50 protein-coding genes (1 of these 50 cut by a window edge) are annotated in these 57,001 nt (G+C 71.9%); 24 read left to right on the top strand and 26 right to left on the bottom strand.

Features of this window, described 5'->3' with window-relative positions; translation table 11 throughout:
* Nucleotides 1–249: 249 nt before the first annotated feature.
* Both O0S08_RS30760 and O0S08_RS30765 read right to left on the bottom strand, forming a co-directional pair.
* The gene (locus O0S08_RS30760; protein WP_269032918.1) at nt 250–789 is read right to left on the bottom strand and encodes a hypothetical protein; all 540 of its coding nucleotides are present in this window, start codon (nt 787–789) and stop codon (nt 250–252) included.
* Nucleotides 790–1,076: 287 nt separating this feature from the next.
* On the bottom strand, nt 1,077–1,706 hold the full coding sequence (locus O0S08_RS30765) for a glutathione S-transferase family protein (RefSeq protein ID WP_269032919.1): 630 nt from the start codon (nt 1,704–1,706) through the stop codon (nt 1,077–1,079).
* 87 nt (nt 1,707–1,793) lie between these two features.
* Here O0S08_RS30765 and O0S08_RS30770 point away from each other — a divergent pair, with 87 nt between their 5' ends.
* On the top strand, nt 1,794–2,813 hold the full coding sequence (locus O0S08_RS30770) for a helix-turn-helix transcriptional regulator (RefSeq protein ID WP_269032920.1): 1,020 nt from the start codon (nt 1,794–1,796) through the stop codon (nt 2,811–2,813).
* Nucleotides 2,814–3,071: 258 nt separating this feature from the next.
* Here O0S08_RS30770 and O0S08_RS30775 read toward each other — a convergent pair whose 3' ends face one another.
* Complete coding sequence (locus O0S08_RS30775) at nt 3,072–3,716, bottom strand: hypothetical protein (protein ID WP_269032921.1); 645 nt, start codon at nt 3,714–3,716, stop codon at nt 3,072–3,074.
* Nucleotides 3,717–3,752: 36 nt separating this feature from the next.
* On the opposite strand from O0S08_RS30775, the gene O0S08_RS30780 reads away from it, so the two are divergent.
* Nucleotides 3,753–4,442 (top strand): tetratricopeptide repeat protein, encoded by a 690-nt coding sequence (locus O0S08_RS30780; protein WP_269041880.1) that lies wholly within the window; start codon nt 3,753–3,755, stop codon nt 4,440–4,442.
* A 400-nt stretch (nt 4,443–4,842) separates the two neighbouring features.
* Here the strand turns inward: O0S08_RS30780 and O0S08_RS30785 are convergent, their stop codons facing one another.
* From O0S08_RS30785 to O0S08_RS30800, 4 genes are all read right to left on the bottom strand, one after another.
* A complete protein-coding gene (locus O0S08_RS30785; protein ID WP_269032922.1) occupies nt 4,843–6,156 on the bottom strand; it encodes a type 1 glutamine amidotransferase family protein in 1,314 nt (437 codons plus the stop codon).
* Nucleotides 6,157–6,929: 773 nt separating this feature from the next.
* Nucleotides 6,930–7,436, bottom strand: coding sequence for a DUF2505 domain-containing protein (locus O0S08_RS30790; protein WP_269032923.1), 507 nt, complete (start codon nt 7,434–7,436; stop codon nt 6,930–6,932).
* An 81-nt stretch (nt 7,437–7,517) separates the two neighbouring features.
* Nucleotides 7,518–10,613, bottom strand: a complete 3,096-nt coding sequence (locus O0S08_RS30795; RefSeq protein ID WP_269032924.1) for an FG-GAP repeat domain-containing protein — start codon at nt 10,611–10,613, stop codon at nt 7,518–7,520.
* A 405-nt stretch (nt 10,614–11,018) separates the two neighbouring features.
* A complete protein-coding gene (locus O0S08_RS30800) occupies nt 11,019–11,414 on the bottom strand; it encodes a hypothetical protein (protein WP_269032925.1) in 396 nt (131 codons plus the stop codon).
* 366 nt (nt 11,415–11,780) lie between these two features.
* Here O0S08_RS30800 and O0S08_RS30805 point away from each other — a divergent pair, with 366 nt between their 5' ends.
* The 7 genes from O0S08_RS30805 to O0S08_RS30835 all read left to right on the top strand — a co-directional run bounded on the left by O0S08_RS30805 (nt 11,781) and on the right by O0S08_RS30835 (nt 16,289).
* The gene (locus O0S08_RS30805; protein ID WP_269032926.1) at nt 11,781–12,908 is read left to right on the top strand and encodes an NADPH:quinone oxidoreductase family protein; all 1,128 of its coding nucleotides are present in this window, start codon (nt 11,781–11,783) and stop codon (nt 12,906–12,908) included.
* 396 nt (nt 12,909–13,304) lie between these two features.
* The gene (locus O0S08_RS30810; protein ID WP_269032927.1) at nt 13,305–14,180 is read left to right on the top strand and encodes a hypothetical protein; all 876 of its coding nucleotides are present in this window, start codon (nt 13,305–13,307) and stop codon (nt 14,178–14,180) included.
* An 11-nt stretch (nt 14,181–14,191) separates the two neighbouring features.
* A complete protein-coding gene (locus O0S08_RS30815) occupies nt 14,192–14,572 on the top strand; it encodes a hypothetical protein (protein WP_269032928.1) in 381 nt (126 codons plus the stop codon).
* 4 nt (nt 14,573–14,576) lie between these two features.
* Nucleotides 14,577–14,897, top strand: a complete 321-nt coding sequence (locus O0S08_RS30820; RefSeq protein WP_269032929.1) for a hypothetical protein — start codon at nt 14,577–14,579, stop codon at nt 14,895–14,897.
* Nucleotides 14,879–15,142: a hypothetical protein gene (locus O0S08_RS30825; protein WP_269032930.1), complete on the top strand. Its 264-nt coding sequence runs from the start codon at nt 14,879–14,881 to the stop codon at nt 15,140–15,142. Before O0S08_RS30820 ends, O0S08_RS30825 begins: the two co-directional genes overlap by 19 nt.
* A complete protein-coding gene (locus O0S08_RS30830) occupies nt 15,120–15,305 on the top strand; it encodes a hypothetical protein (protein WP_269032931.1) in 186 nt (61 codons plus the stop codon). Before O0S08_RS30825 ends, O0S08_RS30830 begins: the two co-directional genes overlap by 23 nt.
* Before the next feature lie 108 nt (nt 15,306–15,413).
* On the top strand, nt 15,414–16,289 hold the full coding sequence (locus tag O0S08_RS30835; protein WP_269032932.1) for a hypothetical protein: 876 nt from the start codon (nt 15,414–15,416) through the stop codon (nt 16,287–16,289).
* Between the two features lie 114 nt (nt 16,290–16,403).
* On the opposite strand, the gene O0S08_RS30840 is transcribed toward O0S08_RS30835, so the two are convergent.
* Both O0S08_RS30840 and O0S08_RS30845 read right to left on the bottom strand, forming a co-directional pair.
* The gene (locus tag O0S08_RS30840; RefSeq protein ID WP_269032933.1) at nt 16,404–16,610 is read right to left on the bottom strand and encodes a hypothetical protein; all 207 of its coding nucleotides are present in this window, start codon (nt 16,608–16,610) and stop codon (nt 16,404–16,406) included.
* Nucleotides 16,611–16,818: 208 nt separating this feature from the next.
* Nucleotides 16,819–17,112 carry a hypothetical protein gene (locus tag O0S08_RS30845; RefSeq protein WP_269032934.1) on the bottom strand — a complete coding sequence of 98 codons (294 nt, stop codon included), beginning with the start codon at nt 17,110–17,112 and terminating at the stop codon, nt 16,819–16,821.
* Nucleotides 17,113–17,140: 28 nt separating this feature from the next.
* On the opposite strand from O0S08_RS30845, the gene O0S08_RS30850 reads away from it, so the two are divergent.
* The gene (locus tag O0S08_RS30850; RefSeq protein ID WP_269032935.1) at nt 17,141–17,587 is read left to right on the top strand and encodes a hypothetical protein; all 447 of its coding nucleotides are present in this window, start codon (nt 17,141–17,143) and stop codon (nt 17,585–17,587) included.
* A 68-nt stretch (nt 17,588–17,655) separates the two neighbouring features.
* Here O0S08_RS30850 and O0S08_RS30855 read toward each other — a convergent pair whose 3' ends face one another.
* The 3 genes from O0S08_RS30855 to O0S08_RS30865 form a co-directional block, all read right to left on the bottom strand.
* Nucleotides 17,656–18,603, bottom strand: coding sequence for a hypothetical protein (locus O0S08_RS30855; protein ID WP_269032936.1), 948 nt, complete (start codon nt 18,601–18,603; stop codon nt 17,656–17,658).
* A complete protein-coding gene (locus tag O0S08_RS30860; RefSeq protein ID WP_269032937.1) occupies nt 18,596–19,159 on the bottom strand; it encodes an RNA polymerase sigma factor in 564 nt (187 codons plus the stop codon). The genes O0S08_RS30855 and O0S08_RS30860 overlap by 8 nt, the downstream gene beginning before the upstream one ends.
* 64 nt (nt 19,160–19,223) lie before the next feature.
* The gene (locus O0S08_RS30865; protein ID WP_269032938.1) at nt 19,224–20,294 is read right to left on the bottom strand and encodes a hypothetical protein; all 1,071 of its coding nucleotides are present in this window, start codon (nt 20,292–20,294) and stop codon (nt 19,224–19,226) included.
* A gap of 406 nt (nt 20,295–20,700) precedes the next feature.
* Here O0S08_RS30865 and O0S08_RS30870 point away from each other — a divergent pair, with 406 nt between their 5' ends.
* Nucleotides 20,701–21,609, top strand: a complete 909-nt coding sequence (locus O0S08_RS30870; RefSeq protein WP_269032939.1) for a hypothetical protein — start codon at nt 20,701–20,703, stop codon at nt 21,607–21,609.
* Nucleotides 21,610–21,629: 20 nt separating this feature from the next.
* On the opposite strand, the gene O0S08_RS30875 is transcribed toward O0S08_RS30870, so the two are convergent.
* Nucleotides 21,630–22,130, bottom strand: coding sequence for a tetratricopeptide repeat protein (locus O0S08_RS30875; protein ID WP_269032940.1), 501 nt, complete (start codon nt 22,128–22,130; stop codon nt 21,630–21,632).
* A gap of 114 nt (nt 22,131–22,244) precedes the next feature.
* Complete coding sequence (locus tag O0S08_RS30880; RefSeq protein WP_269032941.1) at nt 22,245–23,258, bottom strand: hypothetical protein; 1,014 nt, start codon at nt 23,256–23,258, stop codon at nt 22,245–22,247.
* Between the two features lie 570 nt (nt 23,259–23,828).
* Between O0S08_RS30880 and O0S08_RS30885 the strand changes: the two genes are divergently transcribed.
* The gene (locus tag O0S08_RS30885; protein WP_269032942.1) at nt 23,829–24,182 is read left to right on the top strand and encodes a hypothetical protein; all 354 of its coding nucleotides are present in this window, start codon (nt 23,829–23,831) and stop codon (nt 24,180–24,182) included.
* 192 nt (nt 24,183–24,374) lie between these two features.
* Here the strand turns inward: O0S08_RS30885 and O0S08_RS30890 are convergent, their stop codons facing one another.
* The gene (locus O0S08_RS30890; RefSeq protein ID WP_269032943.1) at nt 24,375–25,658 is read right to left on the bottom strand and encodes a hypothetical protein; all 1,284 of its coding nucleotides are present in this window, start codon (nt 25,656–25,658) and stop codon (nt 24,375–24,377) included.
* A gap of 648 nt (nt 25,659–26,306) precedes the next feature.
* Between O0S08_RS30890 and O0S08_RS30895 the strand changes: the two genes are divergently transcribed.
* Nucleotides 26,307–26,921, top strand: a complete 615-nt coding sequence (locus O0S08_RS30895) for a metallophosphoesterase family protein (RefSeq protein ID WP_269032944.1) — start codon at nt 26,307–26,309, stop codon at nt 26,919–26,921.
* Between the two features lie 65 nt (nt 26,922–26,986).
* On the opposite strand, the gene O0S08_RS30900 is transcribed toward O0S08_RS30895, so the two are convergent.
* Complete coding sequence (locus O0S08_RS30900; RefSeq protein WP_269032945.1) at nt 26,987–27,898, bottom strand: LysR family transcriptional regulator; 912 nt, start codon at nt 27,896–27,898, stop codon at nt 26,987–26,989.
* A 57-nt stretch (nt 27,899–27,955) separates the two neighbouring features.
* On the opposite strand from O0S08_RS30900, the gene O0S08_RS30905 reads away from it, so the two are divergent.
* Nucleotides 27,956–28,957 carry an aldo/keto reductase gene (locus O0S08_RS30905; RefSeq protein ID WP_269032946.1) on the top strand — a complete coding sequence of 334 codons (1,002 nt, stop codon included), beginning with the start codon at nt 27,956–27,958 and terminating at the stop codon, nt 28,955–28,957.
* 45 nt (nt 28,958–29,002) lie between these two features.
* Here the strand turns inward: O0S08_RS30905 and O0S08_RS30910 are convergent, their stop codons facing one another.
* The gene (locus tag O0S08_RS30910) at nt 29,003–29,902 is read right to left on the bottom strand and encodes a DUF2490 domain-containing protein (protein WP_269032947.1); all 900 of its coding nucleotides are present in this window, start codon (nt 29,900–29,902) and stop codon (nt 29,003–29,005) included.
* 278 nt (nt 29,903–30,180) lie between these two features.
* Nucleotides 30,181–31,083, bottom strand: coding sequence for a DUF2490 domain-containing protein (locus tag O0S08_RS30915; protein ID WP_269032948.1), 903 nt, complete (start codon nt 31,081–31,083; stop codon nt 30,181–30,183).
* A gap of 1,832 nt (nt 31,084–32,915) precedes the next feature.
* Here O0S08_RS30915 and O0S08_RS30920 point away from each other — a divergent pair.
* From O0S08_RS30920 to O0S08_RS30935, 4 genes are read left to right on the top strand one after another with little or no spacing between them, the layout of a single operon-like run.
* Nucleotides 32,916–33,404 carry a hypothetical protein gene (locus O0S08_RS30920; protein ID WP_269032949.1) on the top strand — a complete coding sequence of 163 codons (489 nt, stop codon included), beginning with the start codon at nt 32,916–32,918 and terminating at the stop codon, nt 33,402–33,404.
* A gap of 20 nt (nt 33,405–33,424) precedes the next feature.
* On the top strand, nt 33,425–35,164 hold the full coding sequence (locus tag O0S08_RS30925) for a c-type cytochrome (protein ID WP_269032950.1): 1,740 nt from the start codon (nt 33,425–33,427) through the stop codon (nt 35,162–35,164).
* Nucleotides 35,165–35,170: 6 nt separating this feature from the next.
* A complete protein-coding gene (locus O0S08_RS30930; protein ID WP_269032951.1) occupies nt 35,171–35,953 on the top strand; it encodes a sulfotransferase family protein in 783 nt (260 codons plus the stop codon).
* Nucleotides 35,954–35,966: 13 nt separating this feature from the next.
* Nucleotides 35,967–37,118, top strand: coding sequence for a hypothetical protein (locus O0S08_RS30935; protein WP_269032952.1), 1,152 nt, complete (start codon nt 35,967–35,969; stop codon nt 37,116–37,118).
* A 102-nt stretch (nt 37,119–37,220) separates the two neighbouring features.
* On the opposite strand, the gene O0S08_RS30940 is transcribed toward O0S08_RS30935, so the two are convergent.
* The 5 genes from O0S08_RS30940 to O0S08_RS30960 form a co-directional block, all read right to left on the bottom strand.
* The gene (locus O0S08_RS30940) at nt 37,221–37,994 is read right to left on the bottom strand and encodes an SDR family oxidoreductase (protein ID WP_269032953.1); all 774 of its coding nucleotides are present in this window, start codon (nt 37,992–37,994) and stop codon (nt 37,221–37,223) included.
* Between the two features lie 54 nt (nt 37,995–38,048).
* The gene (gene treY / locus O0S08_RS30945) at nt 38,049–40,862 is read right to left on the bottom strand and encodes a malto-oligosyltrehalose synthase (protein ID WP_269032954.1); all 2,814 of its coding nucleotides are present in this window, start codon (nt 40,860–40,862) and stop codon (nt 38,049–38,051) included.
* Entirely contained in the window at nt 40,859–42,646 is a 1,788-nt protein-coding gene (gene treZ, locus O0S08_RS30950; protein WP_269032955.1) for a malto-oligosyltrehalose trehalohydrolase, read from the bottom strand. Before treZ ends, treY begins: the two co-directional genes overlap by 4 nt.
* A 10-nt stretch (nt 42,647–42,656) precedes the next feature.
* Nucleotides 42,657–44,786 (bottom strand): glycogen debranching protein GlgX, encoded by a 2,130-nt coding sequence (glgX, locus tag O0S08_RS30955; RefSeq protein WP_269032956.1) that lies wholly within the window; start codon nt 44,784–44,786, stop codon nt 42,657–42,659.
* A 275-nt stretch (nt 44,787–45,061) separates the two neighbouring features.
* A complete protein-coding gene (locus tag O0S08_RS30960) occupies nt 45,062–46,519 on the bottom strand; it encodes a DUF4215 domain-containing protein (RefSeq protein WP_269032957.1) in 1,458 nt (485 codons plus the stop codon).
* A gap of 514 nt (nt 46,520–47,033) precedes the next feature.
* Between O0S08_RS30960 and O0S08_RS30965 the strand changes: the two genes are divergently transcribed.
* Nucleotides 47,034–47,924, top strand: a complete 891-nt coding sequence (locus tag O0S08_RS30965; RefSeq protein WP_269032958.1) for an alpha/beta fold hydrolase — start codon at nt 47,034–47,036, stop codon at nt 47,922–47,924.
* A 49-nt stretch (nt 47,925–47,973) separates the two neighbouring features.
* Here O0S08_RS30965 and O0S08_RS30970 read toward each other — a convergent pair whose 3' ends face one another.
* From O0S08_RS30970 to O0S08_RS30980, 3 genes are read right to left on the bottom strand one after another with little or no spacing between them, the layout of a single operon-like run.
* Nucleotides 47,974–49,602 (bottom strand): AMP-binding protein, encoded by a 1,629-nt coding sequence (locus tag O0S08_RS30970; protein WP_269032959.1) that lies wholly within the window; start codon nt 49,600–49,602, stop codon nt 47,974–47,976.
* 20 nt (nt 49,603–49,622) lie between these two features.
* Nucleotides 49,623–50,570 (bottom strand): class I SAM-dependent methyltransferase, encoded by a 948-nt coding sequence (locus O0S08_RS30975; RefSeq protein ID WP_269032960.1) that lies wholly within the window; start codon nt 50,568–50,570, stop codon nt 49,623–49,625.
* Entirely contained in the window at nt 50,567–50,857 is a 291-nt protein-coding gene (locus O0S08_RS30980) for an acyl carrier protein (protein WP_269032961.1), read from the bottom strand. Before O0S08_RS30980 ends, O0S08_RS30975 begins: the two co-directional genes overlap by 4 nt.
* Before the next feature lie 487 nt (nt 50,858–51,344).
* Here O0S08_RS30980 and pepN point away from each other — a divergent pair, with 487 nt between their 5' ends.
* From pepN to O0S08_RS31005, 5 genes are all read left to right on the top strand, one after another.
* Nucleotides 51,345–53,990, top strand: a complete 2,646-nt coding sequence (gene pepN / locus O0S08_RS30985) for an aminopeptidase N (protein WP_269032962.1) — start codon at nt 51,345–51,347, stop codon at nt 53,988–53,990.
* A gap of 582 nt (nt 53,991–54,572) precedes the next feature.
* Nucleotides 54,573–54,998, top strand: coding sequence for a hypothetical protein (locus O0S08_RS30990; protein WP_269032963.1), 426 nt, complete (start codon nt 54,573–54,575; stop codon nt 54,996–54,998).
* Nucleotides 54,999–55,007: 9 nt separating this feature from the next.
* Nucleotides 55,008–55,625 (top strand): hypothetical protein, encoded by a 618-nt coding sequence (locus O0S08_RS30995; RefSeq protein WP_269032964.1) that lies wholly within the window; start codon nt 55,008–55,010, stop codon nt 55,623–55,625.
* A complete protein-coding gene (locus O0S08_RS31000) occupies nt 55,622–56,497 on the top strand; it encodes a hypothetical protein (RefSeq protein ID WP_269032965.1) in 876 nt (291 codons plus the stop codon). The genes O0S08_RS30995 and O0S08_RS31000 overlap by 4 nt, the downstream gene beginning before the upstream one ends.
* A 269-nt stretch (nt 56,498–56,766) precedes the next feature.
* On the top strand, nt 56,767–57,001 hold the 5' portion of the coding sequence (locus tag O0S08_RS31005) for an MgtC/SapB family protein (RefSeq protein ID WP_269032966.1). Its footprint extends 200 nt past the window's final position; the window shows 235 of its 435 coding nt (coding positions 1–235); it begins with the start codon at nt 56,767–56,769; its stop codon lies beyond the right edge, outside the window.

Here is a 57,001-nt window from a genome sequence, read left to right on the forward strand (position 1 = left end):
GCCCGACTTCAAGTGAAGTGCGGCCCGGCACAAGGGCGCGGCGCGACAGCCATGACCTGGTGCTGGAGGCGGTGCTGGCCAGCATTCCTCCCGCCGCCCCCTCGGAACAGACATTCACGGGGAAACAATGCGAATCACTGCAGCCCGAGCAGGTGCCGCAGACAATGCCATCCGTGTCGCGCGAGCAGCTCTCTGTCGAGAGAGGTGCCCGAGGTAGCCGAAGTCGACCTGGGCCTCGCCCGCGGGGAGTCAGCCGCCGCTCGCCAGGCGCCAGGCCTCGACCAGCCGTCCGCCGCGCTTGGCGATCTTGCGCTCGCTGCCCAGTTCGTCGTGAAACGCGAAGACGTGGCGGATCGCCGCGAGGACGCGGGGGTCATTGCCCGTATGATGAATGAGGGCCTTCACCGCCTCGATCCGCCCCATGTCCTGCTCCACCGGCTGCCCGGTCATGCTCCGCGTGGCGCCGATCCCGTTCGTGTGCCAGGTGCCGCCGATCATCAGGTAATTCTCCGGCTTCACGTCGTCGGTGAGCGCCCACACCGGCGTCTTCGGAGCGTCGACATACGCCATCACACCGGCGCGGAAGCCCTTCTGCAGCTTGTCCAGGCCGACGTAATAGTCGAGCTGATCCTGCACCAGCCACGGCACGAACAGCGCCAGCGCCTCCTGGCCGTGGGCCCACTGCAGCTTGATCTTCTGCTGTTGGATGAAGACCTTGAGCTCGTAGGGCCCGACCTCGGGGCCGAGCGTGAACTTGGGGAACCGACTCTTGCGAAACAGGCCGAACACGCGGCGGTCCTATCACGGCGCAGGCCCCATGGCCAGCGCGCCGCAGGACCCCGGGAGAGCACGGTCCACGCTTGCTCCGGGCCCGAAGCTCGGGCGACGACATCGCCAAACCGACGAGACCGGCGACGCCGGCTCGCGCAACCCCGTCCGTCGCCGTGCGCGTCGCCGGATACTCGTTGGACTTGGACGCGAGGCGGCGGCAGCATCAAGCTCGCGGGGCAGGAGGGTCGGGTGCGGAGCGGCGAGCAACACCCGCACGCCGAGCAACACGTCGGGCGCCGAGCTACTTAACCGCCCGCCCCCGCGATCAATCCCGCGTCCAGCTCGGCGGCCCTCGCGAAGGCCGGATGCGCGCCGACGCGCTCGATGTAGGCGCGGATCGCCGGCAGCTCGGGCACGATGCCGAAACCTGTGGTCCAGCGCAGCGCGCTGCCCCACAGCACGTCGGCGGCGCTGAAACGTTCGCCGAGCAGGTAGTCGCCGCGTCCGAGCTGTTCGACCAGCGTCTGCAGCATCGTGTCGTAGCTGCCGTAGCCAGAGGTCGCGGCATCGATGGCCGGGCGTTTCATCGCGTGGTCGACCACCGCGGGTTCGAAGCTCGCGCCGTAGAACGCGATCCAGCGCAGATAGGAGCCGCGACGTGGATCGTCGAAGGCCGGCGCCAGTCCGGCCGCCGGGAACAGGTCGGCCAGGTAGATGTAGATCGCGACCTGCTCGGTCACCACCGCATCGCGATACCGGATGGTCGGCAGTTTGCCCAGCGGATTGAGCGCGAGGAATTCCGGCGTGCGGTTCGCACCGGACTTCAAGTCGATGAACCGCACTTCGTACGGCGCTCCGAGCGCTTCGAGCAGCACACGCACACCGGCCGAACGTGATTGCGGATTGTGGAAAAGGGTGATGATCGACTCGGTCATGGTGGGCCTTCCTGGTGGGTGGGGATTGAAGAGAGAAGAGAGACTAGCACCCATTGCGGACAGCTTCTGTCCTCGATAGCCTTGGGCATGCTGTCCACCTCGGCCCGCCTGCTGCGCCTCGCCAGTCTGCTGCAATCCCGCCGCCACTGGTCGGGAGCGGCGCTGGCGGAGACTCTGGACGTGGACACGCGAACCGTGCGGCGCGATGTCGATCGTCTGCGCGAACTCGGTTACCCGGTCGAGGCCTCGGCCGGTATCGGTGGCGGCTACACGCTCGGCCGAGGTGCCGATCTGCCGCCGCTGGTGCTCGACGACGACGAGGCGGTGGCGCTGGCGATGTCGCTGCGCGTCGCCACCGCGTCCATCGGCGGCATCGAGGACACCGCGCTGCGCCTGCTTGCGAAGCTCGACCAACTGTTGCCGGCGCGACTGCGGCGGCGCGCATCGGCGTTGCATGCGGTGACGATTGCGCTGCGCATGGGCGAGCCGCTGGCGAATGCGGACGTGCTGACCGGCATCGCGACCGCGTGTCGCGATTGCCTGACACTGGAGTTCGCCTATCGCGATCATCACGGCCACGCGAGTCGTCGGCGGGTCGAACCCCTGCGCGTAGCGAGCTACGGCCGGCGCTGGTACCTGATCGCCTGGGATCTGTCGCGCAGCGACTGGCGCACGTTCCGGGTCGACCGCATCGTGGCCCGGCCGATCACCGGCGCCGTCTTCGCTGCGCGCACGCAACCGGCCGATGTCGCCGCGCACATCGAGCGCGGAATCGCCTATGCGCCGTTCGCCTGCCGGGTGACGCTGCGGCTGAAAGGGAGTGCGACCACGCTTGCGTCCCGCATTCCCACCTGGTGCGGAATCCTCGAACCGGATGGCGCACGCCACAGCCTGCTGCGAGTCGGGGCCGACAGCATCGAAGCGCTGATCGCTCAGCTCGCAATGGTGGGGCAGGATGCGGAGCTGATCGAAGGGCAGGAATTCGTGCCGCAGATGGAGTCGGTGCTGAGCCGGCTCGGTGCGACACTGCTATCGGGCGTCGGACGCACCCAGCCGACGACGACGGCTCGGCGGTCGAAGCCTCCGAGCCGTGCGCGGCGACGCTGACGATGTCCGCGTGCGGCGGCGTTGCGCACCGCCCGCCGTTTCGCTACCGCCGGGGCGACCGCAGCTCACCGGGCCAGCATCGGCTCGACCCTCGCCGCGCTCGCGGAGTTGCTCCCGGCGAGACGCTGTCGCTTTGCCACGAGCCCGAGACCGGGCGGCACCTGGACGCCGAGGCACACGCGGCGGCGATGCAGCGAGAGCAACCCGGCGCGCCGAACGGATCTCACATGTTCCGGGTGGCGCGCGCCCGTCATGCGATCAGAGGTCTCGGCTGTACGTGATTTCGCCCGTCGCGCTGGTGATGATCAGATGATCTCCAGAGACCTCCCAGTCGCCGTCCAACTCGTCGTCCCAGACATCGCCCTCGACATCCACAACCTCGGTCGGCGGCTCGTCGAGCGACTCGTCGGAGCAGCCCCAGATCTCGCGCGAGATCGAGTCCCATTCGACGCTCAGAGCGTCGGGCTCGCCGACCGACCAGGCCCCGGTCAGGCGATAGTCCACGTTGCAACCGGAGACTGGATCTCCGCCGTAGAAGGAGCCGGCCATCGAGCCGTCGTCGTTCATCCAGAACAACTCGTCCAGCGTCACGTCGCCGCCCTCGGCGAAGGCGAAGTCGTCGACCTCCGTGACGCCCTCCCAGCGACCGACGAGGGCGCTCTCGACGCGGTTGTAGAGGAGCTCGCCCTCGGGCGTTTCGATGGTCAGCGCGTCGCCGTCGACGGCCCAGGTGCCGTCGAGCTCGCTGTCCCAGATCTCGAGCTCCTCCGCGCTCACTTCTTGCTCCTCCTGGTTCCAGGCCTCGTCGACGCACCCGAACACAGCGACTCGGATCGAGTCCCACGCGACATCGACGGACTCCTCCGACGCAGCGAAGCTGCCGGCGAGCCGATAGGTGACCACACAACGCGTCGCTATCACCCGGACGTCGCGTAGGCGCTGTACAACCTGGCCAACATCCTGCTCGCGGTGGGTGACTACGACGAGGCGCTGCGCTTGCACGAGCGCGCGCTCGCCATCCGGGTCACCCGCATGGGCCCCGAGCATCCGCGCACCGGGGCATCGCACGCCGGCGTCGGTCTCGGCCACCTGGCTCGCAACGAGCTCGACGAGGCCGAACGCCACACCCGCCGGGCGCTCGCCATCGCCGCCGCCGCGATGGGGGACAAGTCGCTCGACGTGTACACGATCAGCTACCAGCTCGGCGACGTGCTGGCCGCGCAGCAGCGCTGGCGCGACGCCGCGGCGGTGTACCAGCTCGGGCTCGAGCTGGCGCCCGCGCTGCTCGAGCCCGACCACCCCGACCTGGCCTATCCGCTGACCGGCCTGGGCCGCTGCCACCTCGAGCTGGGTCGGCCGGGCGACGCGCTCGAGTTGCTGGAGCGGGCGCTCGCGATCCGCCGCTCGTTCAAGGGCATGCCCGCCGAGCTCGCCGACACCCTGTTCGCGCTGGCGCGGGCCAACGTCGCCGCCGGCCGGACCCGGCCCGAGGCGCTAGCGATGGCGGAGGAGGCCGCGGCGCTGTACGGCCGATCGACGCGGGGCATCAACGCGACCAACCGCGACGAGGTGCTGCGCTGGATGGCGGCGACGCGATCCAAGGCAGCGAGTGCTCCGACCGCGATGTAGTGATCGGATCGGGTTTGAACACCGCTCGGGCTTGCTGCTTGGTGAACCGCCAAGTGATCTTCCGCCGGCGCCGGTGGGCGCCCTTGTTCCCCAAGGACGTTCGACGGCGCAGTTCGGAGAGAGCCGAGCCGGAGACGTCCGAGGCATTCACGTGACCATAAGCCTCATTCTCAGCAGGGTTGAGCCGACTCCCGTGCCTGGGAGTCGCCGGCGCGGCGCACGGTCGGCGGTCTCTTGCCCCCGTCGACGACAGCTCCTCTCGGCCTGGTCGCGCCGGACTTGTAGATGGTCGCGCCGGACTCGTGCCTCAACGAGTGCGGCGGCGAGGACCTGGTCGACATCTGGGTGCAGCTCGGCAACACCGGGGCGGAGCGCAGGCGGAACGAGACGCGCGTGCCGATCATCCCTGCCCGCCGAGCCACGCGATCGCATTGAGCAGCAGCGCGCGGTTGTCCTGCGTGGGGTCGTTCCAGGAGTCGTGATCGGTGAGCGTGTTGCCGTGGGAGTCGGTGCCGTCGCCGAGGATCGCCGAGTCGGTGATGAACACCACCCGGCCGTCGCCGGCCTCCGCGGCGCCGACCACCAGCTCTTCGGATGCGCCGAGGGTGATCAGCCCGACCGCGCCCGCGCCGGTAACGTGGGCGGTGCAGCCCTCGTAGAAGCCGATCGCCGCCACCTTGCCGCCGGGGCCGTCGAGCACCGGGTGGCCGGGATCGACGATGTCGGTGAGCACGGTCGGTGTGTCGCGGTCGACCTCGTCGAAGCGGAAGCCGAACGGATCCGCCATCACTCCGTTGTCGTCGATCAGCTCGTTGAAGGCCCCGGGCGCGCTGTAGCCGTTGCTGTCGCGGTCGGCGGAGCTGTGGTTGGCGACCGCGAGCAGGCCGCCGCCCGCGAGCACGAATTCGACGATCGCGTCCCGCTCCTCGCTGCGGATCCGGCGGCTCGGCTCGACCAGCACGAGCACGTCGTAGTGCGCGAGGTCCTGCGGGTTGTCCGGGTCGCCGTGGGACAGGCGGCCGTCCCACGGGACCAGGTTCTCGATCCGGTGGCCCTGCTGGTGGAGCCCGAAGCCGAAGCCACTGAGCGCCCCGTGCCACTCGTCGGCGCTGTCGGGATCCGACGGCGCGGGCACGCGGCCCCAGCGGTCCACGACCCAGTCGGAGTTCGGGCCGGCGCCGGCCGTCTCGTCGAGCGTCTGGTCAAAAAGCACCCGCAGCGAGCCCGCCGCGGGCGGACACGCGGCCACATCGAGCGCGCAGTCGGAGTCGTCGCAGCCGGTGAGGCCGTCGCCGTCGCCGTCGCCGCCGCCCTGGCAGTCGGTCTCGGCGCGCGGCTTGTCGCACACCGCGTGGAACGGATTCTTGAAACAGTCCGGGTCGGCGCAGTCGGTCAGCCCGTCGCCGTCGTCGTCGCGGTTGCCGTCGCACAGCTCCGGGGTGCTCTCGTAGAGAGAGCCACCCTCGCACACGAACACCGACTGGTTGCGGCTGCACGAGAAATCGTCGCAGTCGACGTAGCTGTTGTCGTCGTTGTCGTCGCCGTCCGCGCACAGCTCGTCGGTGCTCTCGCCGGCCCACGGGAACGCGTTGCCCTCGATCGGCACGTACGGCTCGCTGCTGCTCTCCGTCTCGTCGTCCGACGTGGCCGTCCCGGCGCCGACAGGCGACGTGCAGGACAGCAGGAGCGTGAACAGGGCGAGCCGATGAACCATCGCCGCCCGTCTTACTACCAGGACAGCCCGCCGAGCAATACCGCGCCGCCTCACACCGGACGCACCCGCGCCGCGCCGGCGGTACGGATGGTCTACAGGATGTGTCTTTAAATCGCCGCGCTGGCGTTGCCCTCGAGCCGCCTGGCGACGACGCTCGTCCTCTCGGTCACACCAGGCGCGTTCCAATTCGAGCAGCGTCACCGCTGCCGCGCAGCACCGGACTGCTCGTAGCGAGAGGCGGGCCCCCCGTCGTCCCCGTCGAAGGGCGAAATCGTGGAGCTCCTGGTTGTCGTAGATGATGGCGGTGTTGAACGAATCACCGCCGATTTGTTTGGTGAGGTTCGCCGAACTGATCCACACCACGTGCGAGCGGAGCAGCCCGTCAGGGTCCACGGCCTGGCTCAACGTGAAGGACTTGCTGTGCATGGAACCGGCATGGTGTGATGCTATACCTCCATTGTAGCTGTCATCGCCCTCGTCATTGTTCTCGCCCTCCGCGCCGGTTCCGCAGAAGTGATGTCGGCCGGCCAGCAGGGCCTTCGCGTATTCGTTACCGTATGGGTCGTCGTGCAGGAGTCGTGCGGACACGCGTCCCCCGCACCACGGGAGGTCTACCTGCGCGGCAGCAAGCGCACGCGGCGCGATGCGAACGCCAAGATGGCCGCCCACCGGACGAGCCTCGCCACCGAGAGTGGCACGAATCGGACACAGCCCGGGGCGACGCGAGGCGGCCGTGACGAAGGCGCGACCCACCTCGCGTGATCACGGGCGCTTCAAGAGTTGCCGTGGGTCGCGAGCCACTTGTGCATAAACGGCACGCTGGCCTCCCAGCCCTCGCGCAGCTGCTTCTCGAGCGTGCTCTCGATCAGGCCGCCGACGGCGAACACCTTGGCCTCGATGACGAGGTCGGCGATCCGGCGCACCTTGTTGTCGCCGATCGGCTCGAGCCGGAGGGTGCCCTCGTTGCGGACCTTGTCGGCCAGGGCGCTGGGGGTGACCTTCCAGGTCCAGATCTTGGTGGCGCGGTCGAGCTTGCCGTCCTCGACGTAGCTGAAGTTGGGCCCGACGAGCTTGGCGATCGGCCCCGGCAGGTTCATCTTCGGGGTGCCCTTGACCTTGCGGGTCACGGCGGTGTCGGTCTCGTGCTGCTCGAGGATGTCGTAGCCGGAGAAGCCGAGCCCCTCGAGATACAGCTTCTTGTTGTACTCCTGGTCGAGGAAGACCTTCCAGAAGGTGTCAGCGTCGCAATTGATCTCGTGGACGAGCGTGAACTTGGACATGACGTGAGCCTTTGCTGCTGCTGCGCGCCGGACTATACCCGCGCCCAGGCCCTGCGGGAAGCGCAGTTCCACCGCCCCGGACTACGTTCGCGTGCGGCGGACGAACAACACGCCGTTGCGGAGGCCGACCGCGTCGGGGCGATCGTCGCCGTCGATGTCCGCGAACCACACCACGTCGAGCGGCACGTCGGTCAGGGTGACGCGCTCCATCCCGTCCTCGCCGCGCAGCCATACGTGCGTCCCGTCGTCGTCGACGAGGACGAGGTCGTAGCGGCCGTCGCGGTCGACGTCGGCGACGCGCCGGAGCAGCGCGAAATTCATCGGGTCGCCCTCCAGCAGCAGCGTTCGACGGTCGGGCGCGCCGCGGTCGTGGCGGTGGATCGACGTGCCCTCCTGCGTCACCAGCTCGACGCGACCGGCGGCGTCGGGCGGGCTGAACGTCGCCGCGTACCCCTCCAGCACCGTCGCTTCGGACCACGTGCCGCCCGCTCCGGTGAGCACCAGCGTGCTCTCCACGGCGTCGTTCGAGCGGACCAGGACGTCGAGATCGCCGTCGCCGTCGACGTCGCCGAGCTCGAGCGTCGAGCCGGCATCGGCGGTCACCTCGATCCCCGGAGAGAACGGCGCGAACTGCAGCGGCCCGGTCCCGCGCGCCAGAGAGACGACGATCCCGGCGCCTCGCCGCAGCGCGACGAGGTCGGCCAGGCCGTCGCCGTCGAGGTCGCCGACCGCCAGCGCCTGCACGTAGGAGTCGGGCAGCGCGGCGACGTCGATCGGCTCGTCGCGCGCGTCCGGGCGGAACGGATACGCCTGGACGCCGCCCCCCGTGCCGGAGGCGACGACCTCGAGCTCGCCATCCCCGTCGAGGTCGCCGACGGCGAGCGCGCGCCGAGACGTCCCTGTCCCGTGCCCTCGACCACGCGCCAGCGGATCGGCCTCGCCGCCCCACAGCACGCCCAGCCCGCCCAGCGGGTGGTTCGAGGCGGTGACGACATCCGCGTGCCCGTCGGCGTCGACGTCGCCGACCACCAGGTCGTCCGCGAGCCCGTGGAACGCCCTGCCGCTGGTCTGCGACGGGAGCACGACCGGGCGCGTCAGGTACGTGGCGATCCCCCCGCGCGACAGCGTGACGACGTCGAATTGCGCGTCCGGGACCGCGGCGAACGCTCCCGCGGTGACGTCGACGAAGTCGTTGAGGATGACCTCCGGCTCGAACGTGCCGTCGCCGCGACCGCGGTGGAAGTAATACGCGTAGCCGATCGCCGTCGCCACGTCGAGCCGGCCGTCGCCGTCGAGGTCGCGGAGGATCTGCGACGCCTGGATGTCCTTCAGGACAGTCGCAGCAGGGTCGCCGCTCGCGAGGCCCGACACCCGCACCACCGCTTGAGAGCTGCCGACGAGCGCCTCGACCGCGCCGTCGCCGTCGAGGTCGCCGACAGCCACGCCGCTCGGGCGAAACGCGTGAGGCGCGAGGCCGGCCAGGGCCGCGAGGTCGTACGTCGCCGCGACGGCGAGGCCCATCCCGTCGGGAACCATGTGATCGAGGTGGAGCGTGTCCTCGGTCCGGCTGTACATGAGCAGCTCCTCGACGCCGTCGGCGTCGAGGTCGACCGGCGCCGCGCCCAGCACCGCGCGCGAGTCGGCGAACACGACCTCCTCTGCGACCGAGCCGTCGGCCGCGAAGCGGAGCAGCGACGCCCCGAGCCCGCCGAACGCGCCGGTCGCGTCATTCACCGGAATCACCGCGATCGTCGCCGGCCCGGCGGGCCCGGTGCGCAGCGGCACCAGCTTGTACGCCAGCCCGGCGGCCTCGTGCGGCGGGTGCAGCGTGTACGAGCCGTCCGCTTGCGACTGCGCCAGCCACACGCGCGTCACGTCGGACACGAGGATGTCGGCGAGGCCGTCGCCGGTGACGTCCGCGATCGCCATCGACATCGGCTCGAGGTCGACCTCCACGTCGAGCTCGGCGAACTTCTCGAGGCTGCGATCGGCCCGCCCCCGGAACACCAGGAGGCGGTCGTCGAGCACCGCCGCGACGTCGAGCAGCGGATCGCCGTCGAGGTCGCCGGTCGTCACCGCGCTGCTGAACACCTCGCTCTGCACCGAGAAGTCGCGCCAGATCTCGACCGCCGCCCCCTGGGCGACGAACTCGCAGCGGCGCACGAACCCCTGGCCGCCGATCAGCAGCCCGCCGTCGACGCTCGCGCCGACCCAGCTGCCCCCGCTCTCCAGCGATTGGTCGACGCGACCGAGCCACGTCGAGCCCTTGCCGAACCACGTGGCGAAGCCGCGCTCGGTCGGCACGCTGACGCCGACCAGCCCGCCCGCGGCCAGCGGCCCCGCGATCAGCCCCGCCCCGTCGGCGGGCGCAGTGAACGGCAGCGCGATCGGGCTCGAGAAGCGGCCCGCGCCGTCGTTGCGGTGGACCAGCGCCCGCGTCGAATCTGCGCGGGTGAAGGCGTCGAGGTCGCCGTCGCCGTCGTGATCGGCGAGGTCGATCCACTGCATCTGCGCCACCGCCGGGCTGGCCGCCGCCGCGCGCAGCTGGCCGTCACCTGTCCCGAAGAACACCTGGAGAGCACGGCCGACGTCGACCACCACGACGTCGAGGATCCCGTCGCCGTCGACGTCGCCGGTGTCGAGCTGCAGCGGATTTCGGCCGGCCGGAACCTCATGCATCGTGCCCTTCGCCGGATCGATCACCGCGATCACGCCGGCCTCCGGGATCGTCACCAGCAATTCCGGAGCGCCGTCGCCGGCGAGGTCGACGGCCTTGAGCGCGGCCGGCTCGTCGGGCAACACGACGGCGCTGCGCCGCTCGAGCCGCCCCGACGCATCGGCCCCGTACAGCGCCACCACCGGCGGCTCGGTCGACGCCACCGCCAGCGCGCCGGGCAGCCCCGCGATCGCCACCGGCGCCTCGCCGTTCAAGAACCACGTCGTCCGCGGACCGTCGGGCCAGGCGACCGCCAGCTGCTGCCCGCTGCGATCGAGCACGACCATCTCGAGCTCGCCGTCGCCGTCGAGGTCGACCTCCACCGCGTCCTCGACCCGCGGCGCCACGGCCTTCCACTCGCCGTCGGCCGCGCACAGCCGTGCCAGCCGGCCGCACCGCCCCTCCTCGCCGCCGCAGGCCACCCCGGTCGCCGCCACGATCGCCGCCACCAGGCCCGTCACGCGCGGACACGAACTCGCGCGAGCGAAGGCAGGTCGACAGCGACGCGGCCGCATGCCCCGCGAGTCTACACCGCCGCCGCCGCGACCGTCGCCTGCGCGCGCCCCGCCTTGAGCCGAAGCCCACGGCTTCGGCTCACGGGTCGTCCGGCCGCATCACCGCGTACACGCGCTCGCCTTCGAAGTGGACGACCAGGCCCGTCGAACGCCGGCCGCTCGGCGGCCCGCACGAACAGGATGAACTCGCCGTTCAGGCGGACGTCGTCGGTGCGGAAGCGCTGGCGGCAATGCGCGATCGTCGTGGTGACCGAATCACACGCGTGCAGCCGCCACGGCCTCGCGCGCCGCGGCCGAGGAGCTCGCTCCATTTCGCCTACCGGCGCTTTCGGACATGCCCCTTCGGCCAGCTCACTCCGCGATCAGCACCGGCCGGCGCGGCCCCGGGTCGACCGTCACCTCCGTCAGGTACGCCGAGTCCTCGGGGAAGAATACGATCGCGGTGCCCTCCCCGCAGACGCCCTCGCACGAGGCCGGCTGCTCCGACAGCCCGCCGCACATCTTCCGCCCCGAGCGGACGTAGCGGAGACAGGCGCGCGCCTGGGCCCGATCGTAGTCGGGGCAGGTCGCCTCGAACGCCTCCGGATCGCCGGCGTCCTCGTACGCGAGCGCCTCGCACTCCGCCAGCGGCAGCTCGCTGCTCGCACACTTGCGGTTGTACTTGCACATCCCGCGCGTCACCCCGCGCCAGAACGACTCCGGTCCGGCGCTACAGCCGGACAGCAGCATGCAAACTACGAGGACCATACGCGTCATGGCGGCATGGTGGCCGCGGGCTGCGCCGCGGGTCAAGCGAAAGGCGCGCTCACGAACACTGTTATCATTGCTAGGTCGGCGGCGATGGAGGCGTCTGCCTGTCAGCCGGACGCGCGCACACACGCGCGAGTTCGGCCGCACGAAATATCTGCAGTGCGGCCGATGAAATGCGTGCAGTGGACAATGCCTCGCCGCCGACGCGAGAGTGCGACCGGCTCGCGTCGCTGCAGCCCTCGCTTCGGACGGAGCCTCCGCGCTCGTTACGCCCTCGCCGCGCTCGCCCGCCGGACCCCTCCGGGGCCTGCAGGAGCCGCTTTTGACCGCGCCCGTCGCGGGCGGTACCCTCGCGCGCACCGCATGACGGAACCGCACCTGCCTCCCGGTCACCGCGTGATCGTCACCGAGCTGGCCGAAGATCCGGCCCAGGCGATCGAGCATCACATGTCCTTGGAGCCAGCCGAGCCGCCGGATCCGCGGCGGCTCGGCGCGACCGACGTGATCGTGCGGATCCGCAGCGCCGCCGTCGGCTGGGTCGACCTGTTGATGACGAGCGGCCAATATCAACACATGCCGCCCCTGCCCTACACGCCGGGGCTCGAGTACGCCGGCGAGGTCGCCTGGCTCGGCGCCGACGTCCCGCCCGAGCAGCTGCGCGTCGGCGACCCGGTGCTGGTCGACGGCCTGCTCAGCGGCCCGCGCTCGGTCGGCGCCTATCAGGCCTACGGCGGCTTCGCCGACCACGCGGTCGCGCCCGCCGAGGCCGTGCGCCGCCTGCCGGCCGGCCTCGACTTCGACCAGGGCTGCAACTTGCTCGGCAATTACGAGACCGCCTATCACTGCCTGGTCGCCTGCGGTCAGGTTCAGGCCGGCGAGACCGTGCTGATCCACGGGGCCTCCGGCTCGACCGGCCTCGCCGCCGTCCACGTCGCCAAGCTGCTCGGCGCCACCGTCATCGCCACCGGCCGGTCCGACGACAAGCTGGCCGAGGTCCAGGCCCAGGGCGCCGATCACGTGATCAATTGCCGGAACCTCGACGGCAGCCCCGGCGTGCGTCGCTTCCGCGACGAGGTCAAGGCGCTCACGGGCGGCCTCGGCGTCGACGTCGTCCACGACGGCGTCGGCGGCGACATCTCGCTCGAGAGCCTGCGCTGCGTGAAGTTCGGCGCCCGCTTCCTGATCGTCGGCTGGGCCGCCACGCCCGCGGTCGCCCGCGGCAAGGGCCAGCGCGGCGCCCCCAACGCGAACACCCTGCCGACGAATCTCATCATGATGAAGGGCCTCACCGTGCGCGGCTGTCCGACCGTCCTGTCGACGCTGCACGATCCGTCGATCCGGGCGCCGCGACTGGCCCGGATCCTCCAATGGGTCGAGGAGGGCCGGATCCGTCCGCACGTGTCCCGCGTGTTCCCGCTGTCGGCGTTCAAGGAGGCCATGCGGGCGAAGTGGCGCGGCGAAATTGTCGGCGGCTGCGTCCTCCGGCCGTGACTGCGCAAGCTCCGCGGCGGCCTCGACCGACGATCGCCGCACCAGCGACCTCGGCCGTGGCGCCCGACAAACGCAGCATTCGCGGCGAAGCTCGTCGCGCCCGCGGCTTGCGCGGTAGGGCCCCGCTGCTACCGTGAAATGAATCGTCGGTTCGAATGCATGAGCCGGGCGCATCTCACCGGTCTCATCGCATTGGCGCCTCTGCCGCCAGACCGCGCCCTGGGCCAGGCGCCTGGACGCCAGGTCGCGACCGCGCGGCGACGATCGATCGCAAATGTGAACCGATGAGCTTGCACTTCCGGAGATGCGGTGCATGCCCTCAGCGCCCCAGCCCCGGCGAGCCGCCGGGCGGGCGACACTGGGAAACCGCATACCCGAAGACAAGGGGAGACACTCATGCGACGAGACAATCATGCCCACGCGTGGGCCATTGCGGGTGCGGCGCTGCTCGCCGCGGTCGCCACCGGAGCCTGCAACAGCGAGCGCGAGCGGACGGCCGAGCGCGCCCCCGGGCAGCAGGCCGAGCGCGCGCCGACGCCCGCGCCGGCGCCGACCACCGACGTCGATACTGTCAAGGAGCACCCGGCCTGGTACTACGACAAGAAGGTGCGGGTCACCGGCGAGGTCGACGAGGTCTACAGCGACCGCGCCTTCCGCCTCGAGGGGACGGGCTGGGCGTTCGACGACGACATCACCGTGCTGATGAAGAAGCCGATGGACGTGGCCGCCGGCGGCGCGCTGAAGGACGACGACGAGCTGATCGTCAACGGCACCGTGCGGCGATTCGTGGTCGCCGACGTCGAGCGCGACATCGGCTGGGACCTCTCGCCCGAGATCGAGGTCAAGCTGAAGGAGCGCCCGGTGCTGGTGGCCGACTCGGTGCGCAAGGTCGGCCCGCCGGAGAAGACCGCCGCGGCCGAGCCCGAGGGCGAGGTCGACACCGTCTCCGAGATCGTGGCGACCGCCGATCAGAAGTCGCTGGCCGGCAAGAAGGTCGAGCTCGGGCGCGAGAAGGTGCAGGCGATCGCGGGCAAGGGCCTGTGGATCGGGCCGACCTTCACCGAGAAGGTGTTCGTGATCCCGGTGATGCTGCCCAAGGACGTGGTCGTCGGCGACATCGTCGCCGCCTCGGGCACGCTGCGCGAGGTCCCCGCCAACGCGCTCGAGAGTTGGGACCTGCCCAAGGAGATGGCCGACGACCTCGGCAAGGTCGTCTACGTCGAGGCCGCCTCGCTGCGCGAGGTCCCGACCGACGACGAGCGCCGCAACTGAGTGAGGCCGCCGTGGCCCGCCGCGATTCGCCGCCGCTGCACACCCCCGACGGGCGATACATCGTCGTCCGCGGCCGGTTGTGGCGCGCGGCGAATCCGCATCTGTCCGCCGAGGTCCGGGCCACGCTGGTGCGCGCGTTGATGGCGGCGCGCCGCGACGTCAAGCAGGCCCGCGCCGGGAACGACGCCGACGCCCTGCGCGCCGCCAGAGCGCGCGTGCACGCGGCCAAGGTCGGCCTCGGCGAGCGCGGCCCGGTGTGGTGGACCGACGGCGCGCCCGACCTCGGCCGCCGCGAGATCGATGATACTCCGTACGCCGATTGGTACCGCGAGCGGGAATCGTCGGTTGCGCCACCGAGCGACCCGCCTATACAATTGTCAGGAGTCACATAAGACGATGCGCAAGAACCTTCATCGCTACCTGTTTGCATTCGCGTTCGTGTCCGGGGCCGGTCTGGCCGCCTGCGGGGACGACAGCAGCGGCGCCACCAACCTCGAGATCGCCGCCAGCTGCAACTCGTACTGCGACAAGGCTCGCGAGTGCAACGACGACGTCTCGGACGACTGCGTCGACGACTGCAAGAGTCGGATCGGCGACTGCATGGCCGACGAACAGCGGGAGACGCTGGACGACCTCGATTCGTGCGCCTCGGACGCGTGCGGCGAGTTCGCGGCGTGCACCGTGGGAGCGGGGTTGCAATGCACGTTCGGCCTGTGACCTTCGGCCCGGGCGAGGACCCCGGCGACCCCCAGGGGCCGCGCGAGGACCCGACCCCGCCGCCTCAGGAAGATCCGCGGCCGACCCCGCCTCCGCGTGAGGACCCGACCCCGCCGAGCCCGCCAGAGATCGATCCGCCGCCTCACGAGCCGCCGCGCATCGATCCGCCGCCCGACCGGCCGCCGAACGAAGATCCGCCGCCCATCATCGCCGAGGCCGGCCATGCCCGCGTCCGCAGCCCCTGACCCTCACGACCCGCTGGCGCCCCGCGTCGACGACCCCTGGTTCCACCGGTGGTGGCGACGCGGCCCGCGCTCGGCGTACCGCCGGCCGCTGCGGATCACCGCCGCGATGCTCCTGCTCGCTCTGGTCGCGTTCGTGGTCGTGATATTGCTAGGCTCCGGGTGAGTCGTCGCGCGCCGCGGGCGCTGTGCATATTTGCGCGTGCCGGGATCGTCGACCGGTGGCATGCCAATGCGCATGACTCAAGACGATTCCGTCACCGCCGTGGGTCCAATGCCCACACCCACGCGCACCGGCGTCTGTTGGGGCTCGATCTTCGCGGGCACCCTGGTCGCCGTCGGCGCGTGGCTCCTCCTCCACCTCCTCGGCATGGGGATCGGCCTCACGGCGATCCAGCCGCACCACCCCGGCTCGCTCCGCAGCGTCGGCGTCGGCACGGGCGTCTGGACGCTCATCGCCCCGATCCTCGCCCTGTTCGTCGGCGGACTCGTCGTCGGCAAGCTCGCCGGTCCGCTCGATCGGGCCAGCGGCGCCATCCATGGCATCGTCGTGTGGGCGCTCGCCACGGTGGCCTCGATCACCTTGCTGTGGATGGCGCTCACCGCGGTCATCGGCGGCGCCGTCACGGCGGGCGCCAGCGTGGCCTCGGCGACCGCCGGCGGCGCGGTCGCGGCCGTCGGCGCCGGGGCGATCGGCGAGATCAGCCCCGAGTCGCTCGGGCTGTCGACCGACGATCTGCTGGCTCCGGTCAATCGCCGCCTGCAGAGCGAGGGCAAGCCGGCGATCACCGGCGAGCAGTTGATGACCGCGGCGAAGAAGGCCCTGCGGAGCTCGGTCCGCGAGGGACGCCTCGATCGCCAGCTCGTCATCAACGCCCTGGCCGAGAACACCGCGCTGTCGCCGGCCGAGGCCGCCGACATCGCGGGGCAGATCGAGCGCGGCTACGACGCTCGCCTGCGCGAGCTCGGCGAGACGGCCCGGACCCGGGCGCTCGAGGCCGTCGAGGGCACCGGCAAGGCGCTCCTCGGCCTGTCGCTGGCGATGCTCCTCGGCCTCGGCGCGGCCGTCGGCGGCGCGCTGGTCGGCGTCCATCGCTATCAGCAGGGCGGTCCGCGCGGGGGACGGCGCACGTACGTCCGCGCCGAGTGACGCAGCCGCCAATCGCGATCGGGCCCCGATCACGCAGATACGCGAATCACCGGTCGGGCTCGTGCCCGGCACCGGTGATTCGCGTATCACATTCGTCCGAGCCGCGCCCGGGCCTCACGGATTCGGCGGGGTCGGCGACGGCGGCGGCGTCGGGCTCGGCGACGGGTGCGGGCCCTTCGGCTTGGGCGGCTTGGGCTCCGGCTTGGGCTCCGGCGTCGGCTCCGGCGCGGGCGGAGCCGCCGGCGCATCGGGCTCCGGCTGGGCGACCTTCTCGGTACTCTTGCCCTTCTGGTCGCCCATCGCTGCCTGGGCGGTTGCCACGGTCGCCGTCATCATGGCGATCCCGAGGAGCGATGCGAGGATTCGAACTCGATGTTGCATGAATGCCCTTTCTCGCCGACGAGCTTAACCGTCACCGGCCAGCGCGCAAACGCGGCGGACGCGTGGACACGCGCGACGCACGACGATCGTGGGGGCATTGTGCTCGACCTCGCAGAGCGGCGGCGACGCCTGCCCGCATCGACGGTCGCTACGGGACCTCGCTGCGGCACTGGTTGTCGACGCAGACCGCGACGATCTTCGCGTTGTCGGCGGTCGCCTCGCCGTCCTCGGCGTCGGTCGCCTCCGGCGCGCAGTCGCAATTCGGTTCGAACATGCACGGCGCCTCGGCCTCGTCGTAAGCCGCCTGCGATTGCGCGTTGATGCCGAACGCGTCGAACGAGCCGCAGCAGTCGGTCTGGTGGAACACGACCACGCAATCCTCGTCGACCTCGCACGATCGGTCGACGCCCGGCGCCTGCAGCGGGGCCTCCTCGCACACCACGGGGGCGCCCGTCGTCTCGCCCCCGCTCGTGCTCGAGGTGCTGGTCTGGTCGGTGTCGGACCCCGCGCTCGAGCTGCTCGACGTCTGCTCCCCGCTGGTCCCCGTCGTGCTCGTGCTCGACGTCGCCTCCGGCTCCGTCGCGCTCGAGCTGCTCGACGTCTGCTCCCCGCTGGTCCCCGTCGTGCTCGTGCTCGACGTCGCCTCGCCTCCGGTCGCGCTCGAGCTGCTCGACGTCGCCTCCGGCCCGGTCTCCGTCGCGCTCGAGCTGCTCGACGTCGCCTCCGGCCCCGATGCGCTCGAGCTGCTCGACGTCGCGTCGATGCCGTCGTCGGTCTCCCCGTCGCTGTCGGTCGACGAGTCGATGTTCGGCTCGCCGAGGAGCTTGGCGTTCAGGGTGCACGCGCCGAGCATCAGCGCGAATGTAGGAATGATGCTCCAGATCTTCGATGTCATTGCAATCCTCAGTGCCCGGTGAATGTCCGCCCCCCGGCGCTTTCGTTGGCCCTCGCGCACGAAATCACATGTCCTCGCGGACATGTGGCTTCAGCGCACGCCGCAGGCCCGCCGCACCCGCTCGGCCGAGAGCGAGCCGGGGTGCGCGCGCAGGAACGCCGCCGCGGTGGTCGCCCCGTCGGCCCGGCCCGCGGCGCACAGCGCCACCGCCCGCAGCGCCGCCGCCTCCTCGCGCAGCGCCCCGTCGGGGAAGCGCCGGTGGTAGTCGTCGAGCCGCGCCAGCGCCAGCGCCTCGCTCCCGCCGGCCAGGGCGTCGTTGACCGCCCGCACGATCGCCAGCTCCTGCGCCAGCCCGTCCCCGCGGTCGGACGCCGCGGTCCCCGCATTCGCGTCCCCGGCCGATCCGGACGCGCCGGAATTCGTCGGCCCGGCCGTACCCACATTCGTGTGAGTTTCGCCGTTCGCCGGAGCTCCGCCCGCGGTCCCCGCATTCGCGCCCGTCGTGGGCCTCCCCCCATTCGCGACGCCGGAGCCCGACGGCCCGCGACTCCCGTCCCCGCGGCTCGTGCCGCCCGGCGCCTCGCTCGCGCGGGCGGCGGGCGCCTCCGATTCGTGCGTCGTCGCGGTCGGCCGCTGCAGCGCCGGCACCTCCGTCTCCGGCGCCGGCGCGCCGTCGGTCGAGGTGGCAGGCTCGCCCGCCCCTCGCGGCGCCCGCGGGGTCACGGACCCGTCGGAAGCCCCCTCGGCGGCCTGGTGCGCCGCCGCGGAGCGGGCCGCGTCGACGTCGGCGTCGAGGCGCCGCGGCGAAAGCTTGAAGGCGAGCGCCAGCGCGGCCGCGACCAGACCGACCACGGCCACGCCGAGCCACTGCCGCGAGACCCGGCGCGGACGCAGCGGCACCACCCGCGCCTCCTCGGCCGCGGTCGCGCTGCGCCGCACCGACGCCAGCAGGCGCTCGGTCGCGGCCGGCGACGGACCGGCGTCACGGCGGTAAGCAGCCAACAATGCGCGGGCGCGCGGATCGAGTTCGTCAGCCATGGGGACCTCCCGCCGCGCCGCCGTGCAGGGCCGCGACGAACGCCGCGAACCGCGATCTCGCCGCGCGCAGCCGCGTGTACACGGTGTTGACATTGAGATCGAGCGCGGCCCCCACCTCGTGGGCGCGCAGGCCTTCGATCTCGAACAGCTCGAACACGACCCGCTGCTCCGGGGTCAGCGTCGCCAGGAATTGAGCGACCGTCGCGGCCGCCTGCGAGCGCTCGAGCCACTCTGCCGGCCCCTCCGCGGGCCCCGGCTCGGGCGCCTCGGCGTGCCGCCGCTGTCGCCGCAGATCGCCGCGCCGGCGGTTGCTGGCGATCCCGCGCGTGATGGCGTAGAGCCAGGTCGTGATCGCCGCGCTGCCGTCGAACTCCGACAGGCGCCGCAGCACGACCAGGAACACCTCGTGGGCCGCGTCCTCGATCTCCGGCTCCGGCACGCCCAGGCGCCGCAGGTTGCGCCACACGAAGCCGACGTGCTCGCGGTAGACCGCCTCGAATTCGCGCTCGGCGGCGGACGCCTGAGCGGACGGTTCCTCGACGAGCGGGCCTGGCATGGCGGCGGCGATCATGCGCGCCGGCGTTCATGTCCGGCCCCGGCGAAAATCGTTGGCCCCCCGCTCACGGCAGCCTCACCTCGACGCCGGCGGTCGCCGAGGCGCCCACGGCCCCGCTGCAGCAGACCTGCCCGCGCCCGGAGATCTCGAAGCGCGCGCGCGTCAGCATCACCAGCAGGTCGGCGCCGAACGTCAGCGCCACCCGCGGCGCGACCCGCACGTGCAGGCCCGGCCCCACGGTCGCGGCCGCCCAAAAGGAGGTGGCCCGGTACGAGGCCGCGAGGTCGCCGATCCCGCGCCCGCGCAGCGCCCCGACCTCGACGCCGGCGCACAGCGGGGCCTCGACGCGGCCCTTGCCGACGATCCCGCACCCGCGCAGGCCGGTGGCCGCCAGCCACATCCGCCCGCCCACGCGCTCGTCCTCGGCCGCGGGCAGGTCGCGCGGCAGCCAGAAGCTCTGCGTCAGCGCCACCGCCCAGTGCCGCCCGCGCAGCCCGACCGACGCCCGCAGCAGCGCCGTGACCCGCGGCAGCGCGCCCGCGCCGATGCCCGCGCCGAGCCCCAGAGTGGCCTTGGGCGCCGGCCGGCGGCGCGCGGGGGCCCTGGCGGGCGTCTCCGCGGGCGGGGGCGGCGTCGCCGAAGGCCCCGGCAGCTCCGGCTCGAGCTCTCCGGCGTCGATCTCGGGCGCCTGCGGCCCCACCGGCCCCTCCGCCTCGACCGGCGCCGGCGGACCCGGGGGCGGCACCGCGGTCCCCGGCGCCTCCTCCTGTACCGGCGGCGCCGCCTGCTGCAGCTCGGGCACCGCCGCGATGGCCGTCAGCAGCGCCGCGGCCTCGGCCAGCGCCTCGCAGCGGTCGCCCTCGAGGCTGCGGCGCCCCTGGCCTGCGCCGCTCGAGATGGCCGCGTCGAGCCGCCAGCGCCCGCTCGGCAGCGCCTCGACGCGCAGGTTCACCTGCGCCGCCTGGCCCGCCCCGGCCGGCGCCCGCGCCAGCAGCCCGGCGATCTGCGCCCGCACCCACGCCTCGTCCGGGCAGCCCGGCGGGGCCTCCCAGCGGACCTCCGGCATCGCCGGGCCCGCCGCGGGCGAGGGCGCCGGCGCGAGGAGCAGCGCGGCGCACGTGGTGAGCGCGAGCATCGGCGGCGCAGACTAGCCGGCCTCGGCCGCGAACCCAACCCCGAAGCGCGCGCGGCAATTCGCGCCGCTCGCTCACGACATTGTCTGCGGGTACCGCGGCCCTCACATGAATGCGGGGTACCACCATGCAGTGGCACCAATCGCCGCCGCGACATCTTTCCTCGCCGTCTCGCGTCCGCGATTCATCGCGACCCGCGGGGCTTCGCCGTCGCCGCCGCGACATCTTTCCTCGCCGTCTCGCGTCCGCGATTCATCGCTACCTGCGGGGCTTCACCGTCGCCGCCGCGACATCTTTCCTCGCCGTCCCGCGTCCGCGATTCATCGCGACCCGCGGGGCTTCATCGTCGTCGCCGCAAATTCCTGTCGCCGGTTGCATCGTCCGCGCGAAGTGAAGGATGCTCGCGCCATGCGCCCTCGCCTCGCCTGCCCGTCGCTCCTCCGCCCCGCCCTCCTCCGCCGCTCCGGCGCCCTGGCCCTCTGCGGCCTGCTGGCCTGCGGCGACAGCGGCTCGGCCGGCAGCGACGGCGACAGCCAGGCCACCACCCAGAGCGAGACCGGCGAGACCGCCGAGCCGGTGGTGTGCGGCGACGGCGAGATCGCGGGCGCCGAGGTCTGCGACGACGGGGCCGACAACGGCGTCGGCGGCAAGTGCAAGGCCGACTGCAGCGGCCTGCTGGTGGCGACCGTCGAGGGCGACGCGATCCCGTTCGACGCCAGCCCCAACGGGCGCATCGCCGGCGCGCAGGTCTCGATCCTCGAGTTCCCCGACCGCAGCGTGGTGACCGCGGCCGACGGCAAGTTCAAGTTCGAGGGCCTGCCGGTCGGCGCCGACGTCACTCTGACGATGACCCACCCCGACTATCACCCGATCCAGACCGGCACCCACGTCGTCCCGGAGGAGGGCCTGCAGCGGATCACCTTCCAGGCGGTCACCCACGCGATCTACGACGCCCTGGCCGCGATCGTCATGGTCACCCCCGACGAGGAGAAATACTGTCAGATGGTCACGACAGTCACCCGCGTCGGCAAGTCGATCTACGACGCGGGCGCCCACGGCGAGGCCGACGTGGTCGTGACCCTCGACCCGCCGCTGCCGGCCGAGAACGGCCCGATCTACTTCAACTCGAGCGTCATCCCCGAGCCGGGCCTGACCCGGACCAGCGACGACGGCGGCGTGCTGTTCATCCAGGTGCCCCCGGGCGAGTACACCTGGACCGCCACCAAGGCCGGCGCCGAATTCCTCCCGGTGCGCATGAAGTGCCGCGCGGGCTGGCTGATCAACGCCTCGCCGCCGTGGGGCCTGCAGCGGCTGTGAGCCGCGGACCGGCGCGCCGGCTAACCGGACGCCGGGTCTTCGTCCCCGCGGGCGAGGTCGCGCCGATAGCCCGCCAGCGCCCGCTCGTAGCCGTCGAACGCGCCCGGGCGGGCGGCCTCGAGGGCGCACTGGAGCATCGTCGCCAGGGCCTCGCGCGAGCGACCCGCGGACGCCAGCGCCAGCGCCAGGAAGGCGGCGAACGGCGCGTAACCCGGGTCCTCCGCGAGCGCCCGCGCGAACACTGCGACCGCCTCGTCGTGGCGGCCGACGTTCCGCAGGGTCGAGCCGAGGCCGACCGTGAACGGACGCCGCTCCTGCGCCGGCACGCCGAGGCGGCGCGCAGCCTCGTAATGAACGATCGCCCGCGCCTCCTCGCCCGCGCGATCGAGCCCGTACGCCGCCTCGATCTGGACCTCGACGTCGCCCGGTCGCCGGGCCACCAGCGCGCACGCGGCCGCGAGGTGCTCCGCGTGTCGATGAGCGTCCCGTAGCGCCCGCAGCCTGACAACCTCGTCGTCCATGTCGCTCTCCGCGAGCGAGGGTAACTCAATCGCAGGCTCTCGCGGGTGAGAAGGATCTCGACCCGGCGGCGGTGTCCCAACGGACATGTCCTGAAAGACACACCCAGGACAGGCTCAAGGCGGCGGCAGACAGCGACCGAGGTGCTCCTTTCCGGGCACCTCGCCCGGGGCGAACAGCGGCACGCACTCGAGCCCCTGCCCGGGACAGGTGTTCGGCGCGAACACGTCGCAGAACGGGATGCAGCAGCCGATGAAGTTCGGGTCGCAGAAGGGCACCAGCTCGATCTCGAGGCAGCCGAGGCCGGGCTTGCAGACGTTGGCGAACTCGCACGGATCGAACGCGTGGCCGGCGTCCTCGCTGGCATCGCCCGCGCACACGAACTGCACCGGCTCCGGCGAGAGGAACACGCAGACGCTCCCCTCGCGGCAGGTCTCGGGATCGAGCGGATCGCAGCCGGGCACGCACGGGATCAGGTTGCCGTCGAAGCCGATCTCGCACGAGCTCTCGCTGGGACAGATCGGGTCGCGCTCGCTGCCGGTGCACATGGCGATGCAGGTGCCCGTGAGGCTCACCGGGTCGACGTCCCAGCACATGCGGTGCGCGCCGCAGGTGTCCTCGCCGCTCATCAGCGAGCCGAACACCTGGCACGGCTGGCCGACGTCGCCCGGGTTCGGGACGATGTCGACGCAGCGGCTATGGTTCCACGCGACCCCGTCGTCCGAGGCCGAGGCGCACTTCTGTCCCGCGGGACAGTCGTTCTGCCACAGGTCGCAATTCGGGGTCGGGCCGCCCGCGTCCGGCACGACCACGAAGGTCTGTCCGCCGCCGTCGGTCTCGACCGGCCCGGTCGCCGCTGCCGTGACCTCGGAGGTCGAAGGGATCGGCTCCGGCACCCCGGTGGTGACGGCTCCGCTGGTCGTGCCGCCGCTGGTCGACGGCGGCGCCCCCGAGCCCGCGCTGGTGATCGACACCGAACTGCCCGCCGACCCGTCGCCCGGGCCGCTCGAGTCGACGCCCGAGGACCCGCTCGCGCTGCTCGGGTCGTCGAGCGGACGGCCGGTACAGCCGGCCAGCAGCAGCAGCGCGACGGCACGCGCGGCCGAGATCATGGATGTCCGAATCGACATGTTCACAAAGACCTGTTCCAAGAGATAGGCACGGAGTACCGGCCGCGCCGCCGGTTCGTGGATCCTGGCAGAGGTTTTCAGGGCTGCCAAGACGCCTGGACCACGGGCGGAAGACTGCAGCGCGACTTCGCCCGCCGGCGGCCACGCCCCGGAGGCGCAGGGCGGTGAAGCGCCGGGTGACGGCCCGCACGGAGCGGCGGGTCGAGTCCGCCGCGGACGGCGGGCCCTCGTGCCGGGCGCTCTCCCTTCGCGAACAACCTGGCGCTCAGGACAGGCGAGCCTCGCGTGCGAAGGGCCTGCGCGCGGCGGATGCTCCCGCCGGGTCCCCTGCGCTCGGGCAAGCTCGACGAGGCCCGGGGGTTCGCAGCTGCGTCGAGGCGGGCCCGACAACGCGCCGCAGGTGTGACTCGATCCGCGGTGAGCGCCTGGATCGGAGCGCTCGCGGGTTCATCGCGCGATTGCAGCCCGTGTGTCCCGGGACAATCGACCTTCCTCGGTCTCTGGCATGAGGTTGTCAGCCGCCGCAAGCTCCCCCCGTGCCCCCAATCCTTTGAAACTGCGAGCCCCGCCATGGCGAAATCGTACGGTATCCGCAGCATCATCGTCGGCCTCGCCCTGGCGTTCACCAGCGGCGGCGTCATCCTCGGCTCCTGCGACGAGAGCCGAGCCCACCAGGTGCTGCAATGCATCCACGTCAGCAGCTTCCCCAACTACGAAGACTGCCACGACGCAGGGGCCGTTCCCAGCACCTGTGCGATGACGACGTGCCCCGAGGGCTACGTCCTGACGGGCGGAGGCGGCTCGTGCGCGGCTGGTGACCGCAAGCTGAAGGCGCTCTATCCGACCGACGCGGGGGGCTTCGGGATCATGTGCGAGCAACAGGGAGTCGGTCCGATCGCTACCGCGATCTGTTGCAAGCTCTAGCATTTCGTGCCCGACGCGGCACGAGCCCACGACGCGATCGCCGGCGGCGCCCCGGCGCGGCCCGGCGGCTCGTCCGAACTCCAGGACAGGTCGCAAGGACCATGTCCTCGGGGACATTCGACGACGGCGGCCCGTGGTCGGCCGCTCGGGCGCGGCCGCTGCTCGGTCGGCGTCGGGGACTCGCGCTGCGCCTCACGCTTCCTGCGGGAGCTTCGCCTCGGCGGCCAGCGCCGCCTCCTCGTCGCCGAGCGCGCGGTGGGCCTTGGCGACGTTGCGCCAGCCGTCGGCGAAGTCCGGCTCGACCTCGAGGTAGCGCTGGAGGTGATAGAGCGCGGGGCGCCAGCGTCCGAGCCCGACCAGCGCGTTGCCGAGGTTGTTGTGCGACGGGGCGTGGTCGGGGTCGACGAGGAGCGCCTCGCAATAGGCCTCCGCGCTCGCCTGGTCGTCCTCGATCGCGCAGCCGCACTGGAAGTGCACGTCGGCGTCGTGGCTGTTGCGTCCGCGCAGCGCGGCGAAGTGCGCCGCGCCGTCGGCCTCGCGGTCGAGCTCGTGCAAGATCCGGAAACCCGCGTTGAAGCTCTTGTAGTAGTTGCAGCGCGGCCCGAACAGGCGCTTGCCCTCGCAGAGCTTGCCCAGCGCCTCGTCGTCGAGCGCCTCCGGGTCGTCGCGGTCGCGGTTGGCCACGCCGATCGCGGTCAGGGACGGCCGCGCGGCCACCAGGGCCGGGAGCACCGCGTTGTGGCTCGGGCCCCAGAAGCCCAGCTCGGTGATCTGCGCCGGCACGGCCGCCGCGGCCGCCGGATCGATCGGCGTCGAGCTCTCCCACGCGAGTCGGCGCAGCTGCGGGAGGTGGGCCTGGTGCAGCGTGGCCAGCACCTCGGCGTCGGGCTCGTGGTCGCCGGGCGTCATCACCCGGATCCACAGGCTCGTCAGCTGCGGCAGATCGAGCCCGGCGAGCGACGACGTCGGGTCGACGTAGAACTCGAGCACCAGCTCGGTCGCGTAGGAGAGCGCGTTGGCGGCCGCCACCATGCGCGCCGAGTTCTCGCTCTCGTCGAAGATCTCGCCGCTGTCCGGGTCGACGTTCTCGGCGTCGAGGTGAAATCGCGTGACCCGCAGCGGGTGGCGAGCCGCGGCCTCGATCCACGCGTCCGTCTCGTCGTCGAGCAGCAGCTCGATCTCCTCGAGCCGCGCCAGCGCCGGCGCGGCCGCGATCTCGGGCCACAACGCGGCCGCCTCGCGGGTCTTCAGGGTGACCCGCCGCACCCAGCCGTCGAAGATCGCCACCGGCCTGTCTTTCGGCAGCGGGCCGAGCAGCTCGGCGCGGGCCTGCTTGAGCAGCTGCTGGCCGCGCTTCACCTGCTTGGCGTCGAATTCGACCTGGCCGCGCGTCGACAGGAACTCGAGCAGCTTGGTGTGCTTCGGCCCGACCGGATCGCCCGGCTGAACGGTGGACTGGGACTTTGATTTCGCCATCGATGAAACTGGAGATTGGGGGTTGTCTCGGCGGTACGCGACGATCGACGCACCACGCGCGAAACCTAGCACGTCGCCGGTTCGCCCCGGACGCGCGGCCGCGGCCCGGCTGCGACGAGGCACGCGTTGCCTCACTCTGCCAGTGTGACCGCGGCGGGTCGCCGCCTCGACGCACGGGTCTTCCACCCCGGGGATGCCATGACCGCGGGCTCGCGGTTCATCGCGGTGCGAGGTGTACGACGGCCGGTGAACGCCGTCGCGGCGCTCCGGAGGTTGCGAGCGACGGATGGCCGGGCAGGGCCTCGACCTGCGTCCCTCGACGCCCTGCTGGTTCGCCCGCGACGCTGCCCACACCTTGCCCTCAGGACAGGTCACCGCCGCCCTGGCGACCGAGGCCGGAGCGGGCCTCGCCTCCGCGCCGGTCGCCCTCGCGCGGGCTCCCGCGCCGGGGCACGCACGTGCCCGCCGGGGCCGTTACGGCCCAGGCTGGCGCCGGCGACGATTTTCGGCCAAGCTCCCCGTCGCCTCCGGCCAGGCCCCTCCCGTGCACTGAATTCCGCCCCCCCGGTTCATCGCTGGTTCGCCGCGCGCTCACCATGAGCGCTCGCGGCGGCGTCGGGAATTTCAGTCGCTCGGGAGCTCACGGCCATGCGCCTCGGCTTGATCTCGGACATTCATGCGGACCATCGCGCCCTGCTGCGGGCGCTCGCCATCCTCGAAGACCACGGGGTCGACAAGGTCGTGTGCCTGGGCGACCTGGTCGAGAAGGGGCCCGACGGCGAGCGGGTCGTCGACACCCTGCACAATCACCTCGTGGTGTGCGTCCGCGGCAATCATGACGACAACGCGGTGCGCCGCTACCACGAGCGCGACCCGGCCGACCAGGAGCCGCGGCTCGGCGCCGACGCTGTGGCCTTCCTCGAGTCGCTGCCGCACGAGCGCGCCTATTGCTGGGAGGGGGTGCACGTGGTGCTCAGCCACATCGCCCCCGGCGGCGGCGACGAGCCCGTCCTGCCCGAGCAGCTGCCGAAGCGCCTCAAGCGAGCCCTGCGCGGCTACGACGCGGACCTGGTGCTGCTCGGCCACACGCACCGGCCGATGAACGTCCGCCACGGCCCCCTGCAATTCGTCAACCCCGGGTCGGTGGCCGGCACGCGCCTGCGCGACAGCCACACCTGCGCGATCGTCGAGCTGCCCTCGCTGGCGGTCGAGGTCGTCTCGTTGCACGACGACTCGCCCGTGCCGCTGCCGCCGCTGCGATAGAATCATCGTACATGTCCAAAAGGACATGCATCGACGCTCGCCGCGCTCGCCGTCGGCGGCGCCCGTCACTTCGGCGCCATCGCCCGCGCGATCTGCTGGATGTGCGCGCGGGCGAAGCGACACGGCGGGTCGTCGTCGCTGGCGACCGGCCACAGCATCTCGAAGGTCCCGAGCGGCACGGGGAACGGCAGCGGCGTGGTGCGCAGGTGCGGCCGGACCTTGCGGATCTGCTCGGCCACCAGCACCGGCACGGTCGCCAGCAGGGCCGTGCCGTCGACCAGCGCGCCGAGGTTGGCGAACGAGGACACCGAGCAGCGGATGTTCCGCGTCTTGCCCAGGAAGTCCTCGACGACGCCGCGCAGGTCGCCGTTGTACGACACGATGACGTGCTCGCGCGCGAAGTACTCGCGCTCGCTCAGCTTGCGCAGGCGAGCGTGGCGCGGATCGTACAGGCAGGTGAAGCCGCCGGAGATCAGGCGCTCGCGCCGGATCGAGGTCGGCAATTCGTCGGCGACCGTGACCGCGGCGTCGAGGCCCGCGGCCAGGGCGGCGCCCACGGTGCGGAACTGGACCGGGATCGCCACGACGCGCATGTGCGGGGCCTCGAGCGCGAGGACCTGCAGCAGGCGCGGCAACAGCCACAGCTCGGCGGAGTCGGACAGGCCGAGCCGCAGGGTGCGCTCGCTGGTCGACGGATCGAACGACGGAGCGGCGAGCGCCGCGTCGATCAGCGGCTGCAGGTGCGGCTGGACGCCCGCCCGCAAGCGCTCGCCGCGGCTCGTCAGCACCAGGCCGCGACCGCTGCGCACGAACAGCGGCGCGCCCACGGCCGTGGTCAGCCGGCGCAGCGCCGCGCTGACGGCCGGCTGCGTCAGGTACAGCCGCCGCGCCGCCTCGGTCACGCTGCCGACCTCGGCCACCACGGCGAACACGCGCAGCAGGTTCAGGTCGAGGTCCCGTCCATAACTGTTGTTCATGTTTCCCATACATCCTATTCACTGGGAAGATGCGACGCCAGGGGTTAGATAGAGGCCATGACGACTCGCACGACGAAGCTCGGTACCCACGGCCCCGCCGTCTTCCCGCTCGCTCTCGGTTGCATGGGCCTCGGCGCCGGCAGCTGGTACGGCGTCCGCGACGACGCCGAGGGCATCGCCACCATCCACGCCGCCCTCGAGCGCGGCGTCAACCTGCTCGACACCGGCGACTTCTACGGCATGGGCAAGAACGAGCTGCTGGTCGGCAAGGCGATCGCCGGCCGCCGCGACCGCGTCCTGCTCAGCGTGAAGTACGGCGGCCAGCGCGGGCCCGACGGCGCCTTCCTCGGCTTCGACGCCAGCCCGGTCGCGACCAAGAGCGCGCTGGCCTACAGCCTGACGCGCCTCGGCGTCGACTACATCGACATCTACCGCCCGGCCCGCCTCGACCCGCGCGTGCCGATCGAGGACACCATCGGCGCGCTGGCCGAGCTGGTGAAGGCGGGCTACATCCGCTACATCAGCCTGTCGGAGGTGGGCGCCGAGACGATCGCCCGCGCCGCCGCCGTGCACCCGCTGTGCGACCTGCAGATCGAGTACGGCCTGGCGAGCCGCGGGCCGGAGGCGACGATCATCCCGGCGCTGCGAACCCACGGGATGGCGATGACGGCCTACGGGGTGCTGTCGCGCGGGCTCCTGACCGGCAGCAAGCCGGCGGGCGACGACATGCGGGCCCACCTGCCCCGCTTCAGCGGCGACAACGCCGTCAAGAACCAACCGCTGGTCGCGGCCCTGCACCGCCTGGCCGCCGCCAGGAGCGTCTCGCCGGCGCAGCTCGCGATCGCCTGGGCGCGGGCCAAGGGGGCCGCGCAGGGCGTGACGGTGATCCCGACGATCGGCTCGCGCACGCCGCAGCAGATCGAGGACGCCATCGCCGCAGTGGCGATCGAGCTGACCGCCGCCGAGGTCGCGGAGCTCGAGACCGCAGTGCCCGCGACGGCCGTGGCCGGCGAGCGCTACCCGGCGCCGATGATGGCGCACCTCGACAGCGAGCGGTAGCTCGCCGTTCGGTCCTATGAATAAAGCCCCTGCCGCCGCTCCCGGTCAACGCCTCGGCGCGGGCGCGCCCCCCTCGTCCGGCGGCGCGGGAGCGGCCGCCGCGGGCTTGGCCTTCTGTCCGGGCGCCAGCTTGATGATGAAGGCCATCGAGAGCAGGTGATTGTTGTTGTCGGGGTCGTGCGGGCGCTGGATGTATTGATTGAGGTACCCGAACTCGACGCGGACCGCCTTGGTGTCGTAGGCCAGGCCGACGAACACGCGGTTCTGATCGAAGCCGGGCTCGGTGTAGGCAGTGCGGGTCAGGTGGAAGAAGAACTCGTCGTAGAGCAGGAGCTGCCACGGCGCGCCTTTTTTGAGGTTCACGGCCACACGGAGCTGCTGGCGGAGCCGATGGGCCCAGCGGCTCATGCCCATCGTCTGCGGCACGCCGTCGACGATGTCGTCGCTGCCGATGCCGTGGGTGCGGATCCGGTGCTCCACGCGGTTGCGCCAGTTGATGTCGAAGCGGCCCTCCACCGCCCAGCGCAGCGTCAGCTGGGTGTAGATCCGGTGCTCGTCGACGTTGCGGGTGCGCGCGAACACCGGGTCGTCGAAGAAGTCGGGCAGCCAGATGTAACCGACGAAGAACCCGCCCCACTTGGCCCACATATAGCCGATCGCCGGGCGCACGACGACGAACGTGTTGGGGTTCTGCCGCGTCTCGACGACCGCCCCCGACATGTCCTTGACGTATTGCAGCGGCGAGTTCATCCGCCGCAGGTGAAAGTCGAGCGCCAGGCGCAGGCCCTTGGCCTTCGCGTCCATGTTGACGTCCAGCATCACCTGATTCCAGATGCCGATGTCCGGCTCCGGCGGCGTGGTCGCCCGCGCCGGACCGACAGCCCCGATCGCGGCGACACCGGCGCCGACGGCGAGCGGGAGCAGGCGCGGGCGGCGGCGAATCATGGCAGTCGGCACGGGACCGACCAACAAGGGCCGAGCGCGCAGCGACGACTCGAGACCTCGCGCGCTCGCGCGCCTGCAGCCGGCCAGGGACCGGAGATGCGTGGCCACGCCAGGGCTGCGCAGCCGCCGCGGCGGGCGCCGAACGAGCGAGCGACGGCCGCCCGCGCGCCGCAGGCCGCGCCCTCCGCCGTTGACCCGAGTCGTTGTCGTCACCGCGGCGCCCGGCGATTCATCGCACCGGTGATTCGCCGCGATCGATCACGCGATTGTCGCTACGCTCAATGATTCGGCGGCGGCAGGGCCGGCGCCGGGGCCGGCTGCGCGGGCGGGTGCGCGGCGTGCTTGGCGTGGCCGAGCTTGATGATGAAGTTCAGGGCGAACACGTGGTTCAGCTGGTCGGGGTCGTGGAAGCGGCGCACGTATTGATTGATGTAGCCGACCTCGACGCGCACCGGCTTGGTGTCGTAGCCGATGCCGATGAACGCGCGGTTCTGGTCGAACCCGCGCTCGGTGGTGAAGGCGGTCCGGTTGAGGTGGATGAAGAACTCGTCCCAGACGATCAGCTGCCACGGGGCGTCCTTCTTGAAGTTGACCGCGAAGCGGATCTGCTGGCGATAGCGGTGGGCCCACCGGCTCAGGCCCCCGTGCTGCGGCTCGCCGTCGACGATGTCGTCGCTGCCGGGGCCGTGGAAGCGGATCCGGTGCTCGAGGCGGCTGCGCCCGCTGAGGTCGAAGCGGCCCTCTCGCTGCCAGCGCAGGTTGAGCTGGGTGTAGATCCGGTGCTCGTCGATGTTCTTGGTGCGGGCCACCGCGCGGTCGTCGAAGAAGTCCGGCTGCCACGCGTAACCGAGGAACAGCCCGCCCCACTTGGCCCACATGTACCCGATCGCCGGCCGCAGAATGACGACAGTGTTCGGGTTCTGCCGCGTGTCCGTCACCGCCCCCGACATGTCCTTGACGTATTGCAGCGGGGCGTTCATCCGCCGCATCTGCATGTCGAGCGACAGCCGCAGGCCCTTGGCCCGCGAGTCGAGGTTGGCGTCGATGAGCACCTGACTCCACATCTCGAGGTCCGGCTCCGGCGGCGCAGCCGCTCGCGCCGGCGCCCCGGCGAGGAGGGCGGCGAGGCCGACACCGACTTGGAGCGAGCGCGAGGATACGAATCGGCGGCGGCGAATCATCGGAGTCACTGCTGTGGGGTGCCGGCAAAACAAGGCCCCGATCGCGCGACGGCGGCGGTGACGTCGAGCGCTCTCGCGGCGAAGACACGGGCCCGCGGCCGCCTCACGCGGCCAACGAGCGCGTCCCCGCGCTCCTGCGAGCGCCTGCGTGGGAACCGCTCGGCGAGCCCCGACGGCCAGGTCCTTGTTACGTTCAGGTCACGATCGTCACGGAGCGGGCAGCTGCGAGATCGGGCTCAATCCCGTCGACGCCGGGGAATTCCGCCGTCCAGCGCCGTCTCGCGGGGTTGCGGCGCCGACGCGAAGGTGTCAGGCCGAGTTTGCAGAATGAAGGCTTTATTGTCACATCTACGTGACAAACTTCGTCGGGGTTGCTCCGCAGAATTCGTGATATTTCCCCGCGATCGGTGAATTAGCGGCGAGAACAACGTTCTTACGCGCCGTACAGCTTCGTCGCGAAAATGACACAGTCGGCTCGCCCCGCGCCCCGGATCACGGACACGGGTCCGCCGCCCGTCCGCGCGCAGCTCCTCCGCCCGGAACGCGATGGCCGCGGCCTCGAGGGCACGCAGACAGGCGGCGGCTTCCTCGGGAGCGTGTCCGCCGATGAGAACGCATGCGGATCGCCGCGCCGCGGGTGCGCCGCAGTGCCATGAATCTCGAGCGGTACTCGCAATGGCGATGCGCCCTCCGGTCGATCGCACGGAGCCGACCTGAAGGCGGCGAATCTCCACAGCGCGATCCTCTGGGACGCGGCTCGACGACGCGTGCCTGAAGGTCGCATGTCTTCGTGGTGGCCGACAAGGAGTGAAGCCGGCTCGACCACGAGATTCGGGGCGATGACCGCCGGGGCGATATGAGCACAGCCTATTCGTGATGCGTCGGGCCATTCGAGCATGGGTCGAGGAGCAGCTCGCCGGGACGCGCGGACGAGATGCGCGACGAGCCAATCGAACTACGGAGGCGCGGCCGTTCCGGGAGAGCGCCCCGGAGCGCCCCCGCATCGGGCCCGTGCGCGGGCGCTCTCGGACCAGGACCGCCGCGAGTCGCTCGAATGGAGCGCCGCGAGCGGGAAGCTCCCTCGACCTTCGCAACCGGGCCGGGCCGGACCTCCGTGGCGCCGTGCTCGGGGCGAGCCAGTCTCGCCCGCCGACCGCGACGGAGCGATCTTCGTGGAGCGAGCGACCGCGGCGTCGAGCGAGGCGACCGCTCGACGCCGCGACCCGCCCGGTGTCGGCCCGGGAGCCTCTCCGCTCCCGGCGGGCCCCCGGTCGCCCTGGCAGGTTCGCAGGCACATCGCCTCGAAGGTCCGGTAGAGTGAGCGGGGCGGCCTCGACGTCGCCGGCGTGTCCGTGCTCTGCTCCCTCTCCCTCGCGTTCGTCGTGTTCGTGTTCGGGTCGCCGGCGTCGGCCCCCGCGGACGACGTCCCCCTGACAAAGGATGGAGCCGCCCCGTCGGGGCCGCGCGAACTCCCGGCCGGTGCCAGCGCGCCCCTCCAGGCCCCGGTCCAGTCCCCGCGACCGTCGGCCGGACCGGCCGAGGCGATCGCTCCCCTGGACCCCGGGGCGGGGCCATCCGCGCCCGCGCCTCCCTTTCCCGGCGACGGCCCCGCTCCGCTCCCGGCGGACTTCGTCGCGCCCGACGCCCGCCCGTCGTCGCTCCCGGCCGACGGCGTCGCCCCTCTCGCCGAGCCTCGCCCCGAAGCGAGCGAGCGCCCCTCGGTCGGCGCGCCGGCGCCCGTCGCTCCGCTCGGCTCCGGGCCCGTCCTGACCACGACCCGGCCCGATCCGCGGACCCTCCGCGCGGTCCGGATCGATCTCCTGGTCGGGCCCGTGTGGCGGATCCGGACCACCGAGGCGCTGGTCCTCTTCAACCTCGAGGCCGGGCGCCTGCAGGGCTTCTCCGGCACCTTTCACGCCGGCATGTTCGTCGCCCCCGACCGCGACGTCGTCGGCGTCAACGACTTCCCGATCGGCGCCGGCTTCGTCGCCCGGCGGCGCCTGGGCCGGGACTCGCTGTGGGGGAGCGTCGGCCTCACCGGCGGCATCCTCGTCCACCGCGCCGCCACCGACCTGGGGCTCGTTCACCGCGTCGACCCCGACTTCCAGGTCCCCCTCAAGTTCGCGTGGAACGCCGGTCGGGTCGGGCTCAGCGTCGCCCTCCTCCAGGGCTTCAGCGTCCGCACCCGGACCTATGAGCGCCGGGGGGTCGAGGTCTGGAAGCGGATCCCCTACCGCATCGGCCTCGCGATTGGGCTACACTTCGATGTCGGGGTAGGCCGGGCGAGACCACGCCGCTCCCCGACGAGAGGGGTACCATGACTTATCTTCGCGCTATCGCCGTGTGTTCGTTGGTCCTGACGAGCTGTCAAGACGCTATCGATCTCGATCCACTCGACAACGCGGTCGTCGTCGAGTCGACGGTCCGGCCGCCGCCGATCCTCGGCGGCACGCTCACGCTGACCGCCGACGATCTGGCGATCGCCGCCGACCCTGACCGCGACGTCATTCACGTCGTCGACCTCGACGCCGGCGAGGTCCGCCACACCATCGCCCTCAAGCCCGGCGATCAGCCGCACCGCATCGCTCTCGGCAGCGACGGCCGGGCCCACGTCGTCCTCCGCGGCAGCGGCAGCGTCGCCACCATCGATCCGCTCGAGGGCACCGTCACCGCCCGCCACGCCCTCTGCCCCGAGCCCCGCGGCATCGCCTTCGACGACGCCGACACCTCGCTCTACGTCGCCTGCGCCGGCGGCTCGCTCCTTCACCTCACCGAGGGCGGCTCGCTCCTCGAGCGGTGGGAGCTCGAGCCCGACCTTCGCGACGTCCTCATCGTCAACGGCGAGGTCAAGGTCTCCCTCTTCCGGTCGGCGAAGGTCATCGGCCTCGACGGCTCTCGCCTCGCGGTCGACTCGACCAGCGACTTCGTCCCGCACGTCGCCTGGCGCACGTGGGTCACCGAGTTCGGCGACGTGGCGATGCTGCATCAGCTGGCGAGCACCAAGCCCGTGCCGATCAACCCCGGCCCGGACGAGCTCCCGGACGGCGGCTCGCCCTACGGCGGCGGAGGTTTCTGCGACACCGGGCTCGTCAGCACCGCGATCACGGTCTTCTCCGACGGCGAGGTCCGGACCACGCAGCTCCCCGGCTCGAAGCTCACGGTCGACGCCGCGATGACGGCGGACGGCTTCGTGGCGATGGCGGTCCCCGGCGCCATCCGCCCGGAGGATCGGGTCAAGTCCAAGCGTCCGAATCAGGAGACCTTCTTCACGGACTTCCCCGAGAACTCGGTGCGGGTCGAGCACAAGGACCAACCCGGCTGCGGGAGCCCCGACGAGAACGACTACGGCCAGATCACCGCGGTCGCCTACGCCGCGAGCGGTCGCCTGGTCATGCAGAGCCGCGAGCCCGCGCAGATCGTCATCCTCGACGGCCCCCCCGGCGGCGTCTTCGAGAAGATCGCCCTCGAGGGCGAGGCTCGCTTCGACACCGGCCACGAGATCTTCCACCGCGCCACCGACTCGGGGCTGAGCTGCGCCTCGTGCCACCCCGAGGGCACCGACGACGGCCACGTCTGGGACTTCAAGGACCTCGGGCCCCGGCGCACCCAGGCGCTCGACGTCGGCCTCGCCGACACCGCGCCGTACCACTGGGACGGCGACATGGCCGACTTCGACGTGCTGATGGCCGAGGTCCTCGCCCATCGCATGGGCGGCAAGCGCCAGTCGCCGGAGCGCGGCGATTCGTTCACGCGGTGGATGTTCGAGCAGCAGCGGCCGGCGGTGGCCACCGGCGTCGCGGACGCGTCGCTCGCGGCGGCCGGCGAGACGCTGTTCGTCAGCTACGGCTGCGCGACCTGCCACGACGGCCCCGCGTTCGGCGGCCAGCGGACCGAGCGGATCGCCGGCCAGGACAAGCAGGTCCCGACGCTGCGGCGGATCTCCCTCCACCCGCCCTACATGCACGACGGCCGCGCCCCGACCCTCGAGGCGGCCATCCGCGACATGATCGTGACCACCCGTTCGACGGCCGCGCCCGAGGCCGACGTCGACGCGATCGCGGCCTACCTGCGCGAGCTCTGAGCGCGGATGATCGTCATCACCGGCACCAAGCGCTCCGGCACGTCGATGTGGATGCACGTGCTGGTCGCGGCCGGCTTGCCGTATATCGGCGACCGCTTCCCGGCCGGCTGGGGCGAGCTCCTCCGCGACGCCAACCCCGACGGTTTCTTCGAGTCCGAGTTGATGAGCGGCATCAACTATCGGACCAACCCGCACCCGCTGACCGGCGCCTACCTGGCGCCGCTGGCGACCCGCGACCACGCGGTCAAGATCTTCATCCCCGGGCTGGTCCGCAGCGACGTCGCCTTCCTCGACCGCTGCATCGCCACCGTCCGCGACTGGCGCGGCTACGTCGCCTCGATCCGCCGCGTCGGGGTCGACGACACCAACCTGCCGCCGGCGCTCGACTGGTGGTGCTCGAACTTCGCGCTGATCCGCGACCTGGCGATCCGGGGCTACCCCGCCCACGTCCTGTCGTACGACAGCTTCCTCCGCGACCCGGAGCGGGTGGCCGCCGAGGTGCTGGCGTGGATCGGCCGCGGCGACCCGGCGGCGGCCGCCCGGGTGGTCCGTCCCGAGCGGAAGCGCGAGCCGGTCGACGCGGCCGACGGCGACCTCGCCGACGGCGTCGATGCGCGCCACCTCGAGGCCTTCGACGAGCTCTACGCCTGCATCGACGCCGGCCGGCCGCTGAGCGCGAGCTTCATCGACCGGCTCAACGAGGTCGACCGGGCGCTGCGCCCCATGGTCCTCGAGCGTCAGGCCGGCGTCGAAGCCAAACTGGTGGCCGACATTTTCAAGCGGCGGTGATACGCTGCGGGTGATGGCGCTAGAGCCCTCCGCGCTGCAACTGCGCTTCCGCGACGACGCTGCCTCCGAGCCGCTCGCGCCGCCCGATGTCGCCGCGTTCGTGCGCACCTCGGCGGCCGACGTCGAGCCGCGCCCGTTCCTCGACGAGGAGCTCGGCGTGCTCCCCGGAGCTGGCACCGCCGACCCCGACGGTCCGCTGGCGATCTTCCTCCGCCAGCCCGAGTTCGGGATCCCGGCCCCCGGCTACGACCACCGGCTCCCCGACCTCGGCGACTGGAGCGTCCGGACGACGACCTTCGGCTGGATCGCCCACGTCCCGCCCGCGCGCGGCTCAGGGCCCCGGCGCGCGGCCCAGGTGCTGGCGGGCTGCCTCGCCCTCGCCCTGCCGACCGACGCCCTCGCGCAGCCGCCCGCGCAGCCGCCTGTCCAGGCGCCGGCGTCCTCGGCCGCCGCGGTGAAGAAGCCCGGCTCGAAGTCCACGCCCGCACCGGCACCCGCACCGGCCTCGGCCACCGACCCGCTCGCGTCGGTGCCGCCGCCCGCGGAATCGCCTGCGCCGCCGCCCGCTGAGTCGCCCTCGCCCGCGGAATCGCCTGCGCCCGCGCCCTCGGCCCAGCCCGGGCCCGCAGCGCCGCCGTCCCTGGGCTTCGGCGCCGCCGTGAACGTGAGCGCCGCGGTGACCGACGCCGCCTGGGAGGGCGTCGACGGCTACGACGTCATCGTCGAGCTCAAGGGCGGCAAGGTCCTCCGCGGCCGCGTCGGCGCCGTGCAGCTCGACACCTTCACCCTGATCGACGGCACCACCGGGCAGATCCTCGTGATCCCCAAGAACGGGGTCGCGTCGCTGCGCGCCTATATCCCGCCGCCGATCCCCAGCAAGACCGGCACCGGCCTCATCGCCGGCGGCAGCGTCCTCACCGCCATCGGCGCCCCGCTGTTCATCACCGGGGTCGTGTTCCTCGGCATCTGCCCGTCGTGCGTGTACCTCCACCTGCCGATGCTGGTCGTCGGCGGCGGCGGCCTCGGCGGCGGCATCCCGATGATCTCGCGGGGCATCAAGCAACGCACGGCCTTCCAGAAGGCCATCCGCGAGCACCAGCTCGCCCCGTCGGTGACGCGCACCCCCTACGGCGGGTGGACCGGCGGGCTGCAGGTCCGCTTCTGACCGAGGGCCGCGCGGGCTAGCGAAGGGTCATGTCCTCCAGGACATGTCTTGAAGGCCCGGTTTCGTACACCATGTCCTCAAGGACATGTCTCGCAGGCCAGCCTACTCGGCGTAGATCATCGCGCGCGTCATCCCGCCGTCGACCACGAACTCCTGGGCGGTGACGAAGCCGGCGCGGTCGGACAGCAGGAAGGCGACCATCGCCGCGACGTCGTCGGGTCGGCCGACCCGACCGACCGGGTGCTGCGCGTGGTCGATCGGGCGCAGCGGCGGCGGCTCGGGGCGGTCGGGGCCGCGCTCGTCGCGGGTGTCGATCCAGCCCGGGCTGACGCAGTTGACGCGCACCGCCGGCCCGAGGCTGCGCGCGAGCGCGTGCGTCAGCGCGACCAGACCGCCCTTGCTGGCCGCGTACGCCTCGGTGTCGGGCTCCGACTGGTGCGCGCGCGTCGACGCGATGTTGACGATCGCCCCGCGCGTCGCCTGGAGGTGCGGCGCCGCGTGCTTGCAGCACAGCATCGACCCGGTGAGGTTGATCGCCAGCACCCGCTCCCAGCGGGCCAGCGACAGCGTCGCGGGCGGCCCGCTGTGCGGGTCGGCGAGCGCCGCGTTGTTGACCAGAGCGTCGAGGCGACCGAGCCGCGCCAGCGCCTCGGCGACCGCGGCCGCGACCTCGGGCTCGCGGCTCACGTCGGCCTGCACGAACCACGCGGCCCCGGGAGCGGCGAAGGCGGCGAGCGCGTCCTCGCCGGCCTCGCGGTCGACGTCGACGAGGACCACGCGATAGCCGTCGGCCAGCAGCGCGCGGGCGATGGCCCGCCCGAGCCCGCGGCCCGCTCCGGTGACGATCGCGCCGCGCGCGGAGGATGAAGGAGGCATGCCCCTGCATAGTACCGCTCGCGCTCGCTGCCACCGCTCCGGGCGGCCCGCGATTCACGCGCGGACCAGCAGCGAGACCGGCAGGTCGGCGAATACCTCGGCCAGCGGCAGCGCGCCGCCACGGTGCTCGGCGCCGGTGAGGAGGTCGCGCCAGCTCGCCGCCCCGCCGAGCTCGAGGCTCTGCTCGCCCCACGCCGCGCCGAGCGGCCAGGCGGCGCGGCCTCCCATCAGCGTGTACGTCAGCCGCGGCACCACGCAGACGAGCTCCTGCTCGCCGTGCCCGCGGCGGAACGCCACCACGTGCTTGCCGGCGGCGATCGGCGCGTAGCTGCCCGCGAGATAGAGCGCCCGCTGCCGGCGGCGATGCACGAGGCCGAGGTGCAGGATCATCAGCTTGATCCGTCCGTCGAGGTAGTTCGCCAGCAGCTCGCGGGCGCGGCCCGCCGGGTCGGACGCCCGCGCCTGGATGTCGGCCAGCGCCTGCCGCCGCCGCTCGTAGTCGACGGGCCGGCGATTGTCGGGATCGACGAAGGAGAAGTTCCACAGCTCGCCGCCCTGGTAGGTGTCGGGCACGCCGGGCGAGGCGAGCCGCAGGCACAGCTGCGCCAGCCCGTTGACGGCGCCGTGGAGGGCGATCTTGCGGGCCAGCGCCGCGGCCGGACCGCAGAAGCCGGGGTGCGCCAGCATCTCGCGCACGAATTTCTGCACCGCGGCGTCGTACTCCGGGTCGGCGGAGATCCAGCTGGTGTGCTCCTTGGCCTCGCGCGTGGCCTTCTCCATGGTCGCGGCGACTCGATCGACGAACGCGGGCGGGACCGCGTCGCCCTCGCCGAGCTCGTCGAGCGGCAGGCCGCCCACGACTGTCTGATAGAACAGGTAGGCGTCGTTGCGGCTCGGCGCGAGCTCGCCGTCGACCTCGGTCCGGTGCGGCCGCGCCATCCGGCTCCACGCCGAGACCGCCCGCCGCCACTCGTCCGGCAGCTCCGACAGCACCGCCAGCCGCGCCCGCAGGTCCTCGCCGCGCTTGGTGTCGTGCGTCGCGGTGGTCGTCATCGTCCGCGGGGACCACTCGCGCTGGCGCCGGTTGTGCGCGTGGAACTCGTCGACCGCGGCGCCGAACGAGCCCGGGTCGCAGCCGACCTCGTTGAGGCAGACCAGCCGGTTGTAGCGGTAGAACGCGGTGTCCTCGAGGCCCTTGGCGATCACCGGGCCGGTCAGCTGGGCGAAGCGCATGGCGAAGCGCACCGCCTCGGCGCGGACACCTGCCTCTTCGGGCAGGTTGCGCAGCATCAACAGGTCGCGCAAGAACTCGAACACGCTGACGTCGAGGTCGGGTCGGCGGCGCCGGGCCCGGCGCAGGGCGCGGTCGATGCACGCGTCGTCGCTCGCGGTCCGCGTGCCGTCGGGCCGCACGTAGGTGCGATAGACCGGGAACGCCGCGATCGTCTCGACGATCGCGCTGGTCAGGCTGATGCGGGTGAAGTCCCGCGAGCGCCGGCTCGCCTGGGCGATCCGCTCGAGCCGGTGCGCGAGCATGTGGATCTCGCTCGACAGGCTGGCGCGCAGGATCGCGATCTGCGACGCGTGGGCGACCGACGCGTAGTCGCCCTCGGCGGCGATGAAGCGGTGATAGAAGCGAGTCAGCCGCGGCCCCGCCTCGGCGCGGATCCACAGGCCGTTGACGGCCGCGAGGAAGTCGTAGCCGGTGGTCCCGTCGACCTGCCAGTGCCGCGGCAGCGCCTCGCCGGGCTCCAAGATCTTCTCGATCACGAGGTACAGCGGCTGCGTGTCCGCCGGCGCGTGCGCCCGCGCCTCGGCCTGCAGCACCTCGAAGTAGGCCGCGGGGTCGTAGAGGCCGTCGGTGTGGTCGAGCCGCAGGCCGGTGATCCGGCCCTCGGAGACCTTGCGCAACACGAGCGCGTGCGCGGCCGAGAACACCGCGGGGTCCTCCATCTTGATCGCCGCGAGCTCGTTGACATCGAAGAAGCGGCGGTAGTTGATCTCCTCGGTGGCGACCCGCCAGAAGCTCAGGCGGTAGACCTGCTCGCCCAGGAAGGTCTCGAGGGCGTCGAAGCTGCGCGGGTCGCCGGGGGTCCCCGCGAGCTCGTGGAGCGTCGCGTCGACGGCGGCGGCGATCGCCTCCGACTCGCCGAGCAGCGCGGCGAGGCGGCGCTTGATCACGTCCTTCTCGCGGGCCCGCTGCTCGCGCGCGTCGGCCGGCGTGCTCGACTCGCCGGGCAGGTGATCGATCGCCGTCAGCACGCTGTGGAGCTCGGCCAGCGTCGAGTCGTCGGCCGCGAGCGTCAGGCGGGCCAGCGCCGGCCGCAAGATCCGCGGCAACGAATTGATCGCGGCCGGCAGGCGGCGCTCGTAGTAGGCGACGAAGAAGCTCCCCCCGTCGCGGACGACCTTCAGCTCGCCGGCCTCGAGCGCCTCGCCGAACTGACGCCCGAGGATCGGCAGCAGCACCTTGCCGGCCATGCCGACCTTCGGCGGCGCCCACTCGATGTCGAACCAGCCCTCGTGAAGCGAGGCCTCGCCGCTCTCGAGCACGTCGTTCCACCAGCGGTTCTCGCCGCTGCCGATGCCCATGTGGTTCGGCACGAAGTCGAGCACGTGGCCGAGGCCGCGGGCGCGGAGGTGGTCGGTCCAGGCGTCGTAGTCGGCCTCGTCGCCGAGCTCGGGGCCGAGGCGCCCGTGATCGACGATGTTGTAGCCGTGGGTGCTGCCGCGCTCGGCGTGGAGGTACGGCGAGGTGTAGACGGCGTCGACGCCGAGGGCGTCGAGGTAGTCGGTGATCGCGTCGGCGGCGCGGAAGCCGAAGCCGGCGTGGAGCTGCAGGCGATAGGTCGAGGCGGGGATCGTCACGGCGCGTCTCCGTCGCCGGCGTAGATCGCCGCGCGCGCCGGCGGCAGGTCGGGGTGCACCTCGGCGCCGCTGGTCAGCAGCGGGCGCCAGCGGCGTCCCGCGAGCGCGGCCGGCGGGCCCGGGTCAGCGCGCGGACCGAAGTCGACGACGAGCAGGCGGTCGCCGCCAGGGCCGCTGCGCATGACCCAAAGGACATCCTCATCGGATGTCCCCACGGACATGCTCGATCGGTCCTGTACCTTGAGCGTGAGGTCGCGCCGCCGCAGGCCGAGCAGCGCGCGGTAGAGCGCGAGTACCCCGGCGTGCGGGCCCCTGTCGCGCTCGGACCAGTCGAGGCGCGAGCGCTCGAAGGTCTCGGCCTGCTGCGGATCGGGGATCCGCTCGCGGCGCTCGGGATCGTGGAACGCGGCGAACAGCTTGAACTCGGCGCGGCGGCCGGCGGTCACCCGCTCGCCGAGCTCCTGCGGGTGATCCGTGAAGTACTGCCACGGCGCGCTCGCGGCCCACTCCTGGCCCATGAACAGCAGCGGCGTCATCGGCAGGAACAGCAGCAGCGCCGAGGCGGCGCAGTACCTGTCGAGCTCCGTCAGGTGGTGCAGGCGCTCGCCGAGGGCCCGGTTGCCGATCTGGTCGTGGTTCTGCAGGCAGTAGACGAACGACTGCGCCGCGAGGCCGCTGGCGTCGGCGCCGCGCGGCTTGCCCGACGGCGGCCACGCCTGGCCCTCGTAGACGAAGCCGCGCTCGATGCAGCGGGCGAGGTCGGCGACGCGCGGCTCGAAGGCGGCGTAGTAGCCGTCGCGCTCGCCGGTCACCAGGACGTGGACGACGTGGTGGAAATCGTCGGCCCAGATCGCGTCGAGGCCGCGCTGGAGCACCAGCGCCGGATCGTTGGTCTCGTCCTCGGCGATGAGCAAATGGTGGTGCGGCAGGCCGCGGACGTCGGCCGCGAGCTCGGCGAGGATCGGCGGCTCGTCGGGGTCGAACATCGCGTGCGTGGCGTCGAGGCGCAGGCCGTCGAAGCCGAACTCCGTCAGCCAGTAGCGGGCGTTGGCCACCACGAAGCGGCGCATCGCCGGCGTGGCGAAGTTCAGGGCGTCGCCCCACGGCGTCTGCACTTCGTGGGCGAAGTACTCCGGGCTGTAGCTGGCGAGGTAGTTCCCCTCCGGCCCGAAGTGGTTGTAGACGACGTCGAGGAGGACGTTCATGCCGAGCAAATGCGCGGCGTCGACGAGCGCGCGCAGGTCGTCGGGCCGGCCGTAGCCGGCGTACGGCGCGAAGTGGCCGACGCCGTCGTAACCCCACCCGCGCGCCCCCGGGAAGCTCGACAGCGGCATCAGCTCGATCGCGGTGACCCCGAGCTCGGTCAGCAGCGGCAACTTCGCGGCCGCCGCCGCGAACGTCCCCTCGGGCGTGAAGGTGCCGACGTGCAGCTCGTAGATCACGCACTCCGCCAGCGGCCGCGGCCGCCAGTCGGTCGCGCGCGGCTCGTGGCGCCCGCGGACGACCTCGGCCGGGCCGTGGACCCCGTACGGCAAGGCGCGCGCGTACGGGTCGGGGACCTCGGCGTCGTCCAGCTGGAAGCGGTAGAGCGCGCCCTCGGGCAGGTCGTAGGTCGCCTCGAACAGGCCGTCGCCGAGGCCGTGCAGCGGCAGCTCGGCGCGGGCTCGCGGCGGCTCGCCGTCGTGCGATCGCTCGTAGACGACGACGGCGACCTGCGCCGCGCGGGTGCTCCACACGCGGAAGCGGACGCCGTCCGGAACCAGCGCGGCGCCGAGATCGGGCATGGTCGAAGGTTCATGTCGCATAGGTCCGCTCGTGATCGACCGCGCGGTACAGCGCCAGGGTCTTCGCCGGCAGGGTCGCCCGGTCGCCGCCGCCGACCCGGCCCTGCGCGTGGTCGTCGGCGGTGTCGACGAGGACCTCCCACGCGCCGCGGAAGCCGGGCAGCACGAACTCGACGGCGACATGGCTGCCGTTGAGCACGAGGAGGAGGTCGTCGTCGCGGATCGGCTCGCCGTCGTCGTCGACGTCGTCGACGCCGTGGCCGGCGAGGAACATGCCGAGGCAGAGGGTGCTCGGGTTGTGCCAGTCGTCGTCGGACATCGGCTCGCCGTCGGGCCTGAGCCACATGATGTCATGGACGTCGCCGCCGCGGATCTTGCGGCCCTTGAAGAACTTCGACCGCTGCAGCGCGGGGTGCTCGTGGTAGATCCGGATCGTCCGCCGCACGAACCGCAGCAGCGCCCGCCGCTCCTCGTCGAGCTCCCAGTCGTACCAGCCGATCGCGTTGTCCTGGCAGTAGGCGTTGTTGTTGCCGCCCTGGGTGCGCCCGATCTCGTCGCCGCCGGCGATCATCGGCGTGCCCTGCGACAGCAGCAGCGTCGCCAGGAAGTTCCGCTGCTGCCGCCGCCGCAGCGCCAGCACCTCGGGGTCGTCGGTCGGGCCCTCGGCGCCGCAATTCCACGAGAGGTTGTGGTCGCTGCCGTCGCGGTTGTCCTCGCCGTTGGCCTCGTTGTGCTTGTGGTCGTGGGCGACCAGGTCGGCCAGGGTGAAGCCGTCGTGCGCGGTGACGAAGTTGATGCTCGAGTACGGCCGGCGCCCGTCGCTCTGATAGAGGTCGCTGCTGCCCGACAAACGGTAGCCGAGGTCGCCGGCGACGCCGCCGTCGCCGCGCCAGAACGACCGCATGGTGTCGCGGTACTTGCCGTTCCACTCGGCCCACCGCACCGGGAAGTTGCCGACCTGGTAGCCGCCCTCGCCGAGGTCCCACGGCTCGGCGATCAGCTTGACCTGGCTGATCACCGGGTCCTGATGGATGATGGTGAAGAACGACGACAGCTGGTCGACCTCGTAGAGCCCGCGCGCGAGCGTGGCCGCGAGGTCGAAGCGGAACCCGTCGACGTGCATCTCGAGGATCCAGTAGCGCAGCGAGTCCATGATGAGCTGCAGCGTCTGCGGGTGGCGCACGTTGAGGCTGTTGCCGGTGCCGGTGTAATCGAAGTAGTAGCGCGGTTCGCCCGGCACGAGGCGGTAGTAGGTCGGGTTGTCGATGCCGCGGAAGCTGAAGGTCGGCCCGAGGTGGTTGCCCTCGGCGGTGTGGTTGTAGACGACGTCGAGGATCACCTCGATGCCGGCCCGATGCAGCGCGCGCACCATCTCCTTGAACTGACGCACCTCGTCGCCGACGCGATGGCCGCTGCGGTAGCGGACGTCCGGGGCGAAGAAGCCGATCGTGTTGTAGCCCCAGTAGTTGCGCAGGCCGCGGTCGAGCAGGAACTTGTCGTCGACGAATTGATGCACCGGCAACAGCTCGACCGCGGTGACGCCGAGCTCGCTCAGGTGACGCACGATCGGCGTGCTCGCCACGCCGAGGTAGGTCCCGCGCAGCTCCGGCGGGACCTCCGGGTGCCGCATCGTCAGGCCCTTGACGTGCGTCTCGTAGATGATCGTCTTCGGCACCCGAGTGTTCGGCGCCCGGTCGTCCTGCCAGTCGAAGCTCGGATCGATCACCACGCCGAGCGGGACGCCCCGGCTCTCGCGCGGGTTGGCGAGGCGATCGCGGTCCGGGTCGTCGCTGGCGATGTCGTAGGAGAACGCGCCGTCCTCCCACCGCGTCACGCCGCTGAAGGCCTTGGCGTACGGATCCATCAGCAGGTTGCGCGGGTTGAACCGCAGGCCCTCGTCCGGCGCCCACGGGCCATAGACGCGGTAGCCGTAGCGCTGGCCCGGGCCGACGCCCTCGACGAAGCCGTGCCACACGAAGGCGGTCCGCTCGCGCAGCTGCACCCCTCGCTCGCCGCCGTCGGCGTCGACGAGCACGAGCTCGACCCGCGAGGCGTGCTCGCTGTAGAGGGCGAAGTTCACCCCGGTCCGGCCGTCCCAGGTGGCGCCGAGCGGGTATGCGTTGCCAGGGCGTATGCGCACGCCGAGCCTTGTCACCGGCCTCGGGAGTTGGCCAGGATCCCCGGGCCCGGGGCCGCCAGAGCCGGCCGGCGCGGGCCGATGCGGCCCTGCCGGCGCAAGACGCGACACCCGGCGCGCCGCCGGAACTCCGCCGAGTCGCGCACCTCGACGAAGGCTTCACGTCCGTCGAGAGGTCCGGCGCACGCGCACGCCCTCCCTGCATCGAAGCATTCTCGGGTTCGGACCGGCGAGGCACAGGACGCGCGCCGCTCCCGATTCTCCACATCGCGGTGAAATCAGTCCGCCTTGAGGGCGCGCACCCAGACGTTGCCGTCCTCGCCGAGCACGTTCGACTGGCCGGCGAGGACCAGGAAGCCCGGGCCCCAGCCGGCGTCGGTGGCCTCGTCGTAGAGGTCGATGTCCTCGTTGTTGTAGGTGTGCGTCCACAGGCGGGCGCCGTCGCCGGCGTAGAAGGCGGCGAACACGTCGTCGAACTGCCCCGGCGCGACGTGGAAGCCGGAGGCGAAGATCTGCTCGTCGGGGCCGACCGCGAGGCCGTTGCCGGTGCCGTAGAGAAATTCGTGGTCGTGGATGTCGATCCACTTCTCCGCCAGATCGGCGCCGACGCGCCGCACCGCGAAGTCGTAGCCAGTGACGCCCTCCGGCCGGCGACGCCCGACGAGGGCGATGTCGCCGTCGGCGCCGACGGCCTCGGCGTCGAACCACGCGCCGCCGGGGTGCTCCTCGACGTCGACGCTGACGATGGCGCCGCCCTCGTCGACGACCACCAGCAACGGCCGGCTCCAATTCTCGTCGTCGAACACGACCCCGGCGACCAGCACGCCGCCTTCGGTCTTGACGAGGCCGTAGCCGGCCGCGCGCGAGAAGTCGGCCTGGGTGACGGTCTTCCACTCGGCCTCGCCCGTGGCGAGGTCGTGGCGCCGGACGCTCAGTTGCGTGTCGTCGAGGGTCAGGTCCTCGGCGCCCGTCGAGTAGAGCTTGCCGTCGGCGAACAGGAGGCCCGAGACCGAGGCGCCGATCATGTCGACCGGCGGCTCGATGAAGGTCCAGCCCTCGTCGCCGTCGGGGTCGAACGAGCGCACGACCGGGCTCGCCATGTCCTTCACCGTCTCCTCGGCGCCGGCGGCGTAGATCGTGCCGTCGTCGCCGATCACCACCGCAGAGAAGACGTTGGGCAGCCCGTTCTTGTCGGGGTAGGTCCTCTTCCACAGCTCGGTGCCGTCGGGGTCGAGGGCGATGAGCAACATGTCGCTGTCGGTCGGACTGACGCCCTCCCTGCCGGCGATGACGATCTTGCCGGTCGGGTCGACGGCGACTGCCCCGACGCTGTCGTACTCGCCCGCCGCGCCGTTGTGGCTGTAGGTCCAGAGCACCGCGCCGGTCCGCTTGCACTTCTTGTCGCAGCCGTCGTCGGGCTCGTCGTTGCCGTCGTCGCAGACTTCACTCTCGGCGACGACGCCGTCGCCGCAGACGGCCGGGGCGGGCCCGGTGGTCGTGGCGGTCGGCTCGGTGGTCGGTTCGGAGGTCGGCTCGCTGCTGCTCGTGCTCGTGGTCGTGGTGAGGTCCGGCTCGCTCGTGTCCGAGGTCGTGGTCGTCGTGCCGGGCTCGTCGTCGGTGCCGGACTCGGTGGTCGTGGCTTCCGAGGGGCAGGCGGTCAGGAGCCAGGGACCGAGAGACAGCGCCGCGAGCCGCGTTGCGACCCTCCGGCGCAGCGACAGAGGCGCTGGCGACATGGCCGGCGAGCTCGCGGGCTCGCGGCGAACCTCGCCGATACGGGCGGGAAGGTGATTCTGGGCGGCAAAAACTACGATTGAGGCGGGGACTTCGGGGCGGGCGATGACGGGCGACATGACGAACTCCGTGGTGCGAGGGGCAAGTGCCGCCAACCGGGCGATTGATCTCCGGGGCTCGCAATTTTTTTCGCCGCAGGTCACGCCAGGTCCTGCGCGTCCGCGCGCTCGAGTGAGCAACGGCCGCCGCCCACCACGAACGAGCCGCCGGCGGCGAATCACCCTCCGGGTGCCCCTTCATAAAGGACACCCAGTCGGCGCTCTCGCGCCTTCACACCTTCACTCGCCGAACCGTCGGGCGAAACGAATGCGATGTGGAGCGGGCCCCTGCGCCGGATGCTGCTCCCAGTGCACCGGTCGCTCCCGAGCCGGCGGGAGGTCGCCGTGCGCCGGCGCCGGCCCCATCGACGCCGCTCCGAGGGGTACCGCGGGGATCGCTGCGCCAGCTCGCAGGACCATGGTACAGCACCTGTCATCCACCTCGGTCGGCTCGACGCGCGTGCCCGAAGTCATCGACATCCCCGACCCTCTCGCCGGCCCAGGTGCGGTGGGCCAGTTGCGGATCGAACGCCAGGCGGGGCCGGGAGACGTCCCTGCGCCGCCGCTCGTGATCGTCGGCGGCATGACGCAGACCCTGTCGAGCTGGAGCGGACAGCTCCGGCCGTTGTCGGCGCAGCGTCCGGTCGTCGTCTACGAGGCGCGTGGGCAAGGGCAGACCCGGCTCGCAGTGCACGACGTGTCGCCGCCGGTCCACGTGACCGACTTCGAACACCTGCTCGACGCGCTCGGCATCGCCGGACCGGTCGACCTCTGCGGCTTCTCGTTCGGCGGCCGAATCGCGCTCGGCATCGCGGCGGAGCGGCCGGAGCGGGTGCGCCGGCTGGTGTTGTCGGGCGTCGGCGCCGGCCGTGAGGTCCTCGGCCGCGTGATCGTCCGCGCCTGGCGCGAGGCGCTGCGGACCGGCGACCTCGAAGCCCTGGCCTGGCTCAGCCTCGCAGACACTCTCGGCCCGCGGTTCCTCGCCGAGAACGAGTCGGTCCTCGCCGCGCTCGTCAAGGCGACCGTGCGCCGCAACTCCCATGCGAGCATCGTCGCCCTGTTCGCGCAGATGCTGGACGACGCCCCCGACTCGCCGTGGGCGCCGCTCCACCTGGCCCCGCGGGTGCGCGCGCCGACGCTGCTGCTGGCCGGCGAGTTCGACCGCCTGGCCGCGCCGAGCGACCTGCAAGCGCTCGCAGCGGCGTTCGCCGGCCCCGCGCGCGCCCAGGTGCTGCCCGGCGTCGGCCACACCGTGGCCATCGAGGCCCCCGAACCCTGGCGCGCCCTGGTCCTCGACTTCCTGGCGTGAGAGGCCGACACTCGGCGCGTCGAGCCCGACGCCCGACCTGCTCACCGGCTCACAGCGGCTCGCCGCGGCCGAGCGCCGCCGCGATCTCGCGCCGGCGCAGCTTGCCGCTGGTCGTCTTCGGCAGCGCCCCCGGGGCCACCAGCGCGATGCGGTCGACCGTCACTCCGCGCGATTGCAGCGCCCTGTCGAGGCGCTCGCGCAGGTCCTTTTGTTCCTGTCCTTCGAGACGTGTCTCGACGACCAGGTACGCCACCTCCGTCTCGAGCTCCGGCTCGCGCACCCCGACCGCCGCCACGCCGCCGGCGCGGACGCCCTCGACCTCTGCGGCGATGTCTTCGATCACCGTCGGGATCAGGTTGAGCCCGCCGCGGATGATGATGTCCTTGCAGCGGCCGGTGATGAACAGCTCGCCGCGGTCGACGAAGCCGAGGTCCCCGGTGCGCAGCCAGCCCTCGGCGAGCGCCTCTTCGCTGGCCGCCGGGTCCTTGTAATAGCCCTGCATCAGCGTCGACGCGCACACGCGGATCTCGCCCACCCGTCGCTCCGGCAGCAATTCGCCGGCCGCGTCGACGATGCGCACCTTCGTCTCCGGGATCGGTCGGCCCACCGCCACCAGCTCGAGCGCGTGCGGCTCGTCGGACTGCGTCACCACCCCGTCGCGCTCGAGCGCCGCGCGATCGATCCGCAGCACCCGCGTCGGCGCCAACAGGCGCGGGAAGCTCACCGCCACAGTCGCCTCCGCCAGCCCGTAGACCGGGAAGAACGCCTCCGCGCGGAACTTCGTCGGCGCGAACGCGTCGGCGAACCGGCGCAGCAGCGGCGCCGCGATCGGCTCGGCGCCGATCATCGCGCACTCCCACGCCGACAGGTCGTAGCCGGCCGCGATCGCCTTGGGCGCCAGGCGCAGCAGCATCGCGTAGGCGGACGGCGGCGCGGCGCAGATCGTCGCCTTGAACCGCGCCATCGCCTCGAGCCACACCAGGGGCCGGCTGCGGAAGTCGAGCGGCGACATCATGTTGGCGGTAAAGCCGTTGTAGAACGGGAACAGCAGCCCGCCGATGAGCCCCATGTCGTGGTGCAGCGGCAGCCACGACACCGCCACCGACGCCTCGTGGCTCGGCAGCACCCGGCTCATGCACGCCAGGTGGCGCACCAGTCGCTCGTGCGTCAGCACCACCCCGCGCGGCTTGCCGGTGCTGCCGCTGGTCAGCTGGATCAGCGCAGTCTCGCCCGCGAATTGATCGGGGTGCGGCAGGCCGCTCATCGTCTCGCTCGCAGTCAGCTCCTCGGCCACGTGCACCGGCAGCCGCGCCGACGCCGGCGCGAACCCGGCCAGCGCCGTCGACAGCACCAGCGCGCGCGCGTCGAGCCTGGCGGCAGTGTCCTCGAGCTGGGCGATGAAGCCGCCGAGGTCCGTGAGGCGAAACGGCAGGCCGATCTGGATCGGCACCGCGCCGATCGACCACGCGCCGAACAGGGTCAGCACCGACGATTCGACGTCGGTCACGAGCATCAGCACGTGGTCACCGGGGCGCACCCCGCGGGCCCACAGCCCCGCGGCGGCCCGGCGGGCCCCGTCCCAGTAGCCGGCCCAGGTGCGCTCGCGCCACTCGTCGCCGGCCCCGCGGCAGCGCAGCGCCACCTCCTCGGCGCGGCTCTCTGCGCGCGCCTTCAGCATGCCCGCCAGAGTCCGCGCGCTCACGACCGCCCGCCCTTCTGCGCGATCGGCCACGCGCCGGGGTCGACCGTGGGCGCGCCCTTGGTCGCCAGGATCATGTACTCGAGCGCGGTGCGGCGGGCGAAGCTCATCCGCGCCACCGTCATGTACTGCTGCAGCACCGCCGCGAAGCCCGGGGCCATCGCCTCGATCGTCCGTCGGTGCTTGCGCACGTTGTCGATCCAGTGGGCCAGAGTCTGCGCGTAGTGGCGGGTCAGGTCCTCGACGTGGAGGATGTCGAGGCCGGCGCGCTCCATCAGCTGCAGCTCCTCGGCCAGGCCGATCAGGCGGCAGTAGCCGAGCGCCTCGACGAAGATGTACTCGGTGGCCGCGCTGTCACGATCGCCGCGCTGCTGGACCGGGAAGTAACAGTCGGAGATCAGCACCCGCCCGCCGGGCTTCAGCACCTCGCCCACCAATTGGTGCACCGCCGGGCGGTTGTGCATGTGGACGATGCTGCCGCTGAACAGCACCGCGTCGAACGACTCCGGCCGGAGGTTCAGGTCCTCGACGTGGCACACGTCGATCCGCACGCGGTCGGCCACGCCCCACGCGCGGGCCCGGCGGAGCGCCTCCTCGCGCTGCTGCGGGCTCAGGGTGATGCCCTGGAACACCCCCTCCGAGTGCTGGGCCAGGTACAGCAGGTTCGAGCCCCAGCCGCAGCCGACGTCGAGCACGCGCTGGCCCGGCCGGATGTCGAGCTTGGCGGCGATCCGGGCGTACTTGCGGGCCTGGGCCGTCTCGAGGTCCTCGCCTGCGTGCTCGTACACACCTGTCGCATAGGCCAGGCGGCTGTCGAGCACCAGCGAGAAGATCTCGGGGTCGTGTTCATAGTGGGCGGCGACAGCCTGGCGCTCGTGTTCACGCTGCTCCGCGGCGCTGCGGAGGTTGGCCTCGCGCTCGGCGCGGGTGTGGGCGATCGCGGTCACAGGCCACCTCCCGCCTGGCGCGCCGCCACCTCGCGGGCCACCAGCGCCGCCACCTCGCGCACCGAGCCGAACGGGGCCGCGTCCGTTGCGGCGAGGTCGGGCATCGTGATGTCGAACGTCTCCTCGATGCGCACCATCAGCTTGATGAGCGCGAGGGAGTCGATGCCGAGCTCGCTGCCGTCGACGCGGGCGTCGAGGGGGATCGAGGCCGCCGGCTGCCGCACGCTCTCGGCGATCAGCGCGCGCACGCGGGCGAGGATCAGGTCATTGTCGAGGATTCCGTCCACGATAATATCTCCTGTAAGACGACCGTCCTCGCGGGTCTATCGCGCGAGGCGGCGCTCCGTGATTGGAGTGTCCGGGGTAGCGACGCCGCCCCGCCGCGGGATCGTCGGGCGCGCGTGAGCAACCGCCGCAGGCCCCGTGAAACCCCGCAGACCGGCGTTCCCAGGGCGTTCACGGCCCGCAGGTCGCCGGGTCCGCGGCCGCCGACCCCGACCTGCCCGTGTAGGCCCCGCGCGCAGAGAGGCGCGTCACAATGTGCACACTCGCGATCGTGCCACGAATCATCAATGTCGACACTCGCACGATCCGCCCGCCCTCGCCCGGCCCCGGCCCGACCGGACGGCCCGCCGCGGGCGCCCGCCCCGCGCCGGGCCCCGCCGGCCCGCGTGCGCCGACTCGCACGCCGCCGGGCCCGGCGAACCGCGGCGCAGGCCATGGGCGGGCCCTGGCGGGCTTGAAGCGCCGGGCCCTGCTCGGTACACCAGGGCCATGACCGAGGCCAAGCCTGCGCCGCAGCCGATCTTCCGCAAGGACTACCGCCGCCCCGATTACACCATCGACCGGGTCGACCTGCGGTTCGAGCTCGGCGAGGACGTCACGCGGGTGCACGCCGCGCTGACGATGCGGCGCATGGACGACGCGCCGGAGGGCGCGCCGCTGGTGCTCGACGGCGAGAACCTCAGCCTCGTGCGCGTCGCCCTCGACGACCGCGCGCTGTCGCCCGGCGAGTACGTCCTCGGCCCGACCAGCCTCACCATCCTCGCGCCCGGCGCTTCGTTCACCCTGGCCACGCTGGTCGAGATCAAGCCGCAGGACAACCTCGAGCTGTCGGGCCTCTATCGCTCGAGCGGCAACTTCTGCACCCAGTGCGAGGCCGAGGGCTTCCGCCGGATCACGTACTTCCTCGACCGCCCCGACGTCATGGCCCGCTACAGCGTCGTCGTCGAGGCCGACCGGGCCAGGTACCCGGTGCTGCTCGCCAACGGCAACCGGACCGCCACCGGCGACCTCGGCGACGGCCGTCACTTCGCCCGCTGGGACGACCCGTTCCCCAAGCCGAGCTACCTGTTCGCGCTGGTCGCCGGCACCCTGAGCTGCCTTGACGGCGAGTTCGTCACCGGCTCCGGCCGCACCGTCCGCCTCGAGATCTGGGTCGAGCCCGACAACATCGACCGCTGCGCCCACGCCCTGCGCTCGCTGCAGGCGGCGATGCGCTGGGACGAGGACAAGTTCGGCCGCGAGTACGACCTCGACATCTACATGATCGTCGCGGTCAGCGACTTCAACATGGGGGCCATGGAGAACAAGGGCCTCAACGTCTTCAACGCCAAGTACGTGCTGGCGCGGCCCGACACCGCCACCGACGACGACTACGACGGCATCGAGTCGGTCATCGCCCACGAGTACTTCCACAACTGGACCGGCAACCGCGTCACCTGCCGCGACTGGTTCCAGCTGACCCTCAAGGAGGGCCTCACGGTCTTCCGCGACCGCCTGTTCAGCGCCGACATGGGCTCGCCCGCGGTCGCGCGGATCGGCGACGTCCTGGCGCTGCGCACCAACCAGTTCGCCGAGGACAGCGGGCCGATGGCGCACCCGATCCGGCCCGAGTCGTACATCGAGATGAACAACTTCTACACCACCACGGTGTACGAGAAGGGCGCCGAGGTCATCGGCATGATGCGGACCCTGCTCGGCGAGGCCGGCTTCCGCCGCGGCATGGACCTCTACTTCGAGCGCCACGACGGCCAGGCCGTCACCTGCGACGACTTCCGCGCCGCCCTCGCCGACGCCAACGGCGTCGACCTCGAGCAGTTCGGCCGCTGGTACAGCCAGGTCGGCACACCGGTCGTCCGCGCCCGCGGCGAGTACGACGGCGCCGCGCGCAGCTACACCCTCACCCTCGAGCAGGCCCCGCCGCGCGGCAAGCAGGCCGCCGAGCCGCTGCACATCCCGGTCGCCGTCGGCCTGCTCGGGCCCGAGGGCCCGCTGCCGTTCAAGCTGTCCGGAGAGACAGGCGCGAGCGCCGACACCCGCGTGCTCGAGCTGCGCGAGCGCAGCCAGAGCTTCCGCTTCGAGGACGTCGCGGCCGCGCCGGTGGCCTCGCTGCTGCGCGGCTTCTCGGCCCCGGTCGAGCTCGAGGTCGAGCGCAGCGACGCCGACCTCGCCCGGCTCATGGCCGCCGACCCCGACGCCTTCTCGCGCTGGGACGCCGGCCAGGAGCTCGGCCGGCGCGTCCTCCTGCGGCTCGCCGGCGACGTCGAGGCCGGCCGCCCGCTCGCGCTCGACCGCGAGTTCGTGGCCGCGTGCGCGCAGATCGTCGCCGACCCCGGCCTCGACGGCTCGCTCAAGGCCCTGGCGCTGACCCTGCCCAACGAGCGGCTGCTCGGCCAGCACCAGCAGGTCGTCGCCGTCGACGCCCTGCACGAGGCCCGCGAGTTCGCGATCGAGTCCCTCGCCGCCGCCCTGCGCGAGCCCCTGCTCGCGCTCTACCAGAGCAGCGCGCCGCAGGGTCCCTACCGCATCGAGCGCGCCGAGGTCGACCGCCGCAAGCTCCGCAACCTCGCCCTCGCCTACCTCGTCGCCCTCGGCGAGCCCGAGCTGGTCGCCCTCGCGGTGTCGCAGTTCCACCTCGCCGACAACATGACCGACAGCGAGGCCGCCCTCGCCTGCCTCATCGACCACGGCGGCCCCGAGCGCGACGCGGCCCTGGCCGAGTTCCACCGCCGCTGGCACAAGGACCCGCTGGTGCTCGACAAGTGGTTCGCGCTGCAGGCCGTGTCGAGCCACCCCGACACCCTCGAGCGGACCCTCGCCCTCGCCGACCACCCCGACTTCAACCTCCTCAACCCCAACCGCGCCCGCTCGCTCATCGGCGCGTTCGGCACCCGCAACCAGCACCAGTTCCACCGCAAGGACGGCCGCGGCCACGCCTTCGTGGCCGACAAGGTCCTCGCCCTCGATCCGCACAACTCCCAGGTCGCCGCCCGCCTGGTCGCCGCCTTCAACCCGTGGCGCCGCTTCGACGCCACCCGCCAGCAGAGCATGCGCGCCCAGCTCGAGCGGATCGCGGATCAACCGGGCCTGTCCAAGGCGGTCCGCGAGATCGTCGACCGCGCCCTCGCGCCGGCGTGAACCCGCGATTCGTTGGGTGGACGAGCGGACGCTGCCGCTCGCCGACCTCCGCCCGCCTCGTGACGCCGTGCGCGGGTCCCGGCCGCCGTCACTGGTCCCGGGACAGCGTCGTCGGTTGCGAGCAGGCACTCGGCAAGGCGACGCCGTGGCCGCGCTCCTGACCGCACTCACGCGAGCCGAAGGCAGACGCACAATCGTACGCCGCCCACGATCCCGAGCTGGACCGGAAAGTGGCGATCACGTCCCCCGAGTGGGTCGTTTCCACGCATGTCGAAGGTCGATGTCGACCCTCGGGAGTTCGTGCGCCGCCGCGCTGGAAGTCGCCGGCCGCTTCGCGCCGCGATATCGGGGTCTGATGGCACCCTCGCGTGGCCATGATCCGTCGCACACGCCAGCCCGCTGGATGAGTCAATAACTGGATCCTCCGCTTCGCGCCGCGAGCCGCGTCTCTGCGATAGGGACGGCCCAACGCCGGCTCTGAGCCCGTACACGTTCGAGCGAAGGAATCCAAGCGAGGCTGTCCCCTTCGCCGAGATGCATCCCGCTATTCCCAATCACCTCATTGGAAGTTCGAGGAGTACAATGAAGAATGCGTGGTTCTACGTCGGTGCGCTGTTCCTGGTGGCGCTGTCCATCGGGCGCGGCGGCTCGGCCGAAGACGAAGTCGCGGCCGACAATTATAACGAGGAGTGCCTCCACGAGGGGTGCGACACCGAGGAGGTGCGCGAGCTGTACTCGTCGTACGAGGAGGAGTGCATCGGCGAAGGTTGCTCCAAGGAGGAGATCGTCGAACTCGGCGGGACGCCACCCGCGGCCCTGACGATGCTGCGGCACTTCCAGGACCTCGGGTGGACGGTGCGCGAGCACGACTTACAGGGCCTCGATTGCTCGTTCAGCCATACCGAGACGAAATGCACCGCCTTCGTGCTGTGGTGCAAGGAATTTTGGCTGTGCCCGGAAGGCGTCCACGAGCGGAGCTGGTCGGCCTGCGGCGGATGCCTCGGCTAGGAGGCCGCCGTGGGACGCTCACCCTTGCCATTGAGAGGCGCGCGCCCGTCGTGGCGCCGTCTCCTCGCCGTCGGGCCAGTGCTGCTGCTCTGCGCGGTCGCGGCCCTGCAGGTCTCCCTGGCGGCGACGCAGTCGCTGTCGCCGTGGAAGGGCGGCGGGTTCGGGATGTTCTCGACGATTGATTCGCCGCACGGCCGCGTATTGCGAATCTACCTCGTCCGGGGCGACCAGGCGACGCCGATCGCGGCCCCGGACATGCTGCGTTCGCTCGTCCAGGCGGCGCGGACGATCCCGACCGAGGACCGATTGCGCGCACTCGCCGTCCGTCTCGCGCAGGGCACCTGGGTGCCGCTCGAGGTGGAGAGCGCTCCAGCGCGCTACTCGAGCCTCGTCGCCGAAGAGGGCGCCGACCGGGCGCCCGCGGGCGCGGGGCGGTACGCACTCGCGGGACTGCTGCGGATGCTCGGCGAGCACGAGTCCGCGGCGCCCGACGCCGTCGCGTTCGACGCGGTCCGCGTCGAATTGTGGAAGACCCGATTCGACGCGGACACCGCCGAGCTCCACCTCTGGAAGTACCTCGACCTCACCGCGATGGCACCGCGCGGCGCCGAGGAGGCGCGGCCATGACGAACAAGTCCGAATCCCCACGATGGCGGCAGCTGCAGCTGTGTCCGACCTTCGATCGATGCGCCGTGATGACGCTCTTGCTGCTCCTGCTCTATTCGAGCAAGGTGTGGTACGTGCATATCCCGGTGACGGCGCTGTGCGTCTCGGCGTTCGTGTTCCGCGGGCCGCGCCGAAGGCCAGAGTTCTGGTTCGCCGTCGGCGCGGCGACGCTGCTGGGCACGTATCACGACCGGTTCTCGGCGGACAATCACAAGTACCTGCTCGGCTACTGGTGCCTGGCGCTGTTCTGCGCCCTCCTCGACGGCGATCCGCGGCGCAACCTCGCGCGGACCGCCCGGCTCCTGATCGGGCTGAGCTTCCTGTTCGCGGCCGGGTGGAAGGCGCTGTCCGCCGATTTCCTCGACGGGGCCTTCTTCCACCACGCCCTGCTCTCCGACGAGCGGTTCGCCGGGCTCGCGCGCACGATCGGCGGGCTCTCCGACGCAGATCAGCGGTTCAACCGGGCGGCGATGGAGGCCCTGGCGAGCCACGACAGCACCCTCGAAATCGTCGCATTGCGCTCGACGCCGGCGGTCGCGGAGCTGGCGACGTTCCTGACCTGGTGGACGATCGCCATCGAGGCGGCGATCGCCGCGGCATTCCTGTGGCCCGCCAAGAACGAGGGCCGCCGCGTTGGGGACGCGTTGCTGATCGCGTTCGTCCTATCGACCTATGCGGTGGCGCCCGTGCTCGGCTTCGGGTGGCTCCTCGTGATCATGGGCGTCGCGCAGAGCCCGGCGCGGCCGGGCTTCGTCCCGCTCCTGTATGTGCTCTGCTTCGTGGTGCTCCAGCTCTACCGCCTGCCATGGACGGCGTTCGTCGGCGAGGGCTGAGGCTGGTGCGCCCGCGCGGCGATCGCCGCGAGCGGCAGCGCTCCGCGCTCCTGGCGAGGTTGCTGCGCCACGAGGGGAGCGTCCTCGTCGGCCAGCGCCTTGCACGCGCGCTCGAACGACTCGGTGAGACTGCGGATGGGCGCTCGTTCCCGGTGATGGAGCGGGTCCCGGCGTCGATCTGCGCAGATCCTCGCCGCCGACCCTCGATCCACACCGGCCGCCCTCTCGAGCGAGGACGGCTCAGGTAGTCGGAGTAAAATGCGCGCCGCATGGACGCCATCCTCATCGGACACGAGCTCGATTTCCTGATCCGCATCGCCGTATGTCTGCTCTGCGGCACGATCATCGGCGTCGAGCGCGAGCTACGCAACAAACCCGCCGGCATCAGCACGAACTGCTTCGTGATCGCCGGCGCGTGTCTGTTCACGTTCATCTCGCAGCAGGCCGATCCGGTGAGCCCCGCCCGTATCGCCGCGCAGGTCGTGTCGGGCGTCGGCTTCCTCG

This window comes from Nannocystis punicea, from assembly GCF_026965555.1.
GTDB classification, from domain to species: domain Bacteria; phylum Myxococcota_A; class Polyangia; order Nannocystales; family Nannocystaceae; genus Nannocystis; species Nannocystis punicea.

Coding starts and splice junctions, on each gene's coding strand:
- O0S08_RS30800 (WP_269032925.1), bottom strand. CDS start 11,414: ATGGTCCTCGTAGTTTGCATGCTGCTGTCCGGCTGTAGCGCCGGACCG.
- O0S08_RS30860 (WP_269032937.1), bottom strand. CDS start 19,159: ATGCCAGGCCCGCTCGTCGAGGAACCGTCCGCTCAGGCGTCCGCCGCC.
- O0S08_RS30770 (WP_269032920.1), top strand. CDS start 1,794: ATGCTGTCCACCTCGGCCCGCCTGCTGCGCCTCGCCAGTCTGCTGCAA.
- O0S08_RS30895 (WP_269032944.1), top strand. CDS start 26,307: ATGCGCCTCGGCTTGATCTCGGACATTCATGCGGACCATCGCGCCCTG.
- O0S08_RS30880 (WP_269032941.1), bottom strand. CDS start 23,258: ATGTCGATTCGGACATCCATGATCTCGGCCGCGCGTGCCGTCGCGCTG.
- O0S08_RS30970 (WP_269032959.1), bottom strand. CDS start 49,602: ATGCTGAAGGCGCGCGCAGAGAGCCGCGCCGAGGAGGTGGCGCTGCGC.
- pepN (WP_269032962.1), top strand. CDS start 51,345: ATGACCGAGGCCAAGCCTGCGCCGCAGCCGATCTTCCGCAAGGACTAC.
- treZ (WP_269032955.1), bottom strand. CDS start 42,646: ATGCCCGATCTCGGCGCCGCGCTGGTTCCGGACGGCGTCCGCTTCCGC.
- O0S08_RS30915 (WP_269032948.1), bottom strand. CDS start 31,083: ATGATTCGCCGCCGCCGATTCGTATCCTCGCGCTCGCTCCAAGTCGGT.
- O0S08_RS30855 (WP_269032936.1), bottom strand. CDS start 18,603: ATGGCTGACGAACTCGATCCGCGCGCCCGCGCATTGTTGGCTGCTTAC.
- O0S08_RS31000 (WP_269032965.1), top strand. CDS start 55,622: ATGACGAACAAGTCCGAATCCCCACGATGGCGGCAGCTGCAGCTGTGT.
- O0S08_RS30885 (WP_269032942.1), top strand. CDS start 23,829: ATGGCGAAATCGTACGGTATCCGCAGCATCATCGTCGGCCTCGCCCTG.
- O0S08_RS30910 (WP_269032947.1), bottom strand. CDS start 29,902: ATGATTCGCCGCCGCCCGCGCCTGCTCCCGCTCGCCGTCGGCGCCGGT.
- O0S08_RS30990 (WP_269032963.1), top strand. CDS start 54,573: ATGAAGAATGCGTGGTTCTACGTCGGTGCGCTGTTCCTGGTGGCGCTG.
- O0S08_RS30900 (WP_269032945.1), bottom strand. CDS start 27,898: ATGAACAACAGTTATGGACGGGACCTCGACCTGAACCTGCTGCGCGTG.
- O0S08_RS30820 (WP_269032929.1), top strand. CDS start 14,577: ATGCGCAAGAACCTTCATCGCTACCTGTTTGCATTCGCGTTCGTGTCC.
- O0S08_RS30875 (WP_269032940.1), bottom strand. CDS start 22,130: ATGGACGACGAGGTTGTCAGGCTGCGGGCGCTACGGGACGCTCATCGA.
- O0S08_RS30790 (WP_269032923.1), bottom strand. CDS start 7,436: ATGTCCAAGTTCACGCTCGTCCACGAGATCAATTGCGACGCTGACACC.
- O0S08_RS30810 (WP_269032927.1), top strand. CDS start 13,305: ATGCGACGAGACAATCATGCCCACGCGTGGGCCATTGCGGGTGCGGCG.
- O0S08_RS30935 (WP_269032952.1), top strand. CDS start 35,967: ATGGCGCTAGAGCCCTCCGCGCTGCAACTGCGCTTCCGCGACGACGCT.
- O0S08_RS30825 (WP_269032930.1), top strand. CDS start 14,879: ATGCACGTTCGGCCTGTGACCTTCGGCCCGGGCGAGGACCCCGGCGAC.
- O0S08_RS30785 (WP_269032922.1), bottom strand. CDS start 6,156: ATGGTTCATCGGCTCGCCCTGTTCACGCTCCTGCTGTCCTGCACGTCG.
- O0S08_RS30805 (WP_269032926.1), top strand. CDS start 11,781: ATGACGGAACCGCACCTGCCTCCCGGTCACCGCGTGATCGTCACCGAG.
- O0S08_RS30835 (WP_269032932.1), top strand. CDS start 15,414: ATGCCCACACCCACGCGCACCGGCGTCTGTTGGGGCTCGATCTTCGCG.
- O0S08_RS30960 (WP_269032957.1), bottom strand. CDS start 46,519: ATGTCGCCAGCGCCTCTGTCGCTGCGCCGGAGGGTCGCAACGCGGCTC.
- O0S08_RS30765 (WP_269032919.1), bottom strand. CDS start 1,706: ATGACCGAGTCGATCATCACCCTTTTCCACAATCCGCAATCACGTTCG.
- O0S08_RS30940 (WP_269032953.1), bottom strand. CDS start 37,994: ATGCCTCCTTCATCCTCCGCGCGCGGCGCGATCGTCACCGGAGCGGGC.
- O0S08_RS30930 (WP_269032951.1), top strand. CDS start 35,171: ATGATCGTCATCACCGGCACCAAGCGCTCCGGCACGTCGATGTGGATG.
- O0S08_RS30965 (WP_269032958.1), top strand. CDS start 47,034: ATGGTACAGCACCTGTCATCCACCTCGGTCGGCTCGACGCGCGTGCCC.
- O0S08_RS30870 (WP_269032939.1), top strand. CDS start 20,701: ATGCGCCCTCGCCTCGCCTGCCCGTCGCTCCTCCGCCCCGCCCTCCTC.
- O0S08_RS30890 (WP_269032943.1), bottom strand. CDS start 25,658: ATGGCGAAATCAAAGTCCCAGTCCACCGTTCAGCCGGGCGATCCGGTC.
- O0S08_RS30905 (WP_269032946.1), top strand. CDS start 27,956: ATGACGACTCGCACGACGAAGCTCGGTACCCACGGCCCCGCCGTCTTC.
- O0S08_RS30830 (WP_269032931.1), top strand. CDS start 15,120: ATGCCCGCGTCCGCAGCCCCTGACCCTCACGACCCGCTGGCGCCCCGC.
- O0S08_RS30865 (WP_269032938.1), bottom strand. CDS start 20,294: ATGCTCGCGCTCACCACGTGCGCCGCGCTGCTCCTCGCGCCGGCGCCC.